The organism is Sphingopyxis sp. (genome assembly GCF_035998905.1).
Classification (GTDB): domain Bacteria; phylum Pseudomonadota; class Alphaproteobacteria; order Sphingomonadales; family Sphingomonadaceae; genus Sphingopyxis.
Genome location: NZ_DASYHG010000005.1, coordinates 1 through 46369 on the forward strand (window position 1 = coordinate 1; position 46369 = coordinate 46369).

Here is a 46369-nt window from a genome sequence, read left to right on the forward strand (position 1 = left end):
GCTGCGCGCGCCTCCGGTCGGGCTACGCCCGCCCTCCGCCGCACGCAGCGCAAGGCCATCTTCAACAAACCAACATCATATCCGAAAAGGGGTCCCTCTTCGACGCCGATCGGGGGTCCCTTTTGAACGCCGTTTGACAGGCTCAGCTGAGATTCTTAGCGCGACCCCAAGGGAACCGATTCTAGCGGCGGGAGTAGGTTAGTTGGGGCGATCTAGAGCGGCTAGGAGACTCCCGATCGAGACCAGAACAATGATCGCTTACGCCCTAATCGTGAGCATTGTATGCGCCGCAATATACCTGATTGCCCGTTTTCGGCGCCATCGCGCGCAGCGACGGGACCAGATGCGCGGAAGGTATCGCAAGCGTTCGTAAATCAGCGCAACGCACTCTATTTAACGGTGTACTAATCTCGGGTCCTATAGTCTTGGATTCTTTACGGTTTCCGCGAGTTTCCGCTTCGTCCGAACGAGACGGAAGCGGGAGCCGCGGAAGGATAAATTTAACAGACCTAAACGGTCCGCGCCCCGCCAAGATCGCAACTAGGTGAAATGTAGTACTGGCGCAGATTGCCGCCCCACCACGCCGGGGCTAAAGGCAATTGAACGCTCGGCCTGCCGCGCCGGGTTGGCGGTGTCGATCAAATCCATCGCCGCATTTCGAAGCTCTAGGGAGCTGGTTCATTTCTCTTACCGAGACGTTTACCATTGCGATGCTAGTGGAACCAAGAGGCCAATTTCGGCCCAATCGTGGATCGAGTGGCATGGGTTGCGACCACGGCGGCAAAATATTCGGAGACGAAGATTGACGACGCTCATCACAGGTGCGGCCGGCTTTATCGGAATGCACGTCGCGCAGGCCTTGCTGAATCGCGGCGAACAGGTCGTCGGGATCGATAATTTCACGCCCTATTATTCGCTCGACCTCAAACGCGCACGCGTCGCGCGCCTCGAGGCTCAGCATGGGACAGCCTACAGCTTCCTGAACGTCGACTTCGGCGACGCAAAAGCGCTGTCGGCCAGCCTGTTCGGCAAGAACGTCGATCGGATTGTTCATCTCGGCGCCCAACCCGGCGTACGCTATTCGCTCGAGAATCCGTCAGCCTACGTCCATTCGAACATTTCAGGCCATCTCAACATTCTCGAACTGGCGCGCCATAGCGCCATTTCGCATCTGGTATATGCCTCGTCGTCGTCGGTGTACGGGATGCGTTCCGATACGCCATTTCGCGTAGCCGACCGCGCCGATTCGCCAATCTCACTTTATGCGGCAACCAAGCGGGCCGACGAGTTGATGAGCGAAACCTATGCGCATCTTTTCCGCATTCCCCAAACGGGCCTGCGCTTCTTCACCGTATATGGGCCGTGGGGACGGCCGGACATGGCGGTGTGGAAGTTCACCGAAGCGGTTCTGCAAGGAAAGCCGATCGACGTTTACAACCACGGCGACATGCTGCGCGATTTCACCTTCATCGACGATATCGTGAACGGCATCATCCTCGCGCTCGATCGTCCGCCCGCCGACGATGGCCAACAAAAGCCGGGAGGTTTCACAACCCCGCACCGGCTTTACAACATTGGCAACAACCGCCCCGAGCAGCTCACTGACCTGATCCGCGCGATCGAGGAAGCATGCGATTGCAAGGCAGAGCTCAACCTGATGCCCATGCAGGACGGCGATGTTTACCAGACTTTTGCCGACATCGACGACATCAACCGCGACCTCGGCTTCGCGCCAACGACGCCAATGCCTGTCGGCGTTTTGGCGTTCGTGAACTGGTATATCGAGGAATGGTCGAAGCGTCCCCACTATCCGGGACCCACGTCCTGATCGGCGGAATCCGCGATTGATTTGGCGGAAAAAGTCGGCGATTCTAACCGAAACTCGCGTAATGGCGACCAGAGGGACCCTCATGCTGCCGAAGCTGCTTCACATACCCAGGTTCGGCGATGAACGCGGCTGGTTCAGTGAAACATATAATGCCCGCCGCTTGGCGGATGCCGGCATTTCGGACCGCTTCGTTCAAGATAATCATAGCCATTCGGTTCGCGCCGGCACGATCCGCGGATTGCATTTTCAGGCCCCTCCCCATGCTCAAGCCAAGCTGGTCCGTTGCGCCTCGGGCGCGATATGGGACGTCGCAGTCGATATCCGCTCGTCCTCGCCCACCTATGGCCGCTGGGTCGGCGCCGCACTGACGGCGGCCGGGGGCGAGCAACTCTATGTCCCTGTCGGCTTTGCCCATGGTTTCATTACATTGACCGACGATGTCCATGTACTTTACAAGGCCAGCGAGACTTACGCGCCCGCCGCCGAGGGCGCGATCGCCTGGAATGACCCGGAGCTGGCGATCGACTGGCCGCTGGGAACCAACGATCCTTTGCTATCACCCAAGGATGTCGTAGCGCCGGGCCTGTCGCATTGCGACGTGGCATTCACCTATACCGGCGACCCGCTGGCCGAACTGGAAGAAATCCGCCTATGACCCGCGTCATCGTCACCGGCGGAGCCGGCTTCATCGGCTCTGCGCTTGTGCGTCATCTTGTCGGCGATCTCGGCTTCGAAACGCTCGTGATAGACAAGCTCACCTATGCCGGCGATCTCGCGGCGCTGGCCCCCGTGTCCTCGTCACCGCTCTATCGCTTTGTTCAGGCCGATATCTGCGACAGTGCCGCCGTCCGGGCGACCATTGCGGATTTTCAGCCGGATGCGATCATGCACCTAGCGGCCGAGACACATGTCGATCGCTCGATCGACGGCCCGGCCGATTTCATCCGGACTAATATCCTCGGCAGCTTTTGCCTTCTCGAAGCCGCCGAGGCCTATTGGCGGGGCCTCTCCGAACCCGCCAGGTCGCGTTTCCGTTTTCATCACGTTTCGACGGACGAGGTGTTCGGCGCGCTTGGCGACACGGGGACGTTTCACGACCACAGCCCCTATGACCCACGCTCGCCCTATTCGGCCAGCAAGGCCGCGTCCGACCATCTGGTCCGCGCCTGGTATCACAGCTTCAATCTACCGGTCCTGATCACCAACTGCTCGAACAATTACGGCCCGTACCACTTCCCGGAGAAGCTCATCCCGTTGATGATCCTGCGCGGCCTCGCTGGAGATGATCTTCCGGTCTATGGCGACGGATCGAACGTCCGGGACTGGCTGCACGTCGAAGATCATGCACGCGCCCTGGCGCAGGTCATGCTGCGCGGGGTACCCGGCGAATCCTACCTGATCGGCGGCAATGCCGAAAAAACCAATCTCGCGGTGGTCGAGACGCTATGCGACTTGCTCGACCGTGATGTTCCGCGCAAGGATGGACGCAGCCATAAGGAGCAAATTTGCTTCGTTGCCGATCGGCCCGGGCATGATTATCGTTATGCGGTAGATGCATCGAAAATCCGGCGCGAACTCGGTTGGGAACCGCGTCACGATTTCGCCAGCGGCATGGAGGCAACCGTTCGCTGGTATCTGGAGAATGGCGACTGGCTCGAGGCCCGAAAGGCTTCGGGCTATCGTGGCGAGCGACTGGGGCTGTCCGTTGGCTGAACCGGCGGAGGCAGTCTGGCTGGTAACGGGGGGAAGCGGTCAGGTCGGCGGGGCATTGGCAGCCGGCGCGCCTTCGCATGTCCGGATCGTCTGTCCGCCGCGCGATCAGCTCGATCTTTCGGCCGAGCATCTCGACGCAGGCCCCCTCATCGCGGCGACCGGCGCGTGCGCAATCGTGAATTGCGCCGCCTATACCGCGGTCGATCGCGCCGAGGATGAACCCGAAATCGCCCATCGCATCAATGCCGCCGCGCCGGCTGCATTGGCCGCAGCGGCGGCCGCTGCCGATATTCCGATCGTCCAGATTTCTACCGAATATGTGTTCTCGGGCGACAAATCCTCCCCCTATGTCGAGGAGGATCCGACCAACCCACAGAATGTGTATGGCCGGACAAAAAACGATGGAGAGCGAGCGGTAGTCTCATCAGGCGCGCGGCACGCTATATTGCGCACGTCATGGGTCTTCAGCGCGAGCGGCGACAATTTCGTCCGCACCATGCTCCGGCTGGGTAAGGAGCGCGACCTGCTTCGCATCGTCGCCGATCAGCACGGATGCCCTACCCATGCTGCGGATCTTGCCAACGCCATCGTCACCGTCACCGAAGCAATTGTCGGCGGCTGCCAAGGCAATGGCATCTGGCATGTGGCCAACCGCAACGAAACGTCCTGGCACGGCATGGCCGAACGGATCTTCAACCGCGCGGCTGAGTTCGGCTGGCCAGCGCCGCGGGTCGAAGCAATCGTCAGCGCGGAATATCCCACGCGCGCCGTACGCCCGGCCAATTCACGGCTGTCGACTGCGCGCTTGCAACGCGATTTCGGCTTGGAATTGCGATCGTGGGAACTTGCGGTCGACGAAGCGGTTGGCGAGATCATCGCGAAAGAGGGGCGAAACGAACCATGAAGGGTATAATATTGGCCGGTGGGTCGGGGACCCGGCTGCATCCTGCGACGCTCGCGATCAACAAGCAGCTGCTCCCCATCTATGACAAGCCGATGATCTATTATCCGCTGTCGGTTCTGATGCTGGCCGAATTGCGGGACATCCTGATCATTTCGAGCCCGGAATATATCGACAACTACCGCCGCCTGTTCGGCGACGGCGGTGCAATCGGCGTCAGGCTGGAATATGCTATCCAGCCCAAATCGGAAGGGCTCGCACAAGCCTTTCTGATCGGCGAGCAATTTCTGGACGGCGACCCGGCAGCGCTCGTTCTGGGCGACAATATCTTTTATGGCGCCAACCTGAAACAGATGCTGATCACCGCGCGGCAACGCGCGGAAAATGAAAACGTCGCGACGATCTTCGGCTATCAGGTCGAAAATCCGGGCGCTTATGGCGTGCTCGAATTCGACGGCGAAAACCGCGTCGTCGGCATCGAAGAGAAGCCGCTTCAGCCTCGATCCAACTGGGCGGCTACGGGCCTTTACTTCTACGATCAGCGCGTGTGCGATCTGGCGCGGACGGTGGAGCGCTCGCATCGAGGAGAGTATGAAATCACCGACCTCAACTCCCGCTATCTCGACGCTCGCGCATTATATGGCGAACGACTGGGCCGCGGCTATGCCTGGCTCGACACCGGAACGTACGACACGCTGCTGGAAGCTGGTGAATTCGTCCGGACCGTCCAGAAACGCCAGGGAATGCAGATCGCCTGCCTGGAGGAAATCGCGTGGTCGCAGGGCTGGATCGACGAAGCATCGCTCCGCGACAGCGCAGGTCGGCACGGGAAAACCGGCTACGGAAAATATCTGGCCGCGCTACTAGACTGATTGCGAGCGCTGCTTCCGCAGCGCCTGCGACGTTGCTGAACAAGAGTAGGGACAGGTCGAGACATGAAGATTCTACTGACGGGCGGCGCGGGATATATCGGCAGCCACGTCGCGGCTGCGCTGGTCGCCGAGAAACATGAGGTCGTTTGTTTCGACAATCTGTCGAACAGCGACGCGTCGGTGATGGACCGCCTCGAAGCGATCACCGGGACCGCGGTGCCGCTGGTCGAGGGCGATATCCGCGACGGAGACGCGCTGCGCCGCGTGATGCGCGAACACGGAATCAAGGCGGTCATTCATTTCGCGGGACTGAAGGCTGTCGGCGAATCGGTCGCCGAGCCGATCAAATATTATGACAACAACGTCCGCGGGACGCTGTCGCTGCTCGAAGCGATGCGCGATTGCGGCGTGAAGACGCTGGTCTTTTCGTCAAGCGCGACGGTCTATGGCCAACCGCAATATCTGCCGCTCGACGAGAATCATCCAACCTCGGCGACCAACCCCTATGGTCGCACCAAGCTGATGATCGAAGAAATGCTCGCCGACGTCGCCGCCGCCGATCCCGAATGGCGCATCGCAATCCTGCGTTACTTCAACCCGGTCGGCGCGCACGACAGCGGGCTGATCGGCGAGAATCCGAACGGCATCCCGAACAATCTGATGCCCTTCGTCAGCCGCGTCGCAGCGGGACGGCTCGCCGAATTGTCGGTGTTTGGCAACGACTATGACACCCCCGACGGCACCGGTGTGCGCGACTATATCCATGTCGTCGACCTCGCGGGCGGCCATGTCGCCGCGCTCGATGCGATCGCCAAGGCCGGCCAGCCGCTATCGACCTGGAACCTCGGCACGGGAACGGGCTATTCGGTGCTCGACATGGTCGAGGCGTTCGAACGCGTGAACGGCGTGCCGATCCCCTATCGCATCGCGCCGCGCCGTGACGGCGATGTCGCGAGCTGCTTCGCCAGCCCCGAACGCGCCGCGCGCGAGCTGGGCTGGACGGCGGCGCGCGACCTCGACGCGATGTGCTCATCGAGCTGGAATTTCGAACGAACCCTCGCCGGACGCAACGCCGACTAGCCGAACCAGCCCGCGGTCTGCGCCAGCACCCACAAGCCGATCACGAGGAACAGACCCGCAGCAACCATGCGAACCTTGGCGAGGTCGACGCGCTTCAACAGTTCGTGACCGAGGAAGATCGCGGGCACGTTGGCGATCATCATGCCGAGCGTGGTCCCCGCGGTTACGGTCACGACATTGTGATATTGCGCCCCGAGCGCGATCGTCGCGACCTGCGTCTTGTCGCCCATCTCGACAAGGAAGAAGGCGACGAGCGTCGTCAGGAAAGCGCCGAAACGCGGCCGCGGCGCCTCGTCATCGTCGAACTTGTCGGGGATCAGCGTCCACGCCGCCATCGCGACGAATGACACGCCAATGGCATAGCGGAAGACCGGGCTGTCGAGGAAAGCCGCCGCCGACGCGCCGAGCAGCGCGGCGAGCGCATGGTTGGCGAGCGTCGCGACCAAAATGCCGAGGATGATCGGCACGGGGCGGTTGAAGCGCGTCGCAAGCAGGATCGCGAGTAACTGCGTCTTGTCGCCGATTTCGGCGAGCGCGACGACGGCTGTCGAGGTAAACAGGGCTTCCATGGGGTACTCCGGGGCCGAGCGGCTTCGCGATTCCAATAGACATCAAACCCGCCGCCCGGCCCGGACGAAGGTCGATGCCATTGGTCTCGCCCAAGCGGTTCCCCGCTTCCGCCGCGCCACGACCTCTCGGCCGAGTATGTTGACACGGTGGCCCGCCCCGAAGGACGGCTGGCTACTCCCCAGATGACTTTGGCGCGTTAGACGGCGCAGCCGGTTCTGGCAAGTCCGGCGTGGCGGCGTCCGCCTTTTCGGATTCGGCGATGTCAGCGTCCATCGCCTTGGCGCGTGCCTCGATCTCCTTCGCCGCCTTGTCGTAGCGCTCCTCGAAGCGCGGCTCGTCCTTACACGCGGCGAGCAGCAGCAGCGGCGGGACAAGCAAGACGGCCGCGCGCATCAATAATCCTTGCGATAGCGGACGCTGAGGTTCGTTTGCCCCGAACCGCCCGCCTGGCTGAGCAACGACAGCGCGGGGGTCAGGCTGATCTCGAGCTGCGTCGCGGTATAGCCGCGCGCGTCGGTGATCACCTCGATATAGATATCCTTGGTGATATATTGCCCGGCGGCGAGCGCGGCGCCCCGTCCGATCGTGTCGTCGGGACCCAGGACACGCAGCCGGTCGATCCCCGTCGCCGACTGGAGCGCGCCGAGCGGACTCAATCCCCCGCCGCTGCCGCTGAGCGTGTTGAGCGACGCAGCGAGCTGGACCGCCTGCAACGGCGACAGGGTCGTGATCGAATCGCCGAACAGGATGCGCGAGACGATTTCGTCCTGCGGCAGGCCGGGGACGCTCGAGAAGGCGATCTGCGGATTGCTCGCGCGGCCGGTGACGCTGACGCTCACCGTCACCGTCTCGATCGTATCGCTTGCGAGCAGGCGGATCGCCGGATCGAAGGCATCGCCCGTCGGGGAGGTCACCCGGCCTTCCTGAAGCTCGAACGAACGGCCCGCGAACCCAAGCGTCCCGCGCACCAGTTCGATCTCGCCGGTCACGCGCGGTGCCTCGGTGGTGCCACGCAGCACGATATCGGCCTTCCATTCGGATTCGAGCCCCATGCCGGAGACATAGATTTCGTCGGGCGCCTTCAGGGCGATATCGAGGCGGATGAGGTCGAACAGGCTGCCTCCGACGGCGGCGAGCCCGTCGCCGCTGACCCGTGGACGCCCCGCGGGCGGCTTGCGCCGCACGCCGGTCAGCACCGGCACCTGCGCCGCGCCCTCGCGCACGATCTTGTAACGCGTCTCGGGAAGGCGAAGGCTGCCCGAAAGCAACGCTGTCTGCCCCGCGACCTTTTCCAGCGTCAGATTGCCCGTCGCGCGCGCCGCGATATTCTCGCTCTTGGCGAGGCGTGCATTGTCGAGCGTCGCGGAGATGTTCATCGGGTAGCCGTCGGCGGATGCGAGGCTGATAAAGCCCTTCGCCTGGACGGTACCGTCGCCGGCTTTCGCGGTGAGTTGCTCGATCTCGAGCCGGTTGCCGGTAAAGCGGCCGGCGACCACCATATTGGTCAGCCGCGTGCCATAGGTCTGGTTTTCGTAGACCATGTCCTTGCCGCGCACGACGCCCTGCAGACAAGGGTCGGAAACCGAACAGCTGAAATCGGCCGCAACCGCAACCGGCCCCGACACATGCTGGTTGGCGGGGCCGAAGAAGGAATAAAGTGTGTCGGCGGGACCGTTATAGCGGATACCGCCGCCGAGCGGCGCGGCCATCAGCCGTTCGGTCCAGCCGCCCGCGCCGGGACCCAGCGGGCGCAGCGAGGCCTGCATCCGCCCGATCACGCTGCCGCGCTTGCGCATCACTGCGCGCGCCTCGCCGCCGTCGGCGAGCAGCTTGCCGGCAAAATTGACATCGACCGGCTGGCTGATCGACACGGCGGTCGTGCGCGTGAAGTCCTCGATCGTCAGCCGCGCATCGGCGCGCGGGAAGCTGTCCGAATTGGCCTGTTCGAAATCGAGGCTCCCCGATGCCCGGCCGCCCAGCCCCATGTCGGGATAGACGGCGTTGAGGATCGCCATGTTCACGCGGTCGAGCCGGCTCTGGAGCATGATGCCGTCGCCGAAGCGCCCGGCGATCCGCGCGCTACTGCCGCGGCCGAGGCTGACCGTCGTCGGCAGCAGCTCATAACCGTCGGCGCCCGGGATGATCCGCGCGGGCGAGGTCGTGCGGAAATTGATGCCCGTCGCGCGGCCCTGCACCGATGCGCGCCAAAGTTCGGGCTTGAGATCGGCATTGGCGGCGATCCGGAACGGCACGCCGCTGGTCCCCTCGACCAGCGCCTGCGCCTTGCCGCTGCCATCGCGATAATCGATCTTCACCCGCGCGACCGCGATATCATATTCGCGAATCTGCGTTTCGGCGACCTGGATGTCGGCGACGATGTGCGGCTGGTCATACAGGGTAACGTCGGCATCGACGATCGCCGACCCCACCGCGAGCTGCGCCGGTCCGGGGAGAACAACGTCGTTGGCGCGGACGTTGATCGCCGCGGCCTGATATTTCCCTGCAGCGCTTAGCCGGACGAGACCACCGAGCCCCTGCCCCGATGCGTTGAGCTGGCCCTCGAACGGTCCGGCCTTGCTTTGCACCAGCCGCCCGTTGAAACCGATGCCCGACAGGTCGCCGCGCTCGACATCGATGGTGAGCGGCCCCTTTGCCATCAGCAGCACGACGTCCGCCGACAGCGGCCCATAGTCGGTGTCGCTGGTCGCCGCGAGACGATAGCCGTTCGGGGCGCCGTTGATCCGCGCGACGAGATTGGCGAGTCCGATCCCCAGCCCCGGCCGCGCGGCGGTCACCACCGCGCGCGGGTCGCTGATCGTCCCGGCAAGCTCGACCCCGACGGGCCCGTAATCGGTCGAATTCGCCCGCGCATTCAGACGGATCTGGCCGTTCGGGGCATAGCTCCCCTGCCCACCCGTCACACGCAGGCGCGGCGCCGAAAGCCGGAGGTTCGCAAAGCGGACGATGCCGTCGGTGCCGTAGCGCACGTCGCTGGACGCGGTCGCATTGCCGCCGAGAAAATCGCGCACCCCCGAATTGAACAGCTTCGTCGATCGCGCGCGAACGCGGCCGACGATTTCAAACCCGCCGCGCGGCGCGGTCTTCAGATCGGCATCGGTCTCGATGTCGAAGATGCCGACGCTTTCGATCCGGTAGTCGTTGATCCGCCCGTCGATCGCCCCGGTGTAGAAGCCCTTGTTGAGGTCGGCGATGACGATCGCCTTGGCATCGATGCGCGGCGAGCGCAGGCGCAGATTGTCGCTGAGGATACGCCCGTTGCTGTACGCGAGGTCACCGTCGAGCCGCACCTGCACCAACGTCCCGCCCGCGACGGTGTCGAGGCCGCGGATGCGCGATGCGCGGCCCGCAACCGGAATGACGATCTGGTCGGCGTCGACGCGCGCCTTGCCCGCAAGGCTGAGCCCCTCGACGACGATGTCATTGACCGCGAGGCTGTTGGCGTTCGCCTGATATTCGACCGTCGGCAAATCGAATGCGCCGTCGAGCGTCGCGGTTGCGCGCAGGCCATTGGCGCGCAACGCGGGGGCAATCGCCCCGGGGCGCAGGATGTTAGCCGCTAGCTGCAACCCGTCGTAGCGGCTGGCGCCCAAATCGACCCCGCCACTGATCCCGAGCCGCGCGGCATCGGACGACAGGCGCCCATCGATATCGGCCTTGCGTTCGTTGAGCCGCGCGGTGAGGTCGATCGCGGTCTCGGTGCCCAGCATCTCGGCCATCGGCCCGGTCAGCAGTCGCGACGGCTGCGCGCTCCCCTTCGCGGTGAAGGTGCCGTCGCGACCCGTCAGCGCGACGCGCGCGAGCGGCGCGGCGCCGAGGTTTGCGGTCAGATTTCCGTTCCACGCCTTCCAGTCGCCGCGCCCGTCGAGCTTCGCGGTCAGCGGTTCCTTGAACCCGCCCATCGCGGCGAGAACGCCGCCTTGCGGTGCATTGACGTCGAGCGTCACCGCCAGCCGGTTTTCCTCGGGCACGGCGTCGAGCAACAATTTCAGCGTGTCGCCCTTCGCCTTCGCCCCGATCGTTTCGGCGTTGGCGGTCACCTGCGCACGGCGGTCGGCAATCGCGATCTTGCCGGCGATCTTCGCTTCCTGCCGCTCGCCCGCAACCGGCGCCTCGAAGATAAAGCGATCGACGCGAAGCGTGCCGACGTCGATGTCGAGATCGGGCAGCAACGGCTCGCCCGTATCGGGGACGACCTTGAACTCGGGCAATTTCCGCATCGTCATCGTCGCGGCGGTGGCCGAGCGGACGTCGACATGGTTCGCGAGATAGCGGATCGGTCGCCAGTCGACCCGCACCTCGGGCGACGCGAGGAAAACGCCCTTGGGATCCGACAGGGTGAAATCGCGGATGACCATCCGGCCGTACAGCGACCCGTCGAGCCGGCCGATGCCGATCTTCATCCCGTTTTCGAATTCATATTTCTCGATCTGGGTCACGACGAAACGCCGCCCGGCATCGCTGTTCAACCCGACGAGGAACAGCGCGAAGAGCAGGACGAGCCCGAGCAAGGTCAGCCCGATCCAGCGCAGGATGGTGAGCGGCCACGAACGCGCCTTGTCCGGCGCGGCGACTTCGGTGGCCAGGGGTTCGTCGGCGGCCATCAGAAGGCCTGCCCGATCGAGACATAGACGCTCACGCGCGATTCGCCCGGCTTGCGCCCAATCGGGGTCGCGATATCGAAGCGCATCGGGCCGAAATTGGTGTAATAGCGCGCGCCGATGCCCGCCCCGAAGCGCAAGTTCTGGAAGGTCGGCGCCGACGACCGATAGACCTGCCCCGCATCGACGAAGCCGACGACACCGAAATTGCCGAAGCGATAGCGCGCCTCGACGGCCATCTCGTTGACGCTGCGGCCGCCGATCGGGTCGTCGTTCGGGTCCTTCGGCCCGAGTTCCTGATAACCGAAACCGCGTACCGAGCCGCCGCCGCCGGCGTAGAAGCGGCGCGACGGCGCAAGGCGTTCGCGCGCCGCACCAAGGATGGACCCGACGCGAACGCGCCCCGCGAGCACGATGCTGTCGGTCACCGGATAATAGCCGCTGATGTCGGTACGGAGGCGCGCATAGGGCGAGAAACGCCCCGCGAGCGAACCTTCGGGCTGGATCAGCGAGGTGATGCGGAACCCCTTGGTCGGATCGAGAAGGCTGTCGGTGCGGTCCATCCCGACCTGTCCGGTCAGGCCGAGGATCGTATAGAAATCATATTTGCGCTCGCCCGCCGCGAAATCATAATCGTCTTCACGCGACGCGAGCAGTTCGACGCCATAGGCATAGGTGAATTTCTTCTGCCAGATCGGCGTCGAATCATAACTGACCCGCGCGGCAACGCGGCCGGTGATCGCCTCGAACGCATTATAGTCGTTGCGCGTCACCTCGGTGACGAGCTCGAGGGTGCGATCGCGTCGCCCCGCGTTCGACCGGCGGAGCGTCGCGCCGATGCCCTGTTCCTTCGTCCCGATCACGCCGCGGAAGGTCAACGCACCTTCGGGCGGCAGGAAATTGCGGTGCGTCCAGCTCCCTTCGAGCCGGATTCCCTCGCCCGTACCATAACCCGCACTGGCCGCGATCGTCCGCGGCGGCCCCTTCTGCTGGGTTACGAGCATCGTCACATATTCGGTGTCGTCGCCCGCGCTCTCGCCGGTCGGCTGGGGTTCGGCCGCGACCGTCGAGAAAAGCCCCGTCGCGACGAGCGCCTGCCGCAGGTCGTCGACCTTGCGGCTGTCATACAGGTCGCCGCGTTTGAACCGCGCGAGGACCTCGACATGCTTGGCATCGAACGCGAGGTCGCCCGTCGTTTCGATCCCCCCGAAGCGCGACCGTTTGCCGATATCGACCGGCAGCGTGTAGACGCCGTCGCCCGTCGCGCCGTCAAGCAATATGTCGCGCTGCCCGACCTTGGCGAACGGATAGCCTTCCTGCGGCAGCTTCAGCGCGATCGCCGCCTCGGCGCCCTGGATGCGCTGCGCGACGATCGGCTCGCCCACGCTCAGCGGAAAATTGTCGGCGATGAGCGTCGGCGGGATCGTCGGCGCCGCGTCGACGATGATGTCGGCGAGCGTGTAGCGCTTGCCGGGCTTTACATCGATGACTGCTGTCAGCGGCTGTCCGGGCTGGCGCGCCTGCCCTTCCGCGCGCGCGCCGCGGTCAATGCGCGTGTCGACCACCGCGTCATAATAGCCTTCGGATGCGAGGATGCGCTGCATCAGTTCGCCATCCGCGGTGAGGCGCGCACGGACCATCGCCGTATTGTCGGCCTTGCCGTCGCCGTCGTAGAGCGCCGAGAGATCGCCGAACAGGTCGGCGAGGTCGGCATCGGTGCTCTCGTCGGCGGGATCGAGACCGTTGACCTTCACCAGATAGGCGACGCTGACATTGTCCTTCTCGTCCTCGGCCTCGGCAAACTGGACCGGTTCGACGTCGAAGTTCTCGAGCGGTGGCAACGGCGCCGCCAGTTCGCTGTCGCTGATCGGCGCGTCGCCGATCGCTTCGACCGCATCGCCATCGGCCAGCGCCGGAACCGGCACGCCATCGACCTGCGGGGGCAGCGTTTCCACCGTTCCGTCGGCGGTCGCCTGCGCGCGCTTCGCCGCTTCGGCGGCCTCGCGCTTTTCGAAATCGGCGATGGATTCGAGCGGCCGGTCGAGTTCGGGATCGTCCTCGACGCCGATCGAGGGGATCGCCTTCTCGAATTCCTCGTCGCTGATGATCGGCGCGACTTCGGGCAGCACGACGTCGGGAGGTGGCGGCGAAGGCGCCGCGATCGGCTCGTTCACCGGGGTTTCCAGTGTCGGCACGACCTTGGGCGGCTCGACCTGCTGGGCGTGTGCCGCACCTGCCCATGCGAGACACAGGAAGGAGGTTGCACCGATCAGCAGCGGGCGCATGCGCGCGGACGGGCGCCATGACGATACACAGGAATTTTCAGATTTTTGCATCTGCTGGCCACCGATGCACGCTTGTGGCTTGCGAGATATGGCTGTGCAACCCGTTTCTCCCCGTTTGATAGGCTAACTCTCCGACAATGGGACAGTTCCCGGCAATGCGCCGAACTGCGTCGGGGGAGATAATCAGGAATCGGCGCCGAAGAGATCGCGGCTGTAAACCTTGTCGGCGACGTCGGCGAGATCGCCCGTCACTCGGTTCGCGATGATGACATCGGCCTCGGCCTTGAACGCATCGAGGTCGCGGATCACGCGCGAATTGAACAGCCGGTCCTCCTCGACCAGCGGCTCATAGACGATCACTTCGATCCCCTTCGCCTTCACGCGCTTCATCACGCCGAGGATGCTGCTGGCGCGAAAATTGTCGGAGCCTGCCTTCATCGCGAGGCGATGGATGCCGACCACGCGCGGCGCGCGCTTGATGATTTCGGACGCGATGAAATCTTTGCGCGTCGTATTCGACGACACGATCGCCTGGATCAGGTTCTGCGGCACTTCCCGATAATTGGCCAGCATCTGCTTCGTGTCCTTCGGCAGGCAATAGCCGCCGTAACCGAAGGAGGGATTATTATAGAATTGCCCGATCCGCGGGTCGAGGCACACGCCTTCGATGACCTGACGCGAATCGACTCCGTGCAGCGCGGCATAGGTGTCGAGTTCGTTGAAGAAGGCGACGCGCATCGCGAGGTAGGTGTTGGCGAACAGCTTGATCGCCTCGGCCTCGGTGTTGCCTGTGTGCAGGATGGCGGTCTCGGGCTTCAGCGATGCGTCGAGCAGAAGCTGCGCAAACGCCGCCGCGCGCGGATCGGTGTTGCCGATGACGATTCGCGAGGGGTGCAGATTGTCGTACAGCGCGCGTCCTTCGCGAAGGAATTCGGGCGAAAAGACGATCGCGTCACTGCCGTGCAGATCACGCATGCGCTCGGTGAAACCCACCGGGACGGTCGACTTGACGATGATCAGCGCCCCCGGCGCCAGTTTCAGCGCATCGGCAATCACCGATTCCACCGACCCGGTGTTGAAATAGTTGGTGTCGGGATCATAGTCGGTCGGCGTCGCAACGACGACGAAATCGGCGCCCTCATAGGCGCTTTGCCTGTCGATCGTCGCGACGAGATCGAGTTCGCGCTCCGCCAGATACGCCTCGATCTCCGGATCGGCGATCGGCGAAATGCCCGCGTTGATCTGATCGACCTTGCGGCTGTCGATATCGAGTGCGACGACGCGGTTATGCTGGGCGAGCAGGACGGCGTTCGAAATCCCGACATAGCCGGTACCGACAATTGTAATCTTCACCGGGGGGTGCGGCACGATATCTGTTCCTCAGTCAGGCAAGCGCCGCTCCTAACAGGCGCGCCGCGATCGCTCAACTCCATCCGCGCGGCAGCCGGTCAGGTCCCGCAAAAGGTTGTATAGGGAGCCGAATCCGCGGGTGCCGGCAGCGCATATTCGGCCCACTCGCGGCGTTCATCGAATGGATTCCTGACGACATCGAGAAGGCGGAGCCATGGCGCAAGATCGCCCTCTTCGGCTGCCGCGAGCGCGGCTTCGACCTGGTGATTGCGCGGGATGTAGAGCGGGTTCACGCGGTCCATCGCCGCGGCAAGTTCGATCGGTCCCGCGGCGGCCTGCGCGATCCGTCCCCACCATTCGGCGATCCAGGGCGCCATCGCGTCGGGCGCCGGCAACAAGCCTTCGAGCATCGTCCCGTCGCCACGCAGCAGCATCGCGAGCGATCGGAAGAAGGAGATATAGTCGACGTCATGTTTTTCGAGCTCGTCGAAGAGCGTGTCGATCAACTCGCTATCGTCGCCCGCGCCGTTCACGAGGCCCAATTTCATGCGCACCCGCGCATGCCAGATCGCCCGGAACCGGCCGGGAATTGCGTCGACGACGGCCTTCGCAGCATCGACATCGTCGGGCGAAACGCGGTGGATCGCGGGCAACAGCGCTTCGGCGAAGCGCGCCATGTTCCAGTGCATGATCTGCGGCTGCCGGCCAAAAGCGTAGCGCCCGTTCGCGTCTATCGAACTGAACACCGCATTGACCGAAAAGCGGTCCATGAAGGCGCACGGCCCATAATCGATCGTTTCGCCGCTGATCGCGACATTGTCGGTGTTCATCACCCCGTGGATGAACCCCGCGCCCAGCCAGTGCGAAACCAGTTCGCATTGCAAGCCGATCACGCGGTCGAGCAAAGCCAGGTGCGGATTGGCGGCCACGGCGAGGTCGGGAAAATGCCGGCGGATGCTGTAATCGGATAGCTGCGTCACATGGTCGGCACCGAAATGGGCGGCAAAGAACTGGAAGGTGCCGACGCGGATATGGCTGCTCGCGACGCGTGTCAGCACTGCACCGGGGTGCGCGCGTTCGCGCTGGACGCGATCGCCGGTCGCGACCGCAGCGAGCGCGCGGGTGGTCGGCACACCCATCGCCGCCATCGCCTCCGAAATCAGGAATTCGCGCAAGACCGGGCCGAGCGCCGCCTTGCCATCGCCGTTGCGCGAAAAGGCGGTCGGCCCCGAACCCTTGAGCTGGATATCGAAGCGCACCCCGTCGGGCGCGACGATTTCGCCTAGCAACAGGGCGCGGCCGTCACCAAGCTGCGGCGAGAAATGCCCGAACTGATGCCCGGCATAGGCGAATACGAGCGGATCGGCGCCTTCGGGCATCTCTTCACCCGAAAAAAGGCGCGCCAGTTGCTCGTCGGTGGTGTCGGTCACCTCGAGTCCGAGCTCCTTCGCCAACATATGATTGAAAATCAGAAGCTTTGGCGCCGACGGCTTCGCGGCCTCGGCGGGCGCGTAGAACCCCTCCATCACGTCGTGGAAACTATTGTCGAAAGCGAAATCCATGACGTCTATGTCAAACGTTGACGCTATTAAATCAAGCGCTCGGCGCACAAGAAGATGGCGTCGACCGCCATCTTGGCGTGTCCTTTAAATGATCTTCGATCAGGCTCAGCCATCAATGCCTAGCCCGCGATCCAGCCGCCAAATTCCTTTGCAGCGGCTCCGGTAACGGGTGAATGCGCCTAACACGCCGAAGAAAGCGCATTCGATGATCCCCACGCGCCGTTGTAAGATAAAAAGAAAAAGGTCACCCCCTCGTGGGGAGTTTGCCAGGTAGCCAATCACAAGGGCGCGTGCGATCATGATTGTTCACGGCTGAGTTTCGGTCAGACAACTCCTAGCCTAGATTGCTCAGGCACCATAAGAGAGCCTCTATGAAATATCATGACAGAAGAATGGGACGGCGAGCTATCTTGGCCGCAACCGGTTCTTGGATGGCCTGGGATTCTTCAACGAAACTCGGCGCCGCGGAAAAACCTGTGCTAGCGGACCGAACTCCAATTGAGGACGGAGACAGCGCCAAATTCAACATCGATCGACTCCGCTCGGGCTTAGGCGGCGATATGCTAGGATGGCGCGCTCCCTTCGAGAGGGCAGTTTTGCGAACCATTTACGCCAAGATTTCGGACGACTCTGTGTCAGTGAAGGATTGGGGCGCCAAAGGCGACGGCACGGCAGACGATTATCAGGCAATCGTGTTGGCTCGAACCGCCGCGCTCGCTACGCAGCGCGCACTACTTTTCCCGGAAGGTGAGTATCTTCACAGTGGCACGCTGGAATTCGGGTTTTCACATCTTCGCGTTTTTTTTCGCGGCCAAGTGAAGCTAAAACATATCGGAACAGGAAGGGCCATTTCCTTCGACGCCGGCCCCACCCCTAATGTCGATGGCAAAAATGAAATTCATTTCGGATGGGATTGCCCACCAACGCTGATTGGAAACCGCTCAACAACCGACTTGGTCTATGTCCGTGGCTGCCATCGCATGAAATTCGACGCACGTCTCCGCGACAGCGTTACAGGTATGCGCGTCGAGTTTTCCGTACTTTCACATTTCAGGATAAACGGCAGCGCCAACGAAGGGCCCTTTCCCGATCGGCAGCCGACGAACTGGCTTGTCGTCGATCGCCGCTCGAAACCAGAAGCAACGACCGCCTGCAAGTTTGAATGCATCCTCGAGGGCGCGTTGGGATTCGGCCTTGACCTAAAATGCGCCCAGCACTGCGAATTTTGGGGGACATCGGAGGGCAACGGCGCCGGTGGAGTTTGGATCGGCGGAGACTCCACAAACAACAATTTCCATAACTTTTTTTGTGAGCAAAATGGAAAATCTCAGCACTGGCTTATCGATGGAAACAACAATGTATTAATAAACTGCACGGGCGGAGCACCTTCTAACACTGGTTCAAATAACAACATCATAAATGGGATTCGGAATCAGTTTATAAGCGGAAGTTTTAACGACGTATCGGAAATAGGCTACTACAATAGCTGGAACCAAGTGTCCCTGACCGGATCTTACCAACAAAATTCTCAAAATAGCATTCGCGAAAAATGCCACAACGGCGCGATGGGCGAGATTGCGGATGCATATCCCCGTCCAACGGTGACCGTCCCGGATCTCACCGGACGGTGGACAAATGCCGGGATAGCGGGCATTCGCAACGTGGGCCACTGGAAGGACCGATACGGCCATGTTTATCTCATCGGAGGAGTAAAGAGCGGCGACCGCGCCAGCGTCATCTTCACACTTCCCGTAGGAAGCCGGCCGGGCGGCACAGTTTGGCGGAAAATATATGATCCCGAAGCGGATAGCGAAGTTGTCGTCGCCATTACGGCAAACGGCGAGGTAAGGCATATTTCAGGATCGAATAGTGCGATCCCCCTCGACGGCATCGACTTCCTCGCAGAGGATTGATTCGGCCGACGCGACTTCGCAAACAATAGCCTAGCCAAACTTCAACAGTCTCGGCAAACGGACAGCGACGTCGAACTGCAAGAAGCCAGACAATATCTAGCCGCCCGACGTGCCTTACGAACCGACTATTAGCTGCCAGGTTCGCGCCATTATCTCATGCATTTCTCCAATAGTTCCGGGGACCGGTTCACACGGGAGAAGTGAAGATCTAATACGAGCTGCACCAGTTACAATGTGTTACCCAAATGTGCTCACCCGAGTGACCGCAGGAAGGCCATGCCCGACCGAAAGGACAGCGACGCTGCTTAGCCGCCGAGTTCGGTTAGGCGTTTAAGCAGTGTGCCGGTTTTTTGTGGCGTCAGCACTCGGTGGAGTGGGACGGAATGCGATCAGTCGCCACCATCTCCGTGCAGCGTTATGCTTAGATGATTCACGAGCTTTTCCACCACGGCGGACAACGAGAAACGCTGCAAGTAGATTTCCCTCGCTTTTTCCCCCATGCGCCGCAGGTCGGCGTCGGGCATTGATGACAGGCGGTCCATTCCCGCGCCCAGCGCGTTGGGGTTTCCCGGCGGCACTACAATGCCTGTCGTCGTGTCCGCTATTATCGCCGCCCCCTCACCTGCCAGACTGGCCAGCATCGGCTTGCCGCATGCCATATAAGCCTGCACCTTGCTTGGTACGGTCAGCGCAAAGATCGGTTCGTCGCGTAGGCTGACAAGCATCATGTCCGCACACGCGAAAAAGGCGGGCATCGTCGCCTCGGGGTGGCGTCCAAGGAATAGGAAGCGGTGATCAAGACCTTCCTCGGCGACCCGGCCGCGAACGCGCTCCTCATCGCGACCGCTTCCGACGACGACGATCAGCAGGTCTGTGGTGTCAGGCAGCTGTTTGGCCGCGGCAATGATCGTGTTGAAATCCTGACTTTCGCCGATGTTCCCCGCGAACATCAATATGCGCCGCCCTGCGGGAACCATCGCGCGGATGTCGGCCGGGACTTCGGATGGTTCGAGCGGACGGAACAATTCGGGCGCAGCGTTCGGCAACGTCACGATACGTGCCGGATCGACGCCAAAATTTGCGATTCGGTCGTGGAAGCCGTCGCTCTGGACCATGACCAGATCGCCCTGACGGTAAATCCACGAACAAAAGGCATCGAGGACCCTGATTATCAGGCGATTGTGTATCCCCAGCGTGATCGTCGCACTGTCCGGCCAGATGTCCTGCACCCAGAAAACCGTCGGAATCTTCCAGATTTTCTTGGCGAATATCCCCGCGAGCGCTTGGGTTAACGGCGACGGCATCGACACGAAGCTGATATGGCCGCGCCGCATTTTCCCGAGCCGGAGAATTCGCCAGCTCGCGGTAAGCGGATAGACCAGATAATTGGCCAGCAGTTGGATCGGCGACTTGCCGCGCGGCACAGTAAACACGCGGTGTATCTCAACCCCGTTCCATGTTTCCTGCCGGCGTTCGCGGTTCGAATAGCCCTCGAAAAAACGGCCCGCGGGGTAGTTGGGGACACAGCAAACCACGTTGACCCGATGCCCGCGCCGGACAAGCGCCTGCGACACATGGTTGTTGAGGAACTGTTCCGGATAAAAATACTGGGACAGATAGAGGATATCCAACGGCGGCTCCTTGTCCGGGATACTCCCAGCGTTTTCTTCCCGTCCGGGCATGTCTTAGCCGGTCACGATGCCGGGTCGGCCACGCGGTCGCCGACGCCGCCACCCAATACGGTCCGGATCAGGATCACGCAATCGAGCATCAGCGTCCGGAACGCCCCGTAGCGGTCGTCCCACGCCGCAAGCCGCGCGGGGTCGCTCATGTCGACATCGTTGATCTGCGCCAGGCCGGTGATGCCAGGTTTCAGTTCGAGCACTCCGCGCGCGCCGCGCGCGCCGACCAGCGCGGTCTGCATCGGCAGGCACGGACGCGGACCGACGAGGCTCATTTCGTTGCGGAGGACGTTCCACACCTGCGGCAACTCGTCGAGCTTGGTTCGCCGAAGAAAGCCGCCGGCTCCCGTGATCACCGCCGCACTCACATCGTGCGTCCCCGCCTGCACTGTCCCGACCGCCATCGTGCGGAACTTGTAGCAGGTAAACACCTTGCCCTGTTTCCCGACGCGTTGCTGCGCGAAGATCGCCGGCCCCTTGCTGTCGAACCGTACATACAGCGCGACCAGCACCATCGCCCATCCGAGAAGAATGACAACCGCAACCGCGGCGATCAGATCGATCGCGCGCTTGGTCGTCGAATAGAGGCCCATTGCCGGGACAGGATCGGCGGCGAAGCGCGCGCTTTGCCACCGGTCGTCGGCGGAGGTGGGGCCGCGTTCGACCAGCGCGATCAGTTCGGCGGCGAGTCGGTCGATCGAAATCATGGGCTTTAGCTGGCGAAGCAACGCCAGAACGCCCGATCGCGCGAAGCCTGGAACCCGGTTCAGGACACCAAGGCGCCCCTGAAAACGCCCCCCGTAAACGGCGGGCAGATACAGGTTCGTCGCACCGCCCGGCCAGAACGCGGCGAGCTGTTCGGCCCCCTCGCGCTTGCTCGTCCCGTAAAGGTCATCTGCGGCAGGCTGGAGCGCGTGCACCGAGCAGAGATTGATGAACTGCGCGGCCCCGCCGTCGCGCGCGATCGCCGCCGTCCGCAGAAGATGGTCGACGTTCGCTGCGCGGAACTCTTCGGGTGTTCCGGGGCGATCATTGTTGCGGGTCGCGAGGTGAACGAAGGTCGCGCCGGTCAGATCGACGTTGCGCAGCGCGTCATGGTCGCAGCTTCGGATATCCGGAAACCGCGCCTGAAGCGCGGCCGGATCGCGCGAAACGAGGAGCAGCGAGCGTCCGCTCCGCTCCGCAAGGCGGGGCACCAGTTGCGTTCCGACGAAACCGCCGGCTCCGGTCAGGACAAGCATGGGCGGCAATCCCGGTTCAGCGGCCGGCCGGCGCGACATTCTCGCGCCACGTTACGTTCTTCACATAGTCCACGTAGCTCAGAATGATACGCAGCACCTTCTGCGACACATTGGGCCCATCATAGTCCGCCGGCAGGCGCAGCGTCCGTTCGGCGCCACGCGCCTGCGTCGCAAGGATATCGAGGGCCTGACGCACACGCGCGACGTTCAGACCGACCATCATCACCGACGCCTCTTCCATCCCTTCATGCCGCTCGTGCGTTTCGCGCAGGTTCAGCGCCGGAAAATTGAGGATCGCCGACTCTTCGGTGATCGTTCCACTGTCGGACAGCACCGCGAAAGCCGAGCGCTGAAGCGCAATATAGTCGCTGAAGCCAAAGGGTTTTACCGAACGCACGGCGGGATGAAAGGTGATGCCCCATTCGTCGATCCGCTTCTGGGTGCGCGGGTGCGTCGACAGGATGATCGGCAAGGCGTAACGATCCGCGAGATCGCCGAGAATGTCGGCGATCTTAAACAGATTCTCCTTGCGATCAACATTCTCTTCGCGGTGCGTGCTGACCACGAAATATTCGTGCGGCCGAAGCTTGAGGTCGGTCAGGATCCGGCTGGCGTCGATCCCGGCGCGATAGTGATCGAGCACCTCCATCATCGGACTTCCGGTCTTAATCACCATGTCGGCCGGCAAGCCTTCGCGCAGCAAATTTTCTCGCGCGATCGCGCTATAGGTCAGGTTGATGTCCGATATATGGTCCACAATCTTGCGATTGATCTCCTCAGGCACGCGCTGGTCGAAGCAGCGATTGCCGGCCTCCATGTGGAACACGGGAATCTTCAGTCGTTTCGCCGGAATGGCCGCAAGGCTGCTGTTCGTATCGCCGAGGATCAGCACCGCCTCGGGCATCACCTCGCGAAGCAGGCCATCGGCGCGAGCGATCACATTGCCGATGGTTTCCGCACTCGACTGACCCGCCGCATCGAGGAAATGGTCGGGCTTGCGGATCGACAGGTCCGCAAAGAATATTTCGTTGAGTTCATAATCATAATTCTGGCCAGTATGGACCAGGACATGATCGCAATGCCCGTCGAGCGCGGCGATCACCCGCGACAGGCGGATGATCTCGGGCCGCGTACCGACGAAGGTCACGACCTTCATCCGCGCAGAAGCCGTGTCGGTCATGCGTCGAGCACCGCCGGCTCGCCCGCGATGATCGAGCGGATGAAGGGCAGCTTGAGCAACAGCTTCTGCATTCCCTCGGCATCGAGACGGTGCGTGTTGTGCGAATGATATTCGGCCGCTTCGGTGATGTGGACGTCGCCCTGATCGAAATAGGCTTCGTAGTTCAGGTCGCGCATGTCCGGCGGCACACGGTAATAGTCGCCCAGGTCTTCGGCTGAGGCCATTTCCTCGCGGCTGAGCAACGCTTCGTAAAGCTTTTCGCCGTGGCGCGTGCCGATCACCTGAACGGCTGCATCCGGCGCCTTCAACAATCCCTTGAGAGCGTCGATCAGCGTCGCGATCGTCGCCGCCGGTGCCTTCTGTACGAAGATGTCGCCTGCGCTGCCGTTGCTGAACGCATAGAGGACAAGATCGACGGCATCGTCGAGCGTCATCATGAAGCGCGTCATGTTGGGGTCTGTAACCGTCAACGCACGGCCCGACTGGAGTTGGTCAACGAAAAGCGGGATAACCGAACCGCGCGATGCCATCACATTTCCGTAGCGCGTCGTACAGATCGTCGTCTGCCGCGTGTTGCGCGCCTTCGCGGTCGCGACCTTCTCCATCATCGCCTTGGAGATGCCCATTGCGTTAATGGGATAAACAGCCTTGTCGGTGCTAAGGCACACGACGCGCTCCACACCCGCGCCGATCGCGGCCTCAAGAACATTCTCGGTGCCGAACACGTTGGTCTTTACGGCTTCCATCGGATGGAATTCGCACGACGGCACCTGCTTCAGCGCCGCGGCGTGAAAAACATAATTCACATGGTGCATCGCATCGGCGACCGACTGGCGGTCGCGCACATCCCCAATGTAGAATTTCAGCTTTTCGTGCGCATAGGCTTTGCGCATATCGTCCTGCTTTTTCTCGTCGCGACTGAATACGCGAATCTCCGCGATATCCGAATCGAGAAAGCGGCGGAGTACTGCGTTGCCGAACGATCCGGTGCCGCCGGTAATCAACAGGGTCTTGTCCTTGAACATCGTATTTCCTTCGCGCCTTTAGCGGAATTCATGCATCCGGCGGACCAGCGTGGGCCAGTCGTCGGGTCGGAAGCCGGTCTCTGATCGGAAACGGGTGGAATCGAGCGAGCGGTCGATCACCAGCCCGGGATCCTCGTCGATACGGATCGATTTGCCATAAACCTCCGCGACAAGCTTCAGCAGGCTGAATTTGTCGATCGGGTCGGCCGACAGGTGATAGAGACCCGACAGGTCGGGCCGCTGCAGCACATATTCGTCGATGATCCGCGCGATCTCGACCGTTGGAAAGCCCGAGAAGACCGCCTTCGAGAAACCGCGCACCGCGCCTCCCTGCGCAAGGAACCAGCAGACCAGGCTGTGATGGCCGGCAAGCTCATGCCCGATGATCGACGTGCGGAGCGTCAGCGCGTGCGGATAATCGACCTCGCCGAGCAACTTGGTGCGACCATAGACGTCGGTCGCGTCGGGCAGGTCGCCCTCGACATAGAGCCCCTTGTCGCCGGAAAAGACGCAGTCGGTGCTCAGATGGATCAGCCGGGCGTGGGCGAGCGCGCACAGCCGCGCGAGACGATGGGGCAGCACCGAGTTGATCGGGATCGCGGCCAGCGGATCCTTGGAATCACCCAGTTGCTTGACCAGTCCCACGCAGTTGACGACCACCGTCGGGCGATGACGGTCGAACATGCGGACGAGCGCATCGAAATCGTCCACGTCGCCGCCTTCGGCAACCCTGTCGCGCACCTCGGGCGGCAGCGCCGCCATCGAGCGACCCGACCGGACGATTCCGACCACGTCATGCGCAGTGCGCGTCGCGAAATAACGCAGCACGGCGTTGCCCAGCATTCCGCTGGCGCCGAGGACCAATATCTTGTGATTCTTCATGTGCCTGTTCTGCTCTTGCCGCGCCGCCCCGTGCACCATCGACGTTGAAAATACCAGCTAGGATTTGCCCGCTTCGACCCGTTCGCGCAGGGCCGCACCGAACGCGTCGGCGCTGATCAGCGTGACATGTTCGGACGGAAGGCGAAGAAAACGACGCACCGCCCGCGCGATCGAACGCGGCGAAAAGGGGTCGAAGGTCGTCGCCGGATCGCAGAGGTCGCGCACATAGTCGGTTTCGGACGCCACGATCGGCAATCCCGCCGACATCGCCTCGACGAGCGGAATGCCGAAGGATTCGGCATAGCTGGGAAAGATCAGCGCTCCCGAACGCCGGTAATTTTCCAGCACTTCGCCATGCGGGATCTGGCCAAGGTCCTCGATCCGCAGCCCGAAACGATCGACAAGCCCTTTGAGCTCGGCGCGAAGCAGTGCATCCCGCTCGGGATGCAGCGTAACCGCCAGCGTCGGAAAGACATTTTGCACCGCAAGCATCTGCCACGCCTCGAAGAGGCGACGGTGGTTCTTGTGAAACGATCCGTCGCTGACGTAAATGAAATCCCACCGTCGCTCGCCCATGGCAGACGATTGTGCGGCGGGTTTCAGATGCTCGCCCACGACAAACGGCAGGATGTCGATTGGTGGGACTCCGGCCCCGTACCAGTCGGAGAGCGCCGCGGCCATGGTAGGGGTCTGCACCATATAGCGCTCGACCCGCCGCCTGAATCGGCGGGCGATAAAGCGCTCGACGGCATAACGCAGACGAAGCCACCCGCTCAGATGCGACGTCGGGATCAGGCCCACCAGATTGGCGTTCTGGACAAAGCAGAATATCCGGCCGCCACGCGCAACCACCGGCGGCAGGTTGTGAAAGCATAGGACAGCTTCGTCAGGCCCGGCGAGCTGCGCCAGAAGCGTTTCCGCGCGCCATCGCCCGCCGATGCTGGAATCGACCCAATGAACGTCCCAGTCTTGCACCACGTCGCTGATGCCGGACTGTCCTCGCCGATCGAGAATTGCGGTCAGTTTCATGCCGAGCCATTCGGCCCGCAGAAGCTCGCGGAGCAAAACAAGGCCGCCCCCACCCCCCACATTCGGGGCAAAAACGATCAATGACTGCATCAGCGCGGGGGACCGTCGTAAACGTCCACCTTCCCTAGCCCGGCCGGTTTGACCTTCCGCAACAACTGCCGAAGATTGGCGTCTACGCGGCTCCAAAGGCGTAGCGCCGGCTGGCTGGGCGGCGCGCTGAATGCCGTGATGTTGAAATACTCCTGCCCGGTGGGCGAGCGACGCGAAAAATAATAGTTCGACACGCATTTGCGAAGGCCGTCAACCTGCACCTCATTTACCGAGTGCCACGATGTCGGCGTCGTCTCCATCAGCACAAGCCGGTTGAACCGCGAATGGATGGTGACGTTTTTCGACACCTTCCGGTCCCATAGCTGGAGGTTGCCGCCATTTGGCTCGTCCCAATCGGGCGTGACATAGTAGAGCAGATTGAGCGTGCGATAATATTGCCGGCTCGAATCGTGCGAATTATCGATATGCGGGCTGAGGAAATGCCCCAGCGCCATGGCGCTCAATCCGCCGGCGTAGAGCAATGAGTCCGGCACCTGCTCAGCGATACCGGTGATGCCCTCGACGATCTCGACCACGCGCGGGTCCTGAAACGCAAAGGTCACATCGCCGAGAACGGGCTCGAAACGATCATAGGCCTTCGAGGTGAACTTCTTTTCTCGAAAACTGTCCATCAATCGCATTTGCCTGCCGTCGGGAAACGCCGCGGCAATCGCCGTCGCGACATCGTGAGGCAACAGGTCGTCGATCGCGACGTGGCGCACGCCGACCGCGCTTGCCGACGCTTCGAACCGGGCCTTGAGATCGGCCGCGCGCGCAAGAAGCGATTGGCTGATCAGCTCGACAAACTCTTTCTTCGATGGGAGCGCATTCTTGGTCATCGTCTTGATCAACACCTGTTCAAAAAGGATCCGCCGGCGGGACAAAGGCTATATTTTGCCTACCAGCATAGTCTTCATACATCCGCGATGCGTCCGCAACCGTCATCAGGTTCGGAAAGAAACGCCGGCCGTTCGCGGCCGTCGGATTGGTCATTCGCCGGGCGAGATACTTGATTCTCGACCATTTTTCCAAGCGCACCTCGCGCGCGACGGCAAGATCGGACGTAACCTGCCCGACCTCCGCCGTCGCGGCATCGACAACGGCGGCGAAATCGGGATGGCGAACGCGGCAAAGCGCCAGAAGCCGCGCAAAATTGAAGCCGGGTACCAGATCGGGCTTCAGCCGTTCCAGCGTCGCCAGCCCGGCATGCGCCCACACCGTTTCCACCGCAAAGAAGCGCGGGACGCCCTTCACCCAGCCGCGTTCCTCGAAACCGCTTGTCTGCGTTTCGGACGACAGGTCACCCTTGTGCGTATTCATCGCGCTGCGGCCCGAATTGCTGCCGCCCGACACCCCGGGAATGGTCAGCGGCGTCTCGACTTCGCAATAGCGTTCGACCAGACACGCCATGGCCACCGCACCCGACATATCGGGGCTCGACCCGTGAAAATAGGCTCCGGTGCGTTCACGAACCTGTTCGAGCAGGTCGCGCCGCACGATGCCATGATAGCAACGCGGCAGGCCGTCAGTTGCCTGAAACGCGCGGTCCAAGGCGGCGGTCAGGTCCGGCGCGGCATTGCGCCAGACGGCGGGTCCGACGCGCCTCGGCACATAGAGGCGTGCCGCATGGCCTGTCCGTGCCAGCCTAGATCGGAAATCGGGCCAAGCATAGGTCGCGGTCACCGTCTGCGATACCGCGGGGACGCCTGCCGCCGACGCCCAGCGCGCGGCGTCGATCGCCGCCGCGGTGATGCAGTCGTCGTCCCCGATCACGCAAACATATTCGCCGCTGGCCAGCGCCACGGCGTCGTTGTGATTCTTGGTCAAATTCGACGGCTCGTCGATCTTCACATATTTCAGGCGCGGATCGGCCAGAAAGTGGGCGAAATCGCCGTGCAACCAATCGAACAGACGCCGGTCGCTGCTGCTGTCCGTCATCACCAGCTCGATATCCGCGACATCGAAACGCAAAACGGCTTCGATGCACGAGATTGCATAATCGGCACGATTGTGGGTTGGGACGACGACCGACAGGAGCGGCATGTCAGACGGGCTTTCGCTTCAGCGCTACATTCGACACGTTCGACGGATTCGACATGTTTCGCGCGCCCCAGAACGCGAGCGCCAGCAGCAGGTTCATCGGATAGGCTTCGAAAATGATGGTGGTAAAGGAGAAGATCGCAAACACCGCCAAAGGCGAGAAGACTAGCCGCACCGTCGTGCCCCTGAAGTTCCGGACGATGAAAAGGAACAATATGACGAGTACGACGACGAGCAGGAGCCCGAAGTTCCCGATCAACGACGCCACCAGCGAGTCCACCGCGCGACGGAACTGGGATGCGTCGTCCGCAAGGTTCGCGGCGTTTGTGTAGTAACCGAAATTGTTCACCGATGCCGCCGATTCCTCGACGATTTCCCAGAAGCGATCGACGCGCCCGCCGCCCGAAAGCTCGACCAGACCGTCGCGCGACAGGAATGTATCGAGATTGGCGAAGATCGCCGGCACGGAAACGGCCATGGCGAGGATCAGCAATGCCTGAGTCCGCGCGAAAAAGGCTTGCAGCAACAGCGCGAAACAGACGAAGACGCCGGTGCCCGATTGTGCGAGCGCGCTGATCGCGATCGCGAACAGGCTGGCGATGATCGAATGACGAAAACTGTTGCGCGAATAAACATGGATGAACGCGGCGCAGGCGCACCCGAAAAAGCTGGCGCTGTTCGGCGCCAGAAAAATCCCCGGCGTCCGGGCCGAGAGACCGAAGATCGTGCCATAGACCGGCGGCATATAGAAAAGCTGGTATATCTGTAGCGTCAGACAGACGACAAGCCCGCCATAAACCCATGGGATGGCCTTGGCACCGTCGAACCCGCGGACCCACTCCTTCATCATGATGAAGAGGAGCAGCGGCGCCGCCCAGCGCAGCCCCAGCGCCGCCGTTAGGGCCCCGTGCTCGCCGCTCGAAACGATCGCGAGCGACAGGCAGATCGTCAGGATGGCGAAAAAGGCCACTCCAAAGGCGTTGGCGCGATTCCTGTACGCATGGATGACGATCGCGATACCGATCAACGTATAACTGATATCCTTGAGCGCGCGAACGATCAGCGGCCCTTGCGCCTGGTACAGCTTGAGCGACTCTCCGGACATCACCGATTGCAGATCGTAGTAATTCTGGAAAAGCGCCGACAGCATGATGAGCGGCACGCACCACGCGCCGACCCGCACGTAGCGAACTTTGCGTGCATGTTGGGGTGTAGCAATTTTTGAAGGCCCGGCGATTACTGTCACAGACGTTACTGCCTACTTTACGAAAATCATCCGCCGAGCGACCGGCCGAGCCACACAAACTCCAGCAACGAGCTGCTATCTCGTTCCCGCGGCTCCGGTCAACACCTCCTCTGCGGGGCGAACGCCATATGACAAGATCAGAAGAGTGGGCAACCAGGCAAAGGGGCTAAAGGGCATCCGTCAAACGCTTCCACTACGACAGACACGTCAAATTAGAGTTCCACTCCGACGATTTTGTCGCGGCCTACAACGTCGCTCACTTAATCAAAACGATCAGCTGTCACGCTCGAAAAACACATCGTCAAATCTGGACGCGAGAGCCAGCACGATTCGTTGCCAATCGAACCACCAGATGCCTAACCGAACACCTAAGATTACCCACAGATAAGAGCTCCACTCCGCCAAGTGGACGCCGCGAGTTATGCCAAGTGCTCTAACGATGGGCAGTTCGCATCAAGCTACAATGTCACGTAGATTTCCTCAACATATCCGCGCCGATCCCACGATGTATCCCTCGATGCCAGTTGGAAACGAGGGAATCGACGAACAACTTCGGGCACCCAAATTTGGTAGGCCCCGTGTCCGGCCGTGTCCTGCCTGTCCACCTCGTCATATTCGCCGGCTAGGTTGTTAGGCGACAGCGTTTCCTGATTGAAACTGATAAAAACGCCGTCCAGATTTTCAGTTGCCCATCCTAGGTAACGCACTACCTCAGCTTCTGGCATCTCTGGCATCGAATCCTGATTCATAAGAACATTTGGTCGAAAGCCTATCTCGTCAAGCTCGAAATGCGCCACTAGCTTAATCGACGGCATTGAGGATTGTCCGGCTTCTCCCCGCAATATCAACTTATCGGGAAACACCGAGGCGAGAAAAAACGCCTGAACCAATCCGACTTCGGGAAGGTCGACGATCACATAGTTTTCTAACTGGTCGCCAAGAACCTTGCATAGCCAATAGCACATGCCGCCATATCCGCCGCCAATTTCAACGAATCGCAGAGGCTCAGATATTTTCTCCCGCCGTATCGCGCGGCGAACTCGATCCGCTGTGTAGAGGTGAGAGCACGTTTCACGAGTCAAGAAACGACCACCGAACATGATCCCACGCGGATCGCCAAAACGCGGGTGCTCTACCCGAAATCCGAAATAATTTTCGATCCTCTCGATCAACTCTTCTTCGGACAAAATAGAGCGCCAAAACGCGACGTGGCCTTGCTCATGGCATTCCGCCCGCAGCACGCCAATCGCCTCAGCCAACTGGACAACTGACAGTTCAATTTGAACCGGCAGATAGTGCCAACGATGTGGCCAAGGATCGAAGGTGTTTCCGTAGGCGAAGCCATTCACGGCGCTCGTGCGAAAAATCTTTGCTTGATGGCGGGCAAGAGACCGCGTGTCTCCGCGCTCGATCAGAGTGCGCAATTGTTTGTAATCTTCGCCGAGCAATGTTCCCCAAATGGAGCCTTCCGGCCTGGCGCCATGACTTGAAGGATCGAGCATGGTACGGTACGCATTTATGCATCGTTCTGCGACTTCAATGTCGCCCGATTTTTCACCGAGCTCTGGCTCAAGCAGTTTGACTGATCCCGATTTCTTCCTCAGCCACTCAGGGCGCCGAATGACCCAGGAAGCACCGCGTAAATCGAGAACGTCATGACCTACCCCGAGCCATTTCTCCTGAATTGCGAACAGCCATTTTGGATTGCGTGAAAGAAACCGCGAGAGAGACCGAAAAAGCACCGAATATCCTTATTCGAAAACGCTTGGAGATTGGCCCGGTAGCTAGCCCGTCGGTGAAAAGTCAAGTTTTTCGACGCCGAAGCCGAGAGATTAAACCGGCCGCGCTGAAAAATGCGACGATGGAAATCACTGCCGCTATGACCGCGAACACGCATGCCAATAGGGAGGAGGCTGAGAACCAGTCGGCGAGAAGCCGACCGGCAAACATCGGAACCAATGCGATAGCCACCGGAACAGGCATCTCGCGCAAATGCCCTCCCAATCGTTCGGAATTTTCACTGCGAAGAACAATTACACCCAATACCACAAAATGCACCGCGTTGACTAAAACCCACATCAAGGCACCGCCCCACAGACCCAGAGACTGCAGTGCAAAAAAAGATCCGGGGACACTTATTATCAAAGTTGCAGCGCCGACGACCGCAATCACTTTAGTCTGCCCGCGAGCCAGGCATGCGTAGTAAGATGGCATGTTCAAGCAGATGATTATACTCCCAACAGCAAGCGTTGTTGTAATTTGAGAAACTATTTTCGGTATCAGTGGATCCTGTAGCCACATGGATAGCACCTCTGGCGAAAAGAAGGCCAAGCCCCCTCCCCCCAATGCGGCGACAAAAGCAATTAATCGACTAAACTGACTCAAGCTGTCATCTTTGACTGCCTGCTTATTGGCAACCATACTTGCTACTAGTCGAGGGAAAAAAGCGACCGCGATTGGCGTAGCAGCCGCTATTGGAAGCTGCGCAAGTGCGCTTGCAATGCTATAATAAGCATATTCGGCAAGTGTGAACAGTCGACTAATTAATACCTTATCAAACTGGGTATTAATAATTGAAATAACAGTTATTGTAGCCATCCCTGCTGCGTAACGCCAATGGGGACGTAATATCTCCCATTCAAATCGAACGCCGACAAGAGAATTCAACCCCATTGACTGAATCAACATTCTCCGCGCCACACCTGCAAAAATGATAGTTACGCACATTTGCCATATAAAAAATAGTATTAAGCTATGGCTCCAGAGCAAGGGCAATATTACTAGTCCGCCGCGCACGACTACAAGCGCCAGTTGAATGATATTAGCTTCCACTTGACGCTGCAGGCCGAGCAATCCCGAAGAGTATAGCGTCAACATTATCTGGGGTAGAAACGTAACCGCCATTATTCTAAGCGACGGGACAACTATTTCGTCACCTAGCACTGAAGCGCTCTTTAACCAGTTTTGCGATATCCATCCCGCCCCTAAAAATATCAGAAGGCAGCAAGCTCCAACGGAAAATAGCAAAACCTTTTCAGCGGCAATCAGCAGCTGCCCAAGGCTTTTGCTATCTGCCATCTGTGCCGCTTGACGGGAGAACGTCGCTGACAGACCCACATCTGCCAAGGCTGTAAAAGTGAGGAGGAGGGTGTAAAACGCTATAACGCCGTATGCCTCGACCCCGACGATCGAAACATAGATTGGAACAAACACGAAATTTGCAGCCAGCGACGCCGCGCGACCGACATAGTTCGCAGCGATATTACGCTTCACCGAACGGTTCCGATTGAAATCAGGCACCAACCTATCTCAAAACATGCGCGATCTTTGGCTGGTCATCGGGTCACGGTGTTGGAAGGATACATCACCGTTCTACCCAAGCATGCCGAATAACCGTCATCCCGATTTTCTAATCGACAGTGTGGCGGCACCTATCGGCAATCCGCGAATCAAGCAACCAATTTTCCCGCCCGCCTCGTTTTTCCTGACTTCCAGCCACTGCATTGAGTGCGCGACGACTGCCCAACCTTTCATCTCGGTTTCTTAGCCAATGTGCGGCGTCAGTCGGGGCCTTGTTGCCACCCCTCTTTGAAGCGCTCGCTGGCTAACGCGAGGTCGCCAATAGTCTCAAGTTCCCGACGATGAGACTCGCGGGCTGTCGGCCCGTTCCCCCGGCGAAGCGCAGGTCGAGCCGGACCATCTGACATCCCGCTGGCAGGTTGAACCGCAAGCGTTTGCCTGTCGGCAGTTTCGCGATCATGTCACCGGATGAGGTCTTGGCACCCTCTCCGTTCCCGCCGACGCATGTTGCGATCCAGCGAGCGGTCGCGTCGCTGTTCACGACTCTGTCCTCGATCGTCCATTCGATCGTCCGGCGGGCTCCCGGCTGGATGAGTTTGCTTCCGGCTGCGCCGACGGTTCCAGGCGCGGCAAAGAATTCCAGCCCGACCTGATCGTTTCCAACCGCGATGGGCGCGCCGCCACGATCGGAAGACGCGCCGAAATCCCAAACCGCGGGCGCATAGCCGCGACCCGGGCTCGAAAGAAACTCAAGACCAAGACCCTGCAGGCTCTTGGCGTCCGCGCGGGGCAGGACGGGATAGACACGGCCAAAGACATCGTACGAGTTTTCGGCGGCTAGGCGGCGTACCAGCACCGAATAGGCTTCGCGCGATGTCGGATCATCGGGCAGACGAAGACCCGGCTCGCTGAGCAGCAAGCCCAGCGGAGCCGCCCGGGGCAGACGTTCGGCAGCCGTGATCAGGAAACGCGACATCCACGGGTTTTCGGGCCGCATATAAGGCTTCAGCGCCGCGCGTCCGTCGGGGGACATGGCCGCCATCGACAAGCGCGGCAGGATTTCCTGCGCCGCTTCCGGGGTCGTCCGCAGAACAATATCGAAATGGCGAAGCCCGCTTTCGCCGCGCATCTTCTTCAGATCGTCAGCAGCCAGCCAGAGCTGGACACTGCCTTCGCGGCGGCTGAGGTGCTCCGCCATCGTGAAGGCATCACGCGCGCCCTTATGGTCGCCATGCGCTTCGCGGCCCAGACCGATGAACCACAGGCCGCGGGGCGTAAGCGGCGCGTTGAGAAGGATCTGCTGTCCGGACGAGACGAGCGGCAACTTCTTCATCTGAGTACCGCCGCGCCCTGCGTCGGCGGCCAGTTTGACCTGGCCGCTTCGCCAAGCAAAAAAACTGCCGCCAAGCGGCCGGAACGCATTGAGCGCCACACCGGTCTGCGCCGCAGCGTGCGAAAAAGCGAGCGTCGCGCCGAGCAGCCCTAGGAATATGGTCAGGACGAGCGCAAGGCTGGGCCCTTGCAGCTCGCCCACCGTAAGTGATCGCTTCGATCGGCGCGATGTCACTATTGCTTGCTCCCTTCGGCCTCATCCTGATCGCGGCCATAGCCGTAGCCGTAGCCGTAGCCGTAGCCGTAGCCCGACTGGCTCGCGCGGTATTTCGTGAGGATCGCACCAAAGACGTGTCCGCGCGATTCCTTGAGCCGGGTGATTGCGGCCTGCGCGGCACGTACCGCCGTACGCTCGGCCTCGATGACATAGACGATGCCTTCGACCGAACGCGCGATCAGCGGCGCATCCGAAAGGCCGAGCATCGGCGGACAGTCGACGATCACATGGTCGAACGTCTCCATCAGCGAGCCGAGCAACTGCGGCAGGCGATCGCTGCTGAGCAATTCAGAAGCGCTCGGCGGCGTCGGGCCAGCAGCAACAAACGAGACATTTTGTTTGTCGGTCTTCTGGATCAGCCCCTGCCAGTCGCCTTCGCCCGACAGATAGTTCGCAACACCCTTGGCGTTGCTGAGGCCCAGCATGGTTGCCATCATCGGACGCCGCATGTCGACGTCGACGACGACGACCGATTTGCCGGTCCGGCCGACCACCTGCGCCAGCGCGAAGCTCGACGTCGATTTGCCTTCCGACGGCGACGTACTCGTGAGTGCCAGCGTCCGCGGCAGCCCGTGATCGGTCGAAAACGCAAGGTTCGTGCGCACCGTCATATACGCTTCCGAAAGCACCGACTTGGGATCGGATATCTGTTCGGCTCCCTGCTCCTCCGGAACCAGCGGGATGGCACCTAGCAGCGGCACTCCGAGCTTGTCCGGAATCTGCCCCGGTTCCTTCAGACCCTCATCCAGATTCTCGAGGATGAAGACCGCGACCGCCGCAAGCGCAAGACCGATCAGCAGCGCAAGCGCGAGGTTCAGGATCAGCTTCGGCGACGAGGGCCGATTCGGCGCGATAGCATCGTCGACGATCGCGATATTATTCGTACCGACGCCGGCGACACCGATTTCCTTGTAGCGCTGGAGCAGCGAGTCATAGAGCTGCCGGTTCGTATCCACTTCGCGCTGATAGATGTTATACTGGATGTTCGCGCGGTTTTCCGCATCGAAGCGGCCGAGCAACCGGTCGACGCGCTCACGCAACGAGTCCTCGCGCTGCCGCGCCGCTTCGGCTGCCGTCTGGAAAGATTCCTTTACGCGGCGCTCTTCTGCGGCGATCGCGCTGTCGAGCACGCGGATCGACTGCTGTGCTTCCCGTGCAGCCGGATACTCCGGTTCGAAACGCACCAGCAGTTCCGCATATTTTGCCGCGGCTTCGGCCCGACGCTGTCGCATCTGGTTGATCGCGACGTTCTGGACCGACTGGTTGCTCGCGCGCTGGCTCATCGCCGCACGCAACTCGCCTTCGGCCTCGACGCGCGCCGCAGTGGCTTCGGCCAGCGCGCGGTTCAGCGCCTCGAGATCGGTCGACGCCAGCGTCTGCGTGGTGCGCGTACGGCCATCTTCGGCACGCGCTTCGGAAAGCCGTACGATGCCTTCGCGCGCAGCATAGTTCACCAGTTCGCGTTCGGATTGCTCGAGCCGCTCGCGCAATCCCTGAAGACGAGTTTCAAGATAGACGCGCGCATCCGACGTCGATGCGAAACGTCGGTCCATGCTTTGCTGGATAAACTCCTGGACCCAGGCATTCGCAATCTGCGTCGAGAGCACCGCCGAACCGCTTGTGTATTTGACATCGACGAGTGCCGATCCGCGGATCGGTTCGATGTCGATATGGGCGAGGAGAAGGTCGGCAACCTGTCGTTCGCGCTCGCGAAGATTGGCCGCCGAAAGCGTGCCGCCGTTGGCGCCGAAAAGGGCCTCACCCTCGGGGTCCACCCCGTGCGCCGCGAAAAATTCGGCGCTCCGCGCCAGCCGCAGACGCCGACCAACGCGTTCAGCAAGCGATCGCGCGCTGAGCAGCGAATATTGGGTCGAATAAAATTCAAGGTCAGTCGAGCTTTCCTCGCGCTGGATTCCCTCGACATTCGTGACGTTTGCCTGCTGGCGCGCGATCTCGATCCTAGACTCTGCTGTGTATTGCGGCGTCATCAGCAACGTTACCACCAGCCCCGCCACAAGCATAGCGACGACGATCCCAGCAATCAGCCACAGGTGCCGGCGCGCGATATTCCAGTATTCGAGGATCATCGGCACGGTGGCGCGACGGATCGACGACGGACCTTCATCGTCGAAGGCGTCGAACTCCATCATCGCACCAGCATCGGTCGGCATAGAAGTCATACGAAAACCAACTCATCTAAACGCCTGTACGGCGAACGCGCGCCGCGCGAGGACCTGATTGATCAATTATTGTCGAGAATCGCCACGAGCGGCGAAACGAAGAGCGGCGAAACCTGGATGAACATCTGGAACAGGCGTCGCCCGGGCGAATCACCGACCACGACGATATCGCGCGGGTAGAGGATCGGATCTTCGTACGCACCGCGGCGAATGGCCTTTAGATCATACAGCGCGATCATCTGTCGGCCGTTGACCTTGCGCTGGATCACAACTTCGCGAAGGCGGGCATAGTCCGTCGTGCCTTCGGCCCCGGCCACCGCACGCAGCAACGTCATACCGGCCACGATCTTAATGTTGCCGGGCTTTTCGACCTCACCCTCGACGGTCACATACTGGCTGGTGGCGGCTTCGATATTCACCGATACCTTAGGGTCGCGGATATAGCCGCGGCGCAGCTGCGCGGTTATCTGCTCGGCCGCTTCAGCGGGCGTGAGTCCTCCAACCTCGACCTCGCCAGCAATCGGCAGAGTGATCCGGCCCGAGCCGTCGACATCGAACTTGCGGTCGGCCATTTCATCGAAACCGAGAACGTCGATGATCAGCTTGTCATAAGGTGCGATCTTATAAACGTAGCGCTGCTGGGCGCCCAGCTGCCCATCAGGGCCCGGAAGCTCCTTTGACTCGACGAGTGTAATCGACGGCGCACCACCGATCTTCGCCGGCGCGCCGGCGCAACCCGCCAACAACGCCGCCATCAAAAGAATGCTGATCTTTTTCATCGAGACTCCGAACGCCACATATTTCTATCTGTCAGGATTCGACGCGTTTCGCGCGAGGGTTGGAGCGCAAAGCAATCGATATCCAAGACACTCCGACCGCGAAAAACATTGCCAGCGACGGGACGCGGAGCGGATAGTCGGCAACGCTCGACAACGCAAGCAGGAAGCAAAGCGCAATCCCGGCGCGCCCCAATACCAGCTCGGTCGACCGGCGGTCGGCCGTCCCGTTACTCTGACGCACCAGCGCCCATGCCGCGGCCAACCCCATGAACAAGCCGACAAGCATCAGCGCGATTGCAGGAAGCCCGCCGGTGATCAGCAGTTCCAGCGGCTCGTTGTGCGCATGGTTCAGATAGGCGGGCGACAGCAGGCGATAGGGCTCGACGATCTTGTAAACCTCGACGAACGAACCGATACCGCTGCCGAACGGGAAATAATCCCACGATGCGTTCCAGATGACCGGCAGGGCCTCGAAGCGCAGATCGGCGGCGGGGTCATTCTCGACCAGGCGCTGGATCGACTTGGCGCGCGATGCGACAAGCGTCAGCGCAAGCGTGAACAGCACGGCGCCGCCGATACCGATCACCCGGTGGCTACGGTCCGCCTGCTTGAGCGCGCCCGAACGGCCGACAACGACCGGCGACTGATAAATCCAGAAGGCACTCACGACGCCAATGACGCCGAGGATCAGTCCCGAACGTGACCCCGTCACAAGCAGCAGCGGGATCAGGAAAAGTGCGGCCGCCACGGTCAGGATGCGCCGGAACGACAGGCTTTCGGGAGATCCGCGCTGCAGCGTCAGATTGGCCGCGAGCAACGGGAACAGGCATGCAAGAAATGCCGCCTGATGGTTGCGATTCGCGAACAGCCCGACCGCTTCGCCGTTGTTGGTGATGCGATAGAAATAGAGCGGACCGTTGCTCGGCCCGATCGCCTGCAACAATCCGATGAGACCGCTCAGCAGTCCGATGACAAGAAGCACGCGCGCCGTCGTCAGCTGCGCGTCGGGCTTCAGTGACAGCGCGAGCAGCAGCGCCGCGATGGGCGCGGCCAGCGAAAAAAGCGCATTCCATGTGCGCGTCTGCGCGACCGAAGCCGGCAGCCATGGCAACGGCAGCTTTGCCTCGGCGTACACGTTCTCGACGATTTCGCGGCCCGGCAGCATCGTCCAGATCGCCGGCGGCAATGGTATGAGGTGCAGTGCGACGAGCAGGACGATCGCGAGCACGAAGAGCATGATGTGCCGCGCCGAACCCCACGCGTTTTGCCAGCCCAGGTAGAGCGCGAAAGCCAAAGCCATCGCCGAGACCGGCCGCCAGATCAGCAGCGAGAGAATATCGTCGCGCCCGCTACCCGCAATCAGGAAGCCGAGCCCGAGCAGAGCGAGCAGCAACACGAGCGATCGCCGGTCCTCGCCCTGAAATTTCTTCGACAAAGTCGAGAAGGACAGCCGCATCACCCCTGCCCCGCTTCGGCGCGCCGATTATCCTTGATCAAGGATGTTGCCTGCACTTCACAACCCTTCTTGTCTTTGAACGAAGCCTGCCCTGGATCAACAGACGCAGCCCTCGCGTTCAAACCTTTTACCGATCGGCATCCGCCGGCATATATTCCGGGACCAGCTTGGCCATCAGGCGCTTGGCGCCTTCCGCGTCGCCGGCTTCGAGCAATCCCTTCAGCGTATCCAGTTCCCTGCCGAGTTTACTCCACGGCAATTTCGCTTCACGAGCGCGCATGATCCGGTCATGCGCGGTTTTTTCCGGACTCTCCCCGATGAGAAGCTCTTCATAGAGTTTTTCGCCCGGACGCAATCCGATTTCGCGAATTTCGATGTCGCCATCGGGATTTTCGGCCGAACGGACCGTCAGCCCCGACAAATGGACCATCGTCACCGCCAGATCGTGAATCCGGACCGGCTGCCCCATGTCGAGCACGAACACCTCGCCGCCCGTGGCCATCGCACCAGCCTGAATGACGAGCTGCGACGCCTCGGGAATCGTCATGAAATATCGCGTGACATCGCGATGGGTGATCGTGACGGGCCCGCCCCACGATATCTGTTCGCGGAATTTCGGAACCACCGAACCGCTTGAGCCCAGGACGTTTCCGAACCGGACCATGGAAAAAATCGTGCTCGTTTTCCGGTCGGCGCGCGCCTGGAGGACGAGTTCGCAAATACGCTTGGACGCCCCCATCACATTGGTCGGCCGTACCGCCTTGTCGGTGCTTACGAGAATGAAGCGGTCCACGCCGGCCGCCTCGGCGGCGAGGCAGCAATGCAGCGTGCCGAAGACATTGTTCCAGAGCCCCGCGACCGGGTTCGCCTCAACGAGCGGCACATGCTTGTAGGCCGCCGCGTGAAACACGATCTCGGGCGACCAGCGCGCGAATTGCCTCTCGATCGCGCCCTTCTGCCCGACATCGACCAGTTGCTCGACCAGTTCGACGGCAATTCCGTCGCGCGCCATCGTCGTGCGCAACTCGTCGGCGATCGCATAAAGCGCGAATTCCGATTGCTCGACCAGAACAAGGCGGCCGGGTCCGCGACGGATGATCTGGCGGCACAATTCGCTGCCGATCGATCCGCCGGCGCCGGTGACCAGCACGGTTCGCCCGACCAGCGCAGCCTCGAGCAGCGCTTCGTCGGGGGGGACGGGTTCGCGCCCGAGCAGCTCTTCGATCTGGATTTCGCGCAGGTCGCTGACCGACACCTTGCCGTCGATGATGTTGCCGATGCTGGGAAGCGAACGCACATGAACCGCAGCGTTGCGCAGACTCTCGAATATCTCGCGGCGCCTTGCGCGCGACACGCTCGGCAGCGCGAGCAGGACCTCATCGACGGCAAGATCGTCGACGAGCCGGTCGATCGCTTCGGGAAGATAGATCGGAAGCCGGTCGATGAGCGCCCCGACGAGCAACGGATCGTCATCGATGAAGCCGGCAACCACAACGTGATTCTCGTGTCGGAGCGCTTGCGCAAGCTGCTGGCCTGCCCGTCCCGCGCCATAGATCAGCACGCGGCTTGAAGCCACAGCGCCGCGGCCGCCCGACATTAGGTCCACGAGAACATAACGAATGGCCAGACGGCTGCCGACGAGCAGCATGAGGAAGATGATCGGTTGCAGCACCCCCATCGTCCGGGGGACGCCCGAAGCCCCGATGAACAGAAAGGAGAAGCTCATCGGCAGCGCCATCAGGAAACACGCCCAGACGAGCCCGAACATCGTCCGGCTGCCGGCGGACCGGATGATCGAAAGATAAATGCCGCTCAGCCAGGCCACCACGAACCAGCTGGGCAGCGCGACCGCGATCAGCAGCAATGCGGTGCGGCTGCCGAGATCCCAGTATCCGACGCGAAGAGAGAGGGCGAGCCACACCGAAAAGACGCACAGCACGGCGTCGATCAGCACCGCCATGATCCTGCGATGATGCCGTTCGCCGTTAGCGAGCAGGGTAATCACATCCCCGAATATCGATACTATGCGCGATTCGATGGAACGCAAATTGCTGCCACTCATGACGTTTTCTTTGCTTGGGCTTGGGGGCTACTAACTTTCGGCGGCCAAGGAGAGCGGCTCGAAGCGGGGTCGGAGTGTCATTCTGGTCACTTGCTGCCAACGGACACTCAGAACATGGCGGCATAGGCTGGCTGCTATTGAAAGCTGCCGGGATAAGCAAGCCATTTGAGCAGGCAGCGTCAGGAACAAAGGGGGGCCGATTCGCGCGGTTGGCCCAACGCGGCGGCGACTGCCTTCGTTTTATTGAGGCCCGATTTTACCGACGCGCAGCACTGACAGATGCGTTGGGCATTCAAAATTTGGATGGCATCTTTCACATTGATCGACAGGCTGGCGTTCGCGATTCGTCCGGCAACCCGCAGGCTTGTGCCCGATCGAACGTAATTGGAAGTCGACGCTAATCACTAGAAACTCAGCTATCAGCGGGAATCGAGCATTCAGGTTAGCCTGCTGCCGCTGGTAGACGCCATCGCAACCTAACCACAGTCAAGCGGCTTCCACCAAGCCCGCAGTCTGGAGATAGCGGCGATCGGTCCCTTCGAGCGCGATCGCCGTCAGGACGCCGGATTTATAGGCGCCGGTATCGATTCCGATGCGGTTCGGGCATTCATCGACATCGTTCTGGATCGTGTGACCATGTACGACCATGACGCCATGGTCGCGACCGTCGCCCAGAAATTCGTCACGAATCCAGCGCAGGTCTGCCAGCGCCTGCCGTTCCAGCGGCACGCCCGGACGAATACCGGCGTGGACGAAGACATAGTCGCCGATCGCGATCACATCCTCGCCATTGCCAAGAAAATCGACATGCGCCTGCGGGACCATCGGCGGCAATTTTTCCGCGACCTCTTCGAAGGTCGCGTCAGCGAGGTTGGTATCGTCGTTCCAATAACTTTGGACCGTCGCCTCGCCCCCGATGCGCATGAAATAGCGCAAACGGCGGACATCGCCCGTCAACGCCGCCAGGAAACATTCCTCATGATTGCCGATCAACAGGCGCAGTTCGTCGAATTCGCCGCGCAAGCCGAGCGCGCGTTCGACCACTTCGGCCGAACGGGGGCCGCGGTCGACAAGGTCCCCGAGCAGGATCAAGCTGACGCGCGCCGGACCGAGCGCGGCGTTGTCGGCGCGGATCAGCGCGATCAGCTCGGCGAACAAATCGTCGCGCCCGTGAATATCGCCGATCGCATAGACGCGCTGCCCTGCCGGGATGGCGAAGCTGGCCGGGGGCGGCGGAACCGGCTTGCTCTTACGCTTCCAGAACATGAAAACCCAACTTCCAAATATATATATATATATATCGAGCGCGCGAAAGGCGGCTTGCGCATCGCGGATGCCTCTAGCCTCCGCCGTTCCGCGAGACAATATACAGCTTTATCACGCAAATGTTGCATTGATGTCGTCTATCCGGAAAATCCGCCGCGATCATCGTTGCTTAAGGGTGTTGCAAGCTTTGCCGGCTATTCCGCGATAGCGTATCGATACCCGCCGCCGGTCGCGGCCGGGCTTTCGGTCAGGAGATTGATATGAAGGTGATGACCGTTTTCGGCACGCGTCCGGAAGCGATAAAGATGTTTCCCGTCGTCCACGCCCTGCGTGCAGAGGCGGGGCTGGACGCGCGCGTCTGCGTCACCGCGCAGCACCGCGAAATGCTCGACCAGGTGCTCGAAATCGCGCGCATCGTGCCCGACATCGACCTTGACGTTATGCAGGCCGGCCAGACGCTCGACGGGCTGCTCGCCCGGCTGGTCGTCGGGCTCGGCGAGACTTTCGACGCCGAACGGCCCGACCGCATCCTCGTCCACGGCGATACGCTGACGACGATGGCGGCGACGCTCGCCGCCTATTTCCGCAAGATCCCTGTTGGCCATGTCGAGGCCGGGCTGCGTAGCGGCAACATCTATCACCCCTGGCCCGAGGAGGTGAACCGCAAGGTCGCCGGCGCGGTCGCCGACCTGCATTTCGCGCCGACCGAAACCGCCGCCGCCGCGCTCCGCGCCGAAAATGTGCCCGCCGATCGGATCCATGTGACGGGCAACACTGTCATCGACGCATTGCTCGCGACCACGGCGCGGATCGACGAAGAGCCATCGCTCGCCGCCGGCCTCGACCCGCTGCTCGCGCGCTTCGCAGGCCGGCGGATCATCGCCGTGACCTCGCACCGGCGCGAGAATTTCGGCGACGGGATGAAGGCCATCGCCGATGCCATCGCCGCCATTGCCGCGCGCGACGACGTCGCGGTGATCTTCCCCGTCCACCCCAATCCGCACGTCCGCAGCGCGATGGAGCCCATCCTTGGCGGTCTTTCCAATGTCGCGCTGATCGACCCGCTCGACTATCCGCACTTCGTCCGCCTGCTCGGCGCGTCGGAGCTGGTGCTGACCGACAGCGGCGGCGTGCAGGAAGAAGCGCCCTCGCTCGGCAAGCCGGTGCTCGTGATGCGCGAGACGACCGAGCGGCCCGAAGGGATCGAAGCCGGCACCGCGCGGCTTGTGGGGACCGACAAAGCGCGTATTGTTTCCGAAATTTTCAAGCTTTTGGACGACAAGGACGCCTATACCGCCATGGCCCGCGCCCATAATCCATTCGGTGACGGCACGGCGGCAAGACAGATTGCGGAGATTGTAGCGCGTGCCCATTGATACGGAACAGAAGGTCACGGTCCTCGGGCTCGGCTACATTGGCCTCCCCACCGCGGCGCTGATCGCGCGTTCGGGCTGCAAGGTCACCGGCGTCGATGTGAGCCAGAGCGTCGTCGACACGGTTAACAGCGGCCGCGTGCATATCGAGGAAGTCGACCTCGATGGCCTCGTCCAGGGCGTCGTCGCGCGCGGCGCGCTCGTCGCGTCGACCGGGGTCGCAGCCGCCGACACCTTCGTCGTCGCTGTGCCGACCCCGCACGACGAAGAACACCGCCCCGACATCAGCCACGTCTTGTCCGCAGCACGCGCGATCGCGCCGAAGCTCGAGGCGGGCAACCTCGTCATCCTCGAATCGACCTCACCCGTCGGCACGACCGAAAAGCTCGCCGAACTGATCGCCGAACTGCGCCCCGACCTGAAGGTCCCCGGCGCGTGTAGCGGCGCGGCCGACATCTTCATTGCCTATTGCCCCGAGCGCGTGCTGCCCGGCCGCATCCTCGTCGAGCTGATCGGCAACGACCGCTGCATCGGCGGCATCACCCCGCGCTGCGCGCGCCGCGCGATGACCTTTTACCGCCAATTCGTCCGCGGCGCCTGCGTCACCACCTCGGCGCGCGCTGCCGAAATGGTGAAGCTGGTCGAAAACAGCTATCGCGACGTCAATATCGCCTTTGCCAACGAGCTGTCGATGATGGCCGAGCAGATGAGCGTCGACGTCTGGGAGGTAATCCGCCTCGCCAACCGCCACCCCCGCGTCAACATCCTCCAGCCCGGCCCCGGCGTCGGCGGCCATTGCATCGCGGTCGACCCGTGGTTCCTCGTCCACGGCGCGCCCGATCACAGCCGCCTGATCCGCACCGCGCGCGAGGTCAATCTGGCCAAGACCGCGCATGTCATCGGCGCTGCCGAAATGCTCGTGTCGCAGCACCCCGACGCGCGCGTCGCCTGCCTCGGCCTCGCGTTCAAGCCCAATATCGACGATTTTCGCGAAAGCCCCGCGGTCGAAGTCGCCGCCGCGCTCGCGCGCCGCTTCGGCAAGCGGATCGAGATCGTCGAGCCCTATGCTCGCGGCCTGCCGATGGAGTTTGCGGGTACCGGGGCTGAACTGATCGACCTCGACACGGCGCTTGCGGATTGCGACCTGCTCATCGTCCTCGTCGATCACGACCTGTTCAAGTCGATCCCGATCGAGGAACGTAGCGACAAAATCGTCTATGACACGCGCGGGCTGTGGCTGGACCAGCCGAATGGCCGGAACGGCAGCCGCCTCCACCGCGCGGCCTGAGGCGCCCATGCACTTGACCTCGCGTCGACATTTCCAGCACAAGGTTGCCATGCCGCGGCGCCTGAAGACCCTCGTCGTCGAAAAGCCCTGGGGACGCACCGATATTCCGAGGGCGTTCGGGGATTTCGGTGGCCGCCGAATTGGCGAAATCTGGTTCGCGCACCCCGACGGCGATGACATCGCGGCGACCATGATCAAATTCCTCTTCACATCGGAACGCCTGTCAATCCAGGTGCATCCCGACGATGCGACCGCACAGCGTGCCGGGCTTCGATCGGGAAAAGACGAATGCTGGCTCGTCCTCGACGCCGATGACGGCGCCGAACTCGGCGTGGGGCTGACCGTACCCGTCGGGTTGCAGGAGTTGCGCGATGCCGCGCTCGACGGATCGATAGTCGACCGTATCGACTGGCGACCGGCGCATACGCATGATTTCATCTATAATCCCGCGGGCACGATCCACGCGATTGGCGGCGGCTTGGTCATTGTCGAGGTGCAACAGAATATCGACTGCACCTACCGCCTCTACGACTATGGCCGTCCACGCGCACTCCATCTTGATGAAGGGCTGGCCGTTGCAGATCGCAAGCCCGTTGCCGACCCCCACGACCTCAGGATCGACCCGGCCGAATCGCGCGCACTCGTTAGCGGTCCGCGTTTTCACGTTACGCATCTCGCCGGGCCGATCGTGGACGAGATATGCCTCGCTGGTCGCGACGAAATGACTTTCCTGCCTCTCTCGGACGGTTGTCGTGTCGCGGGCGAGGTTCTAAAGCTCGGCGAAGCGGTGCTGCTCGAAGGCCCAGCGATGATCGACATCGCAGCGGGCGCCCGCGCGTTGCTCGTCTGGTCCTGAAGGGACCGCCACACCCCTCCCCTTGCGGCGACGGGACCTATCTCCCATATCGCGCCGCATGACCAATCCCCATGCGCAAAGTGCCTCGCCCTGGCACGGAACCACCATCCTTTCCGCCCGCAGCGCCGACAAGGTCGTCATCATCGGTGACGGCCAAGTGTCGATGGGCCAGACGGTGATGAAGCCCAACGCCCGCAAGGTCCGCCGCCTCCACGACGGCAGTGTGATCGGCGGCTTCGCGGGCGCGACCGCCGACGCCTTCACGCTGTTCGAGCGGCTCGAAGCCAAGCTCGAACGCCATAACGGCCAACTGCTCCGCGCCGCGGTCGAACTCGCGAAGGACTGGCGCACCGACAAATATCTTCGCAACCTCGAGGCGATGATGATCGTCGCCGACAAGGAAGTGACACTCGTCATCACCGGCAATGGCGACGTGCTCGAGCCCAAGGGTGGTGTCGCCGCGATCGGTTCGGGCGGCAATTTTGCACTCTCGGCGGCGCGCGCACTCGTCGATTATGAAAGCGACCCCGAAGTACTGGCCCGCAAGGCAATGGAGGTCGCTGCCGAAATCTGCGTCTACACCAATGACCAATTCACTTTGGAGACGATCAACATCGCCAGCTGACCAACGAGAACGAGCACTGGCGGATTTTATCCCGCTTTGCCGGCTGCAGTTTCGAGTCCGGCAATTCTCTCCGAACAAATTTCATGAACGGCGCGACCCAATTTTTCGACGCACGCGCCGAGCCAGACAAGTTCGTCTTCGGCGATGCGATAATGCTTCGAATAGCGCGCCTTCACATATGCTTCCTTCAGTTTCTCGAAGCGAGATCGGTCGGCCTTGGTTTCGCGCGGCCAAGCGTCGATCAAGCGCATGTCGATGCGTTCAGCCTGCGCCCGAAGGAAGCCGAGATTATGAACGTGCGGCGTATAGAAGGTGCAAACCAGAAGATGTCAAACGGCGTTCAAAAGGGACCCCCGATCGGCGTCGAAGAGGGACCCCTTTTCGGATATGATGTTGGTTTGTTGAAGATGGCCTTGCGCTGCGTGCGGCGGAGGGCGGGCGTAGCCCGACCGGAGGCGCGCGCAGCG

34 protein-coding genes, 1 pseudogene and 1 riboswitch are annotated in these 46369 nt (G+C 61.6%); of the genes and pseudogenes, 11 read left to right on the top strand and 24 right to left on the bottom strand.

What is annotated here, in order from left to right:
* Window positions 1-802 precede the first annotated feature (802 nt).
* The 6 genes from VGN62_RS00540 (at window position 803) to galE (ending at window position 6394) form a co-directional block, all read left to right on the top strand.
* Window positions 803-1828 carry an NAD-dependent epimerase/dehydratase family protein gene (locus VGN62_RS00540; RefSeq protein WP_327450164.1) on the top strand — a complete coding sequence of 342 codons (1026 nt, stop codon included), beginning with the start codon at window positions 803-805 and terminating at the stop codon, window positions 1826-1828.
* 82 nt (window positions 1829-1910) lie between these two features.
* On the top strand, window positions 1911-2483 hold the full coding sequence (gene rfbC / locus VGN62_RS00545) for a dTDP-4-dehydrorhamnose 3,5-epimerase (RefSeq protein WP_327450102.1): 573 nt from the start codon (window positions 1911-1913) through the stop codon (window positions 2481-2483).
* Window positions 2480-3541, top strand: a complete 1062-nt coding sequence (gene rfbB, locus VGN62_RS00550) for a dTDP-glucose 4,6-dehydratase (protein WP_327450104.1) — start codon at window positions 2480-2482, stop codon at window positions 3539-3541. The genes rfbC and rfbB overlap by 4 nt, the downstream gene beginning before the upstream one ends.
* Window positions 3534-4445, top strand: a complete 912-nt coding sequence (gene rfbD, locus VGN62_RS00555) for a dTDP-4-dehydrorhamnose reductase (protein WP_327450106.1) — start codon at window positions 3534-3536, stop codon at window positions 4443-4445. The genes rfbB and rfbD overlap by 8 nt, the downstream gene beginning before the upstream one ends.
* Complete coding sequence (rfbA, locus tag VGN62_RS00560; RefSeq protein WP_414713235.1) at window positions 4442-5314, top strand: glucose-1-phosphate thymidylyltransferase RfbA; 873 nt, start codon at window positions 4442-4444, stop codon at window positions 5312-5314. Before rfbD ends, rfbA begins: the two co-directional genes overlap by 4 nt.
* A 63-nt stretch (window positions 5315-5377) precedes the next feature.
* Window positions 5378-6394 carry a UDP-glucose 4-epimerase GalE gene (gene galE, locus VGN62_RS00565; protein WP_327450110.1) on the top strand — a complete coding sequence of 339 codons (1017 nt, stop codon included), beginning with the start codon at window positions 5378-5380 and terminating at the stop codon, window positions 6392-6394.
* Here the strand turns inward: galE and VGN62_RS00570 are convergent.
* The 6 genes from VGN62_RS00570 to VGN62_RS00595 all read right to left on the bottom strand — a co-directional run bounded on the left by VGN62_RS00570 (window position 6391) and on the right by VGN62_RS00595 (window position 16780).
* Window positions 6391-6963, bottom strand: coding sequence for a TMEM165/GDT1 family protein (locus VGN62_RS00570; protein ID WP_327450112.1), 573 nt, complete (start codon window positions 6961-6963; stop codon window positions 6391-6393). The genes galE and VGN62_RS00570 overlap by 4 nt on opposite strands.
* Window positions 6964-6979: 16 nt before the next feature.
* A riboswitch (yybP-ykoY riboswitch) is annotated at window positions 6980-7157 on the bottom strand.
* Entirely contained in the window at window positions 7136-7357 is a 222-nt protein-coding gene (locus VGN62_RS00575; RefSeq protein WP_327450113.1) for a hypothetical protein, read from the bottom strand. It overlaps the preceding riboswitch by 22 nt.
* Window positions 7357-11586, bottom strand: a complete 4230-nt coding sequence (locus VGN62_RS00580) for a translocation/assembly module TamB domain-containing protein (RefSeq protein WP_327450115.1) — start codon at window positions 11584-11586, stop codon at window positions 7357-7359. The genes VGN62_RS00575 and VGN62_RS00580 overlap by 1 nt, the downstream gene beginning before the upstream one ends.
* Window positions 11586-13868 (bottom strand): autotransporter assembly complex protein TamA, encoded by a 2283-nt coding sequence (locus VGN62_RS00585; protein WP_327450117.1) that lies wholly within the window; start codon window positions 13866-13868, stop codon window positions 11586-11588. Before VGN62_RS00585 ends, VGN62_RS00580 begins: the two co-directional genes overlap by 1 nt.
* A 183-nt stretch (window positions 13869-14051) precedes the next feature.
* The gene (locus VGN62_RS00590) at window positions 14052-15221 is read right to left on the bottom strand and encodes a nucleotide sugar dehydrogenase (protein ID WP_327450166.1); all 1170 of its coding nucleotides are present in this window, start codon (window positions 15219-15221) and stop codon (window positions 14052-14054) included.
* Window positions 15222-15316: 95 nt separating this feature from the next.
* Window positions 15317-16780, bottom strand: coding sequence for a protein adenylyltransferase SelO (locus VGN62_RS00595; RefSeq protein ID WP_327450119.1), 1464 nt, complete (start codon window positions 16778-16780; stop codon window positions 15317-15319).
* A gap of 371 nt (window positions 16781-17151) precedes the next feature.
* Between VGN62_RS00595 and VGN62_RS00600 the strand changes: the two genes are divergently transcribed.
* Complete coding sequence (locus VGN62_RS00600; protein WP_006636047.1) at window positions 17152-18693, top strand: glycosyl hydrolase family 28-related protein; 1542 nt, start codon at window positions 17152-17154, stop codon at window positions 18691-18693.
* Window positions 18694-19082: 389 nt separating this feature from the next.
* On the opposite strand, the gene VGN62_RS00605 is transcribed toward VGN62_RS00600, so the two are convergent.
* The 17 genes from VGN62_RS00605 to VGN62_RS00685 form a co-directional block, all read right to left on the bottom strand.
* Complete coding sequence (locus tag VGN62_RS00605) at window positions 19083-20324, bottom strand: glycosyltransferase family 4 protein (RefSeq protein WP_158308034.1); 1242 nt, start codon at window positions 20322-20324, stop codon at window positions 19083-19085.
* A 62-nt stretch (window positions 20325-20386) separates the two neighbouring features.
* Window positions 20387-21616: a sugar transferase gene (locus tag VGN62_RS00610; RefSeq protein ID WP_327450126.1), complete on the bottom strand. Its 1230-nt coding sequence runs from the start codon at window positions 21614-21616 to the stop codon at window positions 20387-20389.
* 16 nt (window positions 21617-21632) lie between these two features.
* Window positions 21633-22796, bottom strand: coding sequence for a non-hydrolyzing UDP-N-acetylglucosamine 2-epimerase (gene wecB, locus VGN62_RS00615; protein WP_327450128.1), 1164 nt, complete (start codon window positions 22794-22796; stop codon window positions 21633-21635).
* Window positions 22793-23821, bottom strand: a complete 1029-nt coding sequence (locus VGN62_RS00620) for a polysaccharide biosynthesis protein (protein WP_327450130.1) — start codon at window positions 23819-23821, stop codon at window positions 22793-22795. Before VGN62_RS00620 ends, wecB (VGN62_RS00615) begins: the two co-directional genes overlap by 4 nt.
* 18 nt (window positions 23822-23839) lie before the next feature.
* Complete coding sequence (locus tag VGN62_RS00625; RefSeq protein WP_327450132.1) at window positions 23840-24703, bottom strand: SDR family oxidoreductase; 864 nt, start codon at window positions 24701-24703, stop codon at window positions 23840-23842.
* A gap of 57 nt (window positions 24704-24760) precedes the next feature.
* Window positions 24761-25822, bottom strand: coding sequence for a glycosyltransferase (locus VGN62_RS00630; protein ID WP_327450134.1), 1062 nt, complete (start codon window positions 25820-25822; stop codon window positions 24761-24763).
* Window positions 25822-26661, bottom strand: a complete 840-nt coding sequence (locus VGN62_RS00635) for a 2OG-Fe(II) oxygenase (protein ID WP_327450136.1) — start codon at window positions 26659-26661, stop codon at window positions 25822-25824. The genes VGN62_RS00630 and VGN62_RS00635 overlap by 1 nt, the downstream gene beginning before the upstream one ends.
* A gap of 19 nt (window positions 26662-26680) precedes the next feature.
* Entirely contained in the window at window positions 26681-27865 is a 1185-nt protein-coding gene (locus VGN62_RS00640) for a glycosyltransferase family 2 protein (protein WP_327450138.1), read from the bottom strand.
* 1 nt (window position 27866) lies between these two features.
* A complete protein-coding gene (locus VGN62_RS00645; protein WP_327450140.1) occupies window positions 27867-29024 on the bottom strand; it encodes a hypothetical protein in 1158 nt (385 codons plus the stop codon).
* 542 nt (window positions 29025-29566) lie between these two features.
* Window positions 29567-30850 carry a putative sugar O-methyltransferase gene (locus VGN62_RS00650; RefSeq protein ID WP_327450142.1) on the bottom strand — a complete coding sequence of 428 codons (1284 nt, stop codon included), beginning with the start codon at window positions 30848-30850 and terminating at the stop codon, window positions 29567-29569.
* A gap of 61 nt (window positions 30851-30911) precedes the next feature.
* Complete coding sequence (locus VGN62_RS00655; protein ID WP_327450144.1) at window positions 30912-32381, bottom strand: lipopolysaccharide biosynthesis protein; 1470 nt, start codon at window positions 32379-32381, stop codon at window positions 30912-30914.
* Between the two features lie 331 nt (window positions 32382-32712).
* On the bottom strand, window positions 32713-33840 hold the full coding sequence (locus VGN62_RS00660; protein WP_327450146.1) for a hypothetical protein: 1128 nt from the start codon (window positions 33838-33840) through the stop codon (window positions 32713-32715).
* A gap of 134 nt (window positions 33841-33974) precedes the next feature.
* The gene (locus VGN62_RS00665; RefSeq protein WP_327450148.1) at window positions 33975-36188 is read right to left on the bottom strand and encodes a GumC family protein; all 2214 of its coding nucleotides are present in this window, start codon (window positions 36186-36188) and stop codon (window positions 33975-33977) included.
* A gap of 71 nt (window positions 36189-36259) precedes the next feature.
* Window positions 36260-36976 carry a polysaccharide biosynthesis/export family protein gene (locus tag VGN62_RS00670; protein WP_327450150.1) on the bottom strand — a complete coding sequence of 239 codons (717 nt, stop codon included), beginning with the start codon at window positions 36974-36976 and terminating at the stop codon, window positions 36260-36262.
* Between the two features lie 31 nt (window positions 36977-37007).
* Window positions 37008-38432: an O-antigen ligase family protein gene (locus tag VGN62_RS00675; RefSeq protein WP_327450151.1), complete on the bottom strand. Its 1425-nt coding sequence runs from the start codon at window positions 38430-38432 to the stop codon at window positions 37008-37010.
* Window positions 38433-38559: 127 nt separating this feature from the next.
* Window positions 38560-40494, bottom strand: coding sequence for a nucleoside-diphosphate sugar epimerase/dehydratase (locus VGN62_RS00680; RefSeq protein WP_327450152.1), 1935 nt, complete (start codon window positions 40492-40494; stop codon window positions 38560-38562).
* A 486-nt stretch (window positions 40495-40980) separates the two neighbouring features.
* Window positions 40981-41760, bottom strand: coding sequence for a metallophosphoesterase family protein (locus VGN62_RS00685; protein WP_327450154.1), 780 nt, complete (start codon window positions 41758-41760; stop codon window positions 40981-40983).
* 260 nt (window positions 41761-42020) lie between these two features.
* Between VGN62_RS00685 and wecB (VGN62_RS00690) the strand changes: the two genes are divergently transcribed.
* The 4 genes from wecB (VGN62_RS00690) to hslV are packed head-to-tail and all read left to right on the top strand — an operon-like array spanning window position 42021 to window position 45902.
* The gene (wecB, locus tag VGN62_RS00690; protein WP_327450156.1) at window positions 42021-43136 is read left to right on the top strand and encodes a non-hydrolyzing UDP-N-acetylglucosamine 2-epimerase; all 1116 of its coding nucleotides are present in this window, start codon (window positions 42021-42023) and stop codon (window positions 43134-43136) included.
* Entirely contained in the window at window positions 43126-44421 is a 1296-nt protein-coding gene (gene wecC / locus VGN62_RS00695) for a UDP-N-acetyl-D-mannosamine dehydrogenase (protein WP_327450158.1), read from the top strand. Before wecB (VGN62_RS00690) ends, wecC begins: the two co-directional genes overlap by 11 nt.
* A gap of 13 nt (window positions 44422-44434) precedes the next feature.
* Window positions 44435-45277 carry a class I mannose-6-phosphate isomerase gene (locus tag VGN62_RS00700; protein WP_327450160.1) on the top strand — a complete coding sequence of 281 codons (843 nt, stop codon included), beginning with the start codon at window positions 44435-44437 and terminating at the stop codon, window positions 45275-45277.
* A 58-nt stretch (window positions 45278-45335) separates the two neighbouring features.
* On the top strand, window positions 45336-45902 hold the full coding sequence (hslV, locus tag VGN62_RS00705; RefSeq protein ID WP_327450162.1) for an ATP-dependent protease subunit HslV: 567 nt from the start codon (window positions 45336-45338) through the stop codon (window positions 45900-45902).
* 26 nt (window positions 45903-45928) lie between these two features.
* Here the strand turns inward: hslV and VGN62_RS00710 are convergent.
* Window positions 45929-46228 (bottom strand): annotated as a pseudogene (locus VGN62_RS00710) (nucleotidyltransferase); the annotation flags it as partial.
* Window positions 46229-46369: the final 141 nt, after the last annotated feature.

What these genes read in the sequence shown, in the direction of transcription:
- VGN62_RS00680 (WP_327450152.1), bottom strand. Translation starts at nt 40,494, where the DNA reads ATGAGTGGCAGCAATTTGCGTTCCATCGAATCGCGCATAGTATCGATA.
- hslV (WP_327450162.1), top strand. Translation starts at nt 45,336, where the DNA reads ATGACCAATCCCCATGCGCAAAGTGCCTCGCCCTGGCACGGAACCACC.
- VGN62_RS00600 (WP_006636047.1), top strand. Translation starts at nt 17,152, where the DNA reads ATGAAATATCATGACAGAAGAATGGGACGGCGAGCTATCTTGGCCGCA.
- VGN62_RS00675 (WP_327450151.1), bottom strand. Translation starts at nt 38,432, where the DNA reads ATGCGGCTGTCCTTCTCGACTTTGTCGAAGAAATTTCAGGGCGAGGAC.
- VGN62_RS00610 (WP_327450126.1), bottom strand. Translation starts at nt 21,616, where the DNA reads ATGCTTGTCCTGACCGGAGCCGGCGGTTTCGTCGGAACGCAACTGGTG.
- galE (WP_327450110.1), top strand. Translation starts at nt 5,378, where the DNA reads ATGAAGATTCTACTGACGGGCGGCGCGGGATATATCGGCAGCCACGTC.
- VGN62_RS00575 (WP_327450113.1), bottom strand. Translation starts at nt 7,357, where the DNA reads ATGCGCGCGGCCGTCTTGCTTGTCCCGCCGCTGCTGCTGCTCGCCGCG.
- VGN62_RS00665 (WP_327450148.1), bottom strand. Translation starts at nt 36,188, where the DNA reads ATGCCGACCGATGCTGGTGCGATGATGGAGTTCGACGCCTTCGACGAT.
- VGN62_RS00580 (WP_327450115.1), bottom strand. Translation starts at nt 11,586, where the DNA reads ATGGCCGCCGACGAACCCCTGGCCACCGAAGTCGCCGCGCCGGACAAG.
- VGN62_RS00630 (WP_327450134.1), bottom strand. Translation starts at nt 25,822, where the DNA reads ATGCAGTCATTGATCGTTTTTGCCCCGAATGTGGGGGGTGGGGGCGGC.
- rfbB (WP_327450104.1), top strand. Translation starts at nt 2,480, where the DNA reads ATGACCCGCGTCATCGTCACCGGCGGAGCCGGCTTCATCGGCTCTGCG.
- wecB (WP_327450156.1), top strand. Translation starts at nt 42,021, where the DNA reads ATGAAGGTGATGACCGTTTTCGGCACGCGTCCGGAAGCGATAAAGATG.
- VGN62_RS00625 (WP_327450132.1), bottom strand. Translation starts at nt 24,703, where the DNA reads ATGAAGAATCACAAGATATTGGTCCTCGGCGCCAGCGGAATGCTGGGC.
- VGN62_RS00640 (WP_327450138.1), bottom strand. Translation starts at nt 27,865, where the DNA reads ATGCCGCTCCTGTCGGTCGTCGTCCCAACCCACAATCGTGCCGATTAT.
- VGN62_RS00595 (WP_327450119.1), bottom strand. Translation starts at nt 16,780, where the DNA reads ATGGATTTCGCTTTCGACAATAGTTTCCACGACGTGATGGAGGGGTTC.
- VGN62_RS00570 (WP_327450112.1), bottom strand. Translation starts at nt 6,963, where the DNA reads ATGGAAGCCCTGTTTACCTCGACAGCCGTCGTCGCGCTCGCCGAAATC.
- VGN62_RS00670 (WP_327450150.1), bottom strand. Translation starts at nt 36,976, where the DNA reads ATGAAAAAGATCAGCATTCTTTTGATGGCGGCGTTGTTGGCGGGTTGC.
- rfbC (WP_327450102.1), top strand. Translation starts at nt 1,911, where the DNA reads ATGCTGCCGAAGCTGCTTCACATACCCAGGTTCGGCGATGAACGCGGC.
- VGN62_RS00585 (WP_327450117.1), bottom strand. Translation starts at nt 13,868, where the DNA reads ATGCGCCCGCTGCTGATCGGTGCAACCTCCTTCCTGTGTCTCGCATGG.
- rfbA (WP_414713235.1), top strand. Translation starts at nt 4,442, where the DNA reads ATGAAGGGTATAATATTGGCCGGTGGGTCGGGGACCCGGCTGCATCCT.
- VGN62_RS00685 (WP_327450154.1), bottom strand. Translation starts at nt 41,760, where the DNA reads ATGTTCTGGAAGCGTAAGAGCAAGCCGGTTCCGCCGCCCCCGGCCAGC.
- wecB (WP_327450128.1), bottom strand. Translation starts at nt 22,796, where the DNA reads ATGACCGACACGGCTTCTGCGCGGATGAAGGTCGTGACCTTCGTCGGT.
- VGN62_RS00635 (WP_327450136.1), bottom strand. Translation starts at nt 26,661, where the DNA reads ATGACCAAGAATGCGCTCCCATCGAAGAAAGAGTTTGTCGAGCTGATC.
- VGN62_RS00620 (WP_327450130.1), bottom strand. Translation starts at nt 23,821, where the DNA reads ATGTTCAAGGACAAGACCCTGTTGATTACCGGCGGCACCGGATCGTTC.